General features: G+C 67.1%; 55 protein-coding genes and 1 riboswitch (2 of these 56 cut by a window edge). Of the genes, 30 read left to right on the forward strand and 25 right to left on the reverse strand.

Translation table 11 applies throughout. The features are described 5' to 3' along the window. The 3 genes in view from G4D77_RS00945 to G4D77_RS00955 are tightly spaced (at most 44 nt apart) and all read left to right on the forward strand, a layout consistent with a single transcriptional unit that may run on beyond the window. Nucleotides 1-370, forward strand: the 3' end of a protein-coding gene (locus G4D77_RS00945; protein WP_017405022.1) for a tripartite tricarboxylate transporter substrate binding protein. The gene continues 641 nt to the left of window position 1, outside the view; only the last 370 of its 1,011 coding nucleotides appear in the window; its start codon lies off the left edge, out of view; it ends in the stop codon at nt 368-370. A gap of 44 nt (nt 371-414) precedes the next feature. Next, entirely contained in the window at nt 415-1,425 is a 1,011-nt protein-coding gene (locus G4D77_RS00950; protein ID WP_154834397.1) for a Bug family tripartite tricarboxylate transporter substrate binding protein, read from the forward strand. 44 nt (nt 1,426-1,469) lie between these two features. After that, nucleotides 1,470-2,330 carry an isocitrate lyase/PEP mutase family protein gene (locus tag G4D77_RS00955; RefSeq protein ID WP_154834398.1) on the forward strand — a complete coding sequence of 287 codons (861 nt, stop codon included), beginning with the start codon at nt 1,470-1,472 and terminating at the stop codon, nt 2,328-2,330. A 17-nt stretch (nt 2,331-2,347) separates the two neighbouring features. On the opposite strand, the gene G4D77_RS00960 is transcribed toward G4D77_RS00955, so the two are convergent. Further along, entirely contained in the window at nt 2,348-2,944 is a 597-nt protein-coding gene (locus G4D77_RS00960) for a TetR/AcrR family transcriptional regulator (protein ID WP_026062285.1), read from the reverse strand. A gap of 122 nt (nt 2,945-3,066) precedes the next feature. Here G4D77_RS00960 and G4D77_RS00965 point away from each other — a divergent pair, with 122 nt between their 5' ends. Beyond that, nucleotides 3,067-4,287, forward strand: coding sequence for an MFS transporter (locus G4D77_RS00965; protein ID WP_154834399.1), 1,221 nt, complete (start codon nt 3,067-3,069; stop codon nt 4,285-4,287). 61 nt (nt 4,288-4,348) lie between these two features. On the opposite strand, the gene G4D77_RS00970 is transcribed toward G4D77_RS00965, so the two are convergent. Further along, nucleotides 4,349-5,230 carry a LysR family transcriptional regulator gene (locus tag G4D77_RS00970; RefSeq protein WP_154834400.1) on the reverse strand — a complete coding sequence of 294 codons (882 nt, stop codon included), beginning with the start codon at nt 5,228-5,230 and terminating at the stop codon, nt 4,349-4,351. 113 nt (nt 5,231-5,343) lie between these two features. Here G4D77_RS00970 and G4D77_RS00975 point away from each other — a divergent pair, with 113 nt between their 5' ends. Next, nucleotides 5,344-6,888 carry an MFS transporter gene (locus G4D77_RS00975; RefSeq protein ID WP_154834401.1) on the forward strand — a complete coding sequence of 515 codons (1,545 nt, stop codon included), beginning with the start codon at nt 5,344-5,346 and terminating at the stop codon, nt 6,886-6,888. Between the two features lie 103 nt (nt 6,889-6,991). Here G4D77_RS00975 and G4D77_RS00980 read toward each other — a convergent pair whose 3' ends face one another. Both G4D77_RS00980 and xseA read right to left on the reverse strand, forming a co-directional pair. After that, complete coding sequence (locus G4D77_RS00980) at nt 6,992-7,573, reverse strand: superoxide dismutase (protein WP_016445904.1); 582 nt, start codon at nt 7,571-7,573, stop codon at nt 6,992-6,994. Between the two features lie 318 nt (nt 7,574-7,891). Then, nucleotides 7,892-9,217: an exodeoxyribonuclease VII large subunit gene (gene xseA / locus G4D77_RS00985; RefSeq protein WP_047327748.1), complete on the reverse strand. Its 1,326-nt coding sequence runs from the start codon at nt 9,215-9,217 to the stop codon at nt 7,892-7,894. A 395-nt stretch (nt 9,218-9,612) separates the two neighbouring features. Here xseA and G4D77_RS00990 point away from each other — a divergent pair, with 395 nt between their 5' ends. The 6 genes from G4D77_RS00990 to adk all read left to right on the forward strand — a co-directional run bounded on the left by G4D77_RS00990 (nt 9,613) and on the right by adk (nt 13,731). After that, nucleotides 9,613-10,245 (forward strand): MotA/TolQ/ExbB proton channel family protein, encoded by a 633-nt coding sequence (locus G4D77_RS00990; RefSeq protein WP_016445902.1) that lies wholly within the window; start codon nt 9,613-9,615, stop codon nt 10,243-10,245. Between the two features lie 22 nt (nt 10,246-10,267). Then, nucleotides 10,268-10,693 carry an ExbD/TolR family protein gene (locus tag G4D77_RS00995; RefSeq protein WP_012205405.1) on the forward strand — a complete coding sequence of 142 codons (426 nt, stop codon included), beginning with the start codon at nt 10,268-10,270 and terminating at the stop codon, nt 10,691-10,693. A gap of 13 nt (nt 10,694-10,706) precedes the next feature. After that, nucleotides 10,707-11,723, forward strand: a complete 1,017-nt coding sequence (lpxK, locus tag G4D77_RS01000) for a tetraacyldisaccharide 4'-kinase (protein WP_154834402.1) — start codon at nt 10,707-10,709, stop codon at nt 11,721-11,723. Nucleotides 11,724-11,787: 64 nt separating this feature from the next. Then, nucleotides 11,788-11,970 (forward strand): Trm112 family protein, encoded by a 183-nt coding sequence (locus tag G4D77_RS01005; protein WP_016445900.1) that lies wholly within the window; start codon nt 11,788-11,790, stop codon nt 11,968-11,970. Nucleotides 11,971-12,023: 53 nt separating this feature from the next. Then, on the forward strand, nt 12,024-12,818 hold the full coding sequence (kdsB, locus tag G4D77_RS01010) for a 3-deoxy-manno-octulosonate cytidylyltransferase (RefSeq protein WP_154834403.1): 795 nt from the start codon (nt 12,024-12,026) through the stop codon (nt 12,816-12,818). Nucleotides 12,819-13,074: 256 nt separating this feature from the next. Beyond that, nucleotides 13,075-13,731 carry an adenylate kinase gene (gene adk, locus G4D77_RS01015; RefSeq protein ID WP_016445898.1) on the forward strand — a complete coding sequence of 219 codons (657 nt, stop codon included), beginning with the start codon at nt 13,075-13,077 and terminating at the stop codon, nt 13,729-13,731. Nucleotides 13,732-13,821: 90 nt separating this feature from the next. Here the strand turns inward: adk and G4D77_RS01020 are convergent, their stop codons facing one another. Further along, on the reverse strand, nt 13,822-14,811 hold the full coding sequence (locus tag G4D77_RS01020) for an asparaginase (RefSeq protein ID WP_154834404.1): 990 nt from the start codon (nt 14,809-14,811) through the stop codon (nt 13,822-13,824). Between the two features lie 98 nt (nt 14,812-14,909). Here G4D77_RS01020 and lexA point away from each other — a divergent pair, with 98 nt between their 5' ends. Further along, a complete protein-coding gene (gene lexA, locus G4D77_RS01025) occupies nt 14,910-15,584 on the forward strand; it encodes a transcriptional repressor LexA (protein ID WP_016445896.1) in 675 nt (224 codons plus the stop codon). A gap of 162 nt (nt 15,585-15,746) precedes the next feature. Beyond that, a complete protein-coding gene (locus G4D77_RS01030; protein ID WP_016445895.1) occupies nt 15,747-16,154 on the forward strand; it encodes a hypothetical protein in 408 nt (135 codons plus the stop codon). 83 nt (nt 16,155-16,237) lie between these two features. Here the strand turns inward: G4D77_RS01030 and G4D77_RS01035 are convergent, their stop codons facing one another. Further along, complete coding sequence (locus G4D77_RS01035) at nt 16,238-17,419, reverse strand: MFS transporter (RefSeq protein ID WP_047472433.1); 1,182 nt, start codon at nt 17,417-17,419, stop codon at nt 16,238-16,240. 141 nt (nt 17,420-17,560) lie between these two features. Between G4D77_RS01035 and G4D77_RS01040 the strand changes: the two genes are divergently transcribed. The 3 genes from G4D77_RS01040 to G4D77_RS01050 all read left to right on the forward strand — a co-directional run bounded on the left by G4D77_RS01040 (nt 17,561) and on the right by G4D77_RS01050 (nt 20,061). Next, on the forward strand, nt 17,561-18,442 hold the full coding sequence (locus tag G4D77_RS01040) for an AraC family transcriptional regulator (RefSeq protein ID WP_154834405.1): 882 nt from the start codon (nt 17,561-17,563) through the stop codon (nt 18,440-18,442). Nucleotides 18,443-18,602: 160 nt separating this feature from the next. Then, nucleotides 18,603-19,079, forward strand: coding sequence for a sigma-70 family RNA polymerase sigma factor (locus G4D77_RS01045; protein WP_154834406.1), 477 nt, complete (start codon nt 18,603-18,605; stop codon nt 19,077-19,079). 67 nt (nt 19,080-19,146) lie between these two features. After that, complete coding sequence (locus G4D77_RS01050) at nt 19,147-20,061, forward strand: FecR domain-containing protein (protein ID WP_244451690.1); 915 nt, start codon at nt 19,147-19,149, stop codon at nt 20,059-20,061. Between the two features lie 57 nt (nt 20,062-20,118). On the opposite strand, the gene G4D77_RS01055 is transcribed toward G4D77_RS01050, so the two are convergent. Both G4D77_RS01055 and crcB read right to left on the reverse strand, forming a co-directional pair. Continuing rightward, entirely contained in the window at nt 20,119-20,670 is a 552-nt protein-coding gene (locus tag G4D77_RS01055) for a P-loop nucleotide/nucleoside kinase family protein (RefSeq protein WP_046239633.1), read from the reverse strand. A 178-nt stretch (nt 20,671-20,848) separates the two neighbouring features. Continuing rightward, on the reverse strand, nt 20,849-21,235 hold the full coding sequence (gene crcB, locus G4D77_RS01060; protein WP_154834407.1) for a fluoride efflux transporter CrcB: 387 nt from the start codon (nt 21,233-21,235) through the stop codon (nt 20,849-20,851). Nucleotides 21,236-21,316: 81 nt separating this feature from the next. After that, nucleotides 21,317-21,380: riboswitch (Fluoride riboswitch) on the reverse strand. Nucleotides 21,381-21,547: 167 nt separating this feature from the next. Between crcB and G4D77_RS01065 the strand changes: the two genes are divergently transcribed. Together G4D77_RS01065 and G4D77_RS01070 are read left to right on the forward strand one after the other, a co-directional pair. Beyond that, a complete protein-coding gene (locus G4D77_RS01065) occupies nt 21,548-22,192 on the forward strand; it encodes a DUF4124 domain-containing protein (protein ID WP_016453526.1) in 645 nt (214 codons plus the stop codon). Nucleotides 22,193-22,628: 436 nt separating this feature from the next. Next, on the forward strand, nt 22,629-23,645 hold the full coding sequence (locus G4D77_RS01070) for a D-2-hydroxyacid dehydrogenase family protein (protein WP_016445887.1): 1,017 nt from the start codon (nt 22,629-22,631) through the stop codon (nt 23,643-23,645). A 53-nt stretch (nt 23,646-23,698) separates the two neighbouring features. Here G4D77_RS01070 and G4D77_RS01075 read toward each other — a convergent pair whose 3' ends face one another. From G4D77_RS01075 to G4D77_RS01085, 3 genes are read right to left on the reverse strand one after another with little or no spacing between them, the layout of a single operon-like run. Further along, complete coding sequence (locus tag G4D77_RS01075; RefSeq protein ID WP_154834408.1) at nt 23,699-24,514, reverse strand: hypothetical protein; 816 nt, start codon at nt 24,512-24,514, stop codon at nt 23,699-23,701. A gap of 3 nt (nt 24,515-24,517) precedes the next feature. Then, the gene (locus tag G4D77_RS01080) at nt 24,518-24,949 is read right to left on the reverse strand and encodes a DNA polymerase III subunit chi (protein WP_016445885.1); all 432 of its coding nucleotides are present in this window, start codon (nt 24,947-24,949) and stop codon (nt 24,518-24,520) included. A 45-nt stretch (nt 24,950-24,994) separates the two neighbouring features. Continuing rightward, a complete protein-coding gene (locus G4D77_RS01085; protein ID WP_154834409.1) occupies nt 24,995-26,584 on the reverse strand; it encodes a leucyl aminopeptidase in 1,590 nt (529 codons plus the stop codon). A gap of 23 nt (nt 26,585-26,607) precedes the next feature. On the opposite strand from G4D77_RS01085, the gene lptF reads away from it, so the two are divergent. From lptF to G4D77_RS01125, 8 genes are all read left to right on the forward strand, one after another. Next, on the forward strand, nt 26,608-27,735 hold the full coding sequence (gene lptF, locus G4D77_RS01090; protein WP_016445883.1) for an LPS export ABC transporter permease LptF: 1,128 nt from the start codon (nt 26,608-26,610) through the stop codon (nt 27,733-27,735). Continuing rightward, a complete protein-coding gene (lptG, locus tag G4D77_RS01095) occupies nt 27,735-28,844 on the forward strand; it encodes an LPS export ABC transporter permease LptG (protein WP_034363881.1) in 1,110 nt (369 codons plus the stop codon). Before lptF ends, lptG begins: the two co-directional genes overlap by 1 nt. A gap of 10 nt (nt 28,845-28,854) precedes the next feature. Beyond that, on the forward strand, nt 28,855-29,268 hold the full coding sequence (locus tag G4D77_RS01100) for a sirohydrochlorin chelatase (protein ID WP_154834410.1): 414 nt from the start codon (nt 28,855-28,857) through the stop codon (nt 29,266-29,268). Between the two features lie 64 nt (nt 29,269-29,332). After that, a complete protein-coding gene (locus G4D77_RS01105) occupies nt 29,333-30,274 on the forward strand; it encodes a CysB family HTH-type transcriptional regulator (protein ID WP_016445880.1) in 942 nt (313 codons plus the stop codon). Between the two features lie 58 nt (nt 30,275-30,332). Beyond that, complete coding sequence (locus G4D77_RS01110) at nt 30,333-31,499, forward strand: pyridoxal phosphate-dependent aminotransferase (protein WP_047327741.1); 1,167 nt, start codon at nt 30,333-30,335, stop codon at nt 31,497-31,499. A gap of 83 nt (nt 31,500-31,582) precedes the next feature. Continuing rightward, nucleotides 31,583-32,545 (forward strand): helix-turn-helix transcriptional regulator, encoded by a 963-nt coding sequence (locus G4D77_RS01115; protein WP_154834411.1) that lies wholly within the window; start codon nt 31,583-31,585, stop codon nt 32,543-32,545. Between the two features lie 77 nt (nt 32,546-32,622). After that, nucleotides 32,623-34,842 carry a TonB-dependent alcaligin siderophore receptor FauA gene (gene fauA / locus G4D77_RS01120; RefSeq protein WP_227740758.1) on the forward strand — a complete coding sequence of 740 codons (2,220 nt, stop codon included), beginning with the start codon at nt 32,623-32,625 and terminating at the stop codon, nt 34,840-34,842. A gap of 433 nt (nt 34,843-35,275) precedes the next feature. Further along, complete coding sequence (locus G4D77_RS01125; RefSeq protein ID WP_154834413.1) at nt 35,276-36,271, forward strand: Bug family tripartite tricarboxylate transporter substrate binding protein; 996 nt, start codon at nt 35,276-35,278, stop codon at nt 36,269-36,271. On the opposite strand, the gene G4D77_RS01130 is transcribed toward G4D77_RS01125, so the two are convergent. From G4D77_RS01130 to G4D77_RS01170, 9 genes are all read right to left on the reverse strand, one after another. Further along, nucleotides 36,207-37,436 carry an NAD(P)/FAD-dependent oxidoreductase gene (locus G4D77_RS01130; RefSeq protein WP_154834414.1) on the reverse strand — a complete coding sequence of 410 codons (1,230 nt, stop codon included), beginning with the start codon at nt 37,434-37,436 and terminating at the stop codon, nt 36,207-36,209. The two genes, G4D77_RS01125 and G4D77_RS01130, sit on opposite strands and share 65 nt — an antisense overlap. A gap of 9 nt (nt 37,437-37,445) precedes the next feature. Next, complete coding sequence (locus G4D77_RS01135) at nt 37,446-39,347, reverse strand: LodA/GoxA family CTQ-dependent oxidase (RefSeq protein ID WP_154834415.1); 1,902 nt, start codon at nt 39,345-39,347, stop codon at nt 37,446-37,448. Nucleotides 39,348-39,526: 179 nt separating this feature from the next. After that, nucleotides 39,527-41,014: a ribonuclease G gene (gene rng, locus G4D77_RS01140; RefSeq protein WP_154834416.1), complete on the reverse strand. Its 1,488-nt coding sequence runs from the start codon at nt 41,012-41,014 to the stop codon at nt 39,527-39,529. A gap of 136 nt (nt 41,015-41,150) precedes the next feature. Beyond that, nucleotides 41,151-41,765 carry a Maf family protein gene (locus G4D77_RS01145; protein WP_016446886.1) on the reverse strand — a complete coding sequence of 205 codons (615 nt, stop codon included), beginning with the start codon at nt 41,763-41,765 and terminating at the stop codon, nt 41,151-41,153. Between the two features lie 104 nt (nt 41,766-41,869). Beyond that, nucleotides 41,870-42,337, reverse strand: a complete 468-nt coding sequence (gene rlmH, locus G4D77_RS01150; protein WP_012205361.1) for a 23S rRNA (pseudouridine(1915)-N(3))-methyltransferase RlmH — start codon at nt 42,335-42,337, stop codon at nt 41,870-41,872. Nucleotides 42,338-42,358: 21 nt separating this feature from the next. Beyond that, the gene (gene rsfS, locus G4D77_RS01155; protein WP_034363878.1) at nt 42,359-43,111 is read right to left on the reverse strand and encodes a ribosome silencing factor; all 753 of its coding nucleotides are present in this window, start codon (nt 43,109-43,111) and stop codon (nt 42,359-42,361) included. 249 nt (nt 43,112-43,360) lie between these two features. Then, nucleotides 43,361-44,335 carry an oxygen-dependent coproporphyrinogen oxidase gene (gene hemF, locus G4D77_RS01160; RefSeq protein ID WP_046239340.1) on the reverse strand — a complete coding sequence of 325 codons (975 nt, stop codon included), beginning with the start codon at nt 44,333-44,335 and terminating at the stop codon, nt 43,361-43,363. 4 nt (nt 44,336-44,339) lie between these two features. Beyond that, nucleotides 44,340-45,623, reverse strand: coding sequence for a phosphoribosylamine--glycine ligase (gene purD / locus G4D77_RS01165; RefSeq protein ID WP_012205358.1), 1,284 nt, complete (start codon nt 45,621-45,623; stop codon nt 44,340-44,342). After that, nucleotides 45,620-46,339, reverse strand: a complete 720-nt coding sequence (locus G4D77_RS01170; protein WP_012205357.1) for a YebC/PmpR family DNA-binding transcriptional regulator — start codon at nt 46,337-46,339, stop codon at nt 45,620-45,622. Before G4D77_RS01170 ends, purD begins: the two co-directional genes overlap by 4 nt. Before the next feature lie 78 nt (nt 46,340-46,417). On the opposite strand from G4D77_RS01170, the gene G4D77_RS01175 reads away from it, so the two are divergent. The 3 genes from G4D77_RS01175 (at nt 46,418) to upp (ending at nt 49,752) form a co-directional block, all read left to right on the forward strand. Beyond that, nucleotides 46,418-47,941 (forward strand): helicase HerA-like domain-containing protein, encoded by a 1,524-nt coding sequence (locus G4D77_RS01175; RefSeq protein ID WP_154834417.1) that lies wholly within the window; start codon nt 46,418-46,420, stop codon nt 47,939-47,941. Between the two features lie 147 nt (nt 47,942-48,088). Continuing rightward, nucleotides 48,089-49,066, forward strand: a complete 978-nt coding sequence (locus G4D77_RS01180; protein ID WP_034347889.1) for a threo-3-hydroxy-L-aspartate ammonia-lyase — start codon at nt 48,089-48,091, stop codon at nt 49,064-49,066. A gap of 56 nt (nt 49,067-49,122) precedes the next feature. Then, nucleotides 49,123-49,752, forward strand: coding sequence for a uracil phosphoribosyltransferase (upp, locus tag G4D77_RS01185; RefSeq protein WP_012205354.1), 630 nt, complete (start codon nt 49,123-49,125; stop codon nt 49,750-49,752). Between the two features lie 81 nt (nt 49,753-49,833). Here the strand turns inward: upp and G4D77_RS01190 are convergent, their stop codons facing one another. Next, on the reverse strand, nt 49,834-50,535 hold the full coding sequence (locus G4D77_RS01190; RefSeq protein ID WP_016446881.1) for a YebC/PmpR family DNA-binding transcriptional regulator: 702 nt from the start codon (nt 50,533-50,535) through the stop codon (nt 49,834-49,836). Between the two features lie 275 nt (nt 50,536-50,810). Between G4D77_RS01190 and G4D77_RS01195 the strand changes: the two genes are divergently transcribed. Continuing rightward, nucleotides 50,811-51,953, forward strand: a complete 1,143-nt coding sequence (locus tag G4D77_RS01195) for a PQQ-dependent sugar dehydrogenase (protein WP_017404799.1) — start codon at nt 50,811-50,813, stop codon at nt 51,951-51,953. Nucleotides 51,954-51,973: 20 nt separating this feature from the next. Here G4D77_RS01195 and G4D77_RS01200 read toward each other — a convergent pair whose 3' ends face one another. The 4 genes from G4D77_RS01200 to G4D77_RS01215 form a co-directional block, all read right to left on the reverse strand. Beyond that, on the reverse strand, nt 51,974-52,966 hold the full coding sequence (locus G4D77_RS01200; protein WP_016446879.1) for a tripartite tricarboxylate transporter substrate binding protein: 993 nt from the start codon (nt 52,964-52,966) through the stop codon (nt 51,974-51,976). 63 nt (nt 52,967-53,029) lie between these two features. Beyond that, a complete protein-coding gene (locus G4D77_RS01205) occupies nt 53,030-53,875 on the reverse strand; it encodes an amidohydrolase family protein (protein WP_154834418.1) in 846 nt (281 codons plus the stop codon). Then, complete coding sequence (locus G4D77_RS01210; RefSeq protein ID WP_154834419.1) at nt 53,875-55,038, reverse strand: CoA transferase; 1,164 nt, start codon at nt 55,036-55,038, stop codon at nt 53,875-53,877. The genes G4D77_RS01205 and G4D77_RS01210 overlap by 1 nt, the downstream gene beginning before the upstream one ends. A gap of 58 nt (nt 55,039-55,096) precedes the next feature. Then, a protein-coding gene (locus G4D77_RS01215; RefSeq protein ID WP_154834420.1) for a tripartite tricarboxylate transporter substrate binding protein crosses the window boundary here: on the reverse strand, nt 55,097-55,198 show its 3' end. The gene runs 903 nt beyond the window's last position; 102 of the gene's 1,005 nt are visible here — the last part of the coding sequence; its start codon lies off the right edge, out of view — the gene reads right to left on this strand; the stop codon is at nt 55,097-55,099.

The raw sequence follows: 55,198 nt of genomic DNA on the forward strand, positions 1-55,198 counted from the left end.
GTCGGAGGCCAGCATCATCGCCCTGCCCCACATCCTCAACGAAGGCAAGTTCAAGGCCCTGGCCACCACCTGGACGCAGCGCATCTCGGCCTATCCGCAGCTGTCCACCGCCGTGGAGCAGGGCTTTGCCGAGCTGCAGATCGCGCACTGGGCCGGCATCCATGCGCCCAAGGGGACGCCGCCCGCCATCCTGGACAAGCTGGCCGCCGCCGTGGACAAGGCCATGAAGGAGCCGGCCACCGTGGAAAAGCTCAAAGGCCTGGGCATCGAACCCATCGGCGGCACGCGCGCCGAGTTCGTGAAGTTCACAGACGCTGAACGCAAGCGCCTGGGCGAGATCGTCAAGGCCGCGAACATGCAGGAAAAGTGAACCGCTTGCGCCATCACCATCGATCCCAACCGAGACAAGACACCATGAATACCCGCCGCAACACCCTCCGCCTGGGCATGGGCCTGGCCCTCAGCGCCACCGCCGCCGCTGCCGCCCTGCTCGCCGCCCCCGCCACCGCCGTGGCCCAGGGCGCAGATGCCTGGCCCTCGCGCCCCATCAAGCTCATCGTGCCCTATGCGGCCGGCGGCTTTGCCGATACGCGGGCCCGCAAGATCGCCGACAAGATAGGCCAGAGCCTGGGCCAGCCCATCGTGATCGACAACCGCGGCGGCGCGGGCGGCGTGACGGGCACGGATGCCATCGCCAAGGCCACGGACGGCCATACCTTCGGTTTCGGCTCGCCGGGTCCGCTGGTGACCAATCCCATGCTGATGAAAAAGCTGCCCTACAACGCCGCACGCGACCTGCAGCCCATCATCCTGATCGAAGAGGCGCCGCTGATCCTGACCACGGCGCCCAACCAGCCGTTCAAGACCGTGGCCGAACTGGTCGCGGCAGCCAAGGGCAAGCCCGGCACGCTGACCTATGGATCGTCGGGCGTGGGCGGTGCCCACCACCTGTCGGGCGAGCTGCTGGCCTTCCAGACGCGCACGGACATGGTCCATGTGCCCTACAAGGGCGGCGCGCTGGCAGCCACCGACCTGATGGGCGGCCACCTGGCCTTCATGTTCGAGATGGGCTATGCGGCCCTGCCCGCCATCCAGGGCGACAAGGTCAAGGCGCTGGCCGTGTCCAGCAAGCAGCGACTGAAGGTGCTGCCCGGCGTGCCCACGCTGGATGAGGCGGGCATCAAGGGCTTCGAGTCATACAACTGGCTGGGCATGATCGCGCCGGCCAGCACGCCGCCGGCCGTGATCGAGCGCCTGAACAAGGCTGTGAACGAGGCCCTCAAGGACGCGGAGGTGCGCGCCATGATCGAGAACACGGGCGGCATGGTCATGGGCGGCACGCCCCAGGCCTACGGCAAGTTCATCGAGGCCGAGCGCGCCAAGTGGGGCCCGGTGATCAAGAACGCCAACATCACGCTGGACTGAGCGCCAGCCCGCGCATCGCTTTTTCCCATCCGACAGAACCCTCCATGAACACCAAGCAACAACTCAAGGCCCTGGCCGAAGCGCGCCGCGGCGTGCTCGTGCCCGGCGCATTCAACGCACTGTCCGCGCGCGTCGTGGCCGATCTCGGCTTCGAGGCCATCTATGTGACCGGCGCCGGCGTGACCAACATGTGGTTCGGCCTGCCCGACCAGGCCTTCATGGGCCTGACCGACATCGCCGACCACACGGCCCGCATCCGTGACGCGGTGGATCTGCCGCTGATCGTCGATGCCGACACCGGCTTCGGCAACGCGCTCAACACCTACCACGCCGTGCGCACGCTGGAGCGCGCAGGCGCCGACTGCATCCAGATCGAGGACCAGATCAGCCCCAAGCGCTGCGGCCATTTCAATGGCAAGGAAGTGATTTCCACCGACGAGATGCTGGGCAAGATCAAGGCCGCCGTGGACGCGCGCCGCGACCAGGGCACGCTGATCATGGCGCGCACCGATGCCTGCGCCACGCAGGGCTTCGAGGCTGCCGTCGAGCGCGCCCAGCGCTTTGCCGAGGCGGGAGCCGACATCCTCTTCGTGGAGGCCGTGACCCAGGCCGAAGAAATCCGCGCCCTGCCCCAGCGCCTGTCCACGCCGCAGCTGATGAACATGGTGATCGGAGGCAAGACGCCCATCACCGACGCGGGCGAACTGGCAGACCTGGGCTATGGCCTGGTGCTGTATGCCAATGCCGCGCTGCAAGGCGCCGTGGCCGGCATGCAAAAGGCGCTGGGCCAGCTGCGCAACGAGCGCAGGGTGGACGAGAACCCCGCCGTGGTCGCCCCCTTTGCCGAGCGCCAGCGCCTGGTCAACAAGCCGTTCTGGGACGCGCTGGAAAAGAAGTACGAGTGAAGCACGAGCGAGGGCGGTCAGCCCCTCGCAGGCGCCTTCCACCCCTTGAGCGTCAGCTCCAGCGCCTGCAGCGCCTGCTGCAGGCGTTCGGGGGGCGCCCCTTCCTCGGCAATCCAGAATGCCGACTCCACCAGGCAGCCATTGAGCAGGCGCGACATGGCCAGCGGATTGGCACGCACGATCACGCCGCGCTCCATGAGCTGCTCCAGGTAGCCGGCCACGAAGGCGATGCAGGCACGGTGCTGCTCGCCCTGGTCCGTGCCCGTCAGCACGGCGCGCGCATCCTGCAGCACGATGCGGCGTATCTCGCCCTCCTGCGCCATGGCCAGGTAGGCACGGCAGTAGGCCAGGAACCCCTCCCAGGGATCTGCATGGTCGGCCAGCACCTGCTCAAGGCGTGCGTCCATCTCGGCATCCATCTGCGCCACCACGGCGGCCAGCAGGCCCGGCTTGCCGCCGAAATGGTGGTACAGCGCGCCGCGCGTCAGGCCGGCCTTGGCCGTCAGTTCGTCCATGGAGGCCTGGGCATAGCCCTGGCTGCCAAAGGCCTCGCGCGCAGCCTCGATGAGCTTGGCGCGTGTCTCCTCGATCATGCTGGCCCGGCTTTTGCGCATGGCGCACTCCATTCACATACAAAACGTATGCCAATGATACGGCGCGTCATGGGCAACCCGTAGAATCGCTGACATACGCCGCGTATGTGATTGCAGCGGCCTGTCCGTCTTCCGAGGTTTCCATGTTCCACGCCTACCGCCAGCTGTTCTCCCGGCCCGGCACGGCCGCCTTTGTGCTGGCCGGTCTCCTGGCCCGCCTGCCCCTTTCCATGACGGGTATCGGCCTGATCACCATGCTGTCCCAGCAGCGCGGCGCCTACACGCTGGCCGGCGCGGTCGCTGCCTGCTTTGCGCTGTCCATCGCGGTGCTGGCGCCCCGCATCTCGGCCCTGGTGGACCGCCATGGCCAGCGCAAGGTCCTGCCCTGGGCAGCGGCCGTGAGTGCTGCCGCCATGTTTGCGCTGCTGGCGTGCGCGCATTGGCAGGGACCGGAGTGGCTGCTGCTGGTGCTGGCAGCGCTGGTGGGTGCCCTGCCCAGCATGCCGGCCATGGTGCGTGCGCGCTGGACCGTGCTGCTGCGCGGCACGCCACAACTGCAGACGGCCTATGCGCTGGAGGCCGTGCTGGACGATGTCTGCTTCATCGTCGGCCCGCCCCTGTCGGTCGGCCTGAGCATGGTGCTGTTCCCCGAGGCCGGGCCGCTGGCCGCCTCCTTGCTGCTGCTGGTGGGCGTGGCGCTGTTCGTAGCCCAGCGCCGTACAGAGCCACCCGTGGACACATCGCAGCAGCGCACGCGCCAGCAGTCGCTGGCCCGCCATCCCGTGGTGCGCACGCTGGCGCTGTTCATGCTGGCCCAGGGCATCATCGTGGGCACCATCGACGTGGCCAGCGTGGCCTTTGCCACGCAGCAGGGCCAGCCGGCGGCGGCCAGCATCGTGCTCTCGTTCTATGCGTTGGGCTCCTGCGTGATGGGACTGGTGTTCGGCACGCTGCGCCTGAAGGCGCCGCTGCACCGCCAGATCGCCTGGGTGGGCGCCTCGGTCTGCATCACGGCCGTGCCCCTGCTGCTGGCCACCAATGTGTTCACGCTGACCCTGGCCGTGTTGCTGGCCGGCATTACCTTCGGGCCGACCATCACCGTGGCCATGGGCCTGGTGGAGCAGCAGGTGCCGCACCAGCGCCTGACCGAAGGCATGACCTGGCTGCTGACCGGCATTGCCATGGGCGTGGCACTGGGCGCGGCCGCCGCAGGCTGGGCCACCGACCTGTGGGGCGCACGCATTTCCTTCGTGGTGGCGCTGCTGGCCGGTGTCGCCATGTGGGCCCTGGGCGTGCTGGCCGCACGCCAGGCACGAGCGAAAGAGAGCCCGCCTGCCGAAGACGCAGCCGCTGCCTGCACCTGAACACGACCCCAACGCCCGCGCCAGCCCAGACTGCTCAGACTGCTCAGACCGCTCAGGCCGCTCAGGCCGTGGCCATCAAGGCCAGCAGCTCGGCCAGGCGCTGGCGCATCCACAGCGCTTCGGCCCCGGGCGCCAGCCCTTCCAGCCAGAGCATGCGCACGGTCAGCGGCGGCAGCGCCAGCCCCTCGCAGGCGCGTTGCCGCAGATGCGGGCGCAGATCGCCGAACTCGGCAATATTGACCGGCAGGATGGCCCAGCCCAGGCCGTCGGCCACCATGTCGGCAATCACATAGAAGCTGTTGGAGCGCCAGACGGCGGGACTGAGCACGGTGTCCTCCACGCCCTCGATGTGCATCAGCAACTGGCGGTGCGCGGCCAGCTGCCTGCGCGTGAGGGCCGCCGTGCCATCGAGCACATGGCCCTTGGCCACGCAAATGGTCTGCGGCACGCTGCCGATATGGCGCTGGGCACAGGTGGCCGGCGCAGGCGCTCGGTCGAACTGGAAGGCGACCTGGGCACGCTGCGCCGCCACATGCCCGGCCACTTCGGAGGCCGTGCCGTTCAGCACGGTCAGCTCCATGGCCGGAAAGCGTGCCGCCAGCTCCTTGAACAGCTGGGCCAGCGGCACATAGGGCAATGCCTCGTCCAGCGCAACGGCCAGGCGCGCCTGCCCGCCTGCGGCCAGGGCGCGTGCGCGGTGGTCCATGGCCTGGGCCTGGTGCAGCAGGGACCGGGCCTCCAGCAGCATGACCTCGCCTGCGGCCGTGAGCCGCACATGGCGTCCCACACGGTCGAACAGCTCCAGCCCCAGATCGGCCTCCAGCAGGCCGATGGCCGTGCTCACGGCCGATTGCGCACGGCCCAGGCGGCGCGCAGCCTCGGTCATGGTGCCGGCCTCGGCCACCGCCACGAAATGCCTCAGTCTGTCCAGTGTCCATTCCATCTATCAATTTTATGGATTGAATCAAACTTTGATAAAGCATTTTATTGATGGAAACTGCCGCTTTCATCCAAAGGAAGCTCCGGCCCACAAGGCCAGGGGCAAACAGGTGCTTTATGGCGTTCACGACGCAAACCCGGGTCCCCGCTGCGGGGCATCCCTCCAAATCTCTGGCGGCCGACCCGCGCCGCTGGCTGGTGCTGGCCATCGTCTCGGTGGCGCTGCTGCTCATCGTCATCGACATGACGGTGCTCTACACGGCACTGCCGCGCCTCACGCATGACCTGGCGGCCACGGCCTCCGCCAAGCTGTGGATCGTCAATATCTATGCCCTGGTGGTTTCCGGCCTGCTGCTGGGCATGGGCACGCTGGGCGACAGGCTCGGCCACAAGCGGCTGTTCATGGCCGGGCTGTGCGTGTTCGGCCTGGCATCGCTGTGCGCGGCCTTTGCGCCCTCGCCCGCCCTGCTGATTGCGGCGCGCGCGCTGCTGGGCGTGGGCGCGGCCATGATGATGCCGGCCACGCTGTCCCTGATCCGCCTGAGCTTTGCCGATGAGCGCGAGCGCGCGCTGGCCATCGGCATCTGGGCCTCGGTGGCATCGGGCGGTGCGGCCTTCGGCCCCGTGGTGGGTGGGCTGCTGCTGGAGTATTTCTGGTGGGGCTCGGTGTTCCTGATCAACGTGCCCATCGTGCTGCTGGCCCTGCCCCTGGCCTGGTGGCTGATTCCCGCAGGCGGCGCCACCTCGCAGCGGCCCTGGGACTTTGTGGGCTCGCTGCAGGTCATGGCAGGCCTGGTGGCAAGCACCTACGCGATCAAGGAGGCTGGCAAGCAATCGCCCGACTGGGCCCTGGCCGCCGTGGTCCTGGTGCTGGGCCTGGGCTTTCTTGCCCTGTTCGTGCGGCGCCAGCGGCGCAGCAGCGACCCGCTGCTGGACTTCGCCCTGTTCCGCAACCCGGCCTTTGCCACGGCCGTGGCCTCGGCCCTGGTGGCAGCGGCAGCGCTGATCGGCATGGAACTGGTCTTCAGCCAGCGCCTGCAGTTGGTGCAGGGCCTGTCTCCGCTGCAGGCGGGCCTGGCCGTGCTGCCGCTGCCGCTGGCCGCCTTTGTGGCCGGCCCCGTCGCAGGCCACTGGCTGCCTCGAGTGGGTGGGGCCCGCATGCTGCCGGCCTCCCTGTTGCTGTCGGGCCTGGGCATGGGCGGCTACCTACTGGTCCATGACATGGGCTGGTGGCCGCAGGCGGCAGCGCTGGCCCTGCTGGGCCTGGGCATAGGCGCGGCCATGACCACGGCGTCGAGCACCATCATGCAAAGCGCTCCCGCAGACCGTGCAGGCATGGCGGCTTCGGTCGAGGAGGTGTCATACGAGCTGGGCGGCGCCCTGGGCGTGACGCTGATGGGCAGCCTGCTGTCGGCCGTGTACGCAGGCTCTTTGCGCCTGCCTGAGGGGCTGGGCCTGGCCCTGCCCGATTCCGTGCGCGACAGCCTGGACGAAGCCCTGCTGGCCGCCGAACAGCTGAGGCCTCAGGCCGCGCACCAGTTGACCGAACTGGCACGCACGGCCTTCGGCCAGGGTTTCAGCGCCGTGATCGCCGGCGCCACGCTGCTGCTGGTGTGCACGGCGCTGTGGACGGGGTGGCGGCTGCGCGGTCAGCGCCGCTGAACGGCGGCACCCCGGCCTCAGCCAGAAAGCCAAAAAGCCCCTTTCGGGGCTTTTTGGGCGCTGCGTGCACGTTGCGCGTGCACATTGCTGGCAGCTGCTTCGATCAGGCGAAGTTCTGCTCGGCAAACTTCCAGTTCACCAGCTTGTCGAGGAAGGTCTCGACGAACTTGGGACGCAGGTTGCGGTAGTCGATGTAGTAGGCGTGTTCCCAGACGTCCACGGTCAGCAGGGCCTTGTCTTGCGTGGTCAGGGGCGTGCCGGCGGCGCCGGTGTTGACGATGTCCACCGAGCCATCGGCCTTCTTCACCAGCCAGGTCCAGCCGGAGCCGAAGTTGCCCACGGCCGACTTCACGAAGGCTTCCTTGAAGGCGGCATAGCTGCCCCACTTTTTGTTGATGGCGTCAGCCAGGGCGCCGGTGGGCTCGCCGCCACCGTTGGGGGCCATGCAGTTCCAGAAGAAGGTGTGGTTCCAGATCTGGGCTGCGTTGTTGTAGATGCCGCCGGAAGACTTCTTGACGATCTCTTCCAGGGTCATGCTTTCGAATTCGGTGCCCTTTTGCAGATTGTTCAGGTTCACCACATAGGCGTTGTGGTGCTTGCCATGGTGGTACTCCAGCGTTTCCTGGCTGTAGTGGGGCGCCAGCGCGTCAATCGCATAGGGCAGAGGGGGCAAGGTATGTTCCATGGTGTTTCCTTCGTGGTTGAAATCTTTTAGGACGGGCCAGCACCTGTTGCGCAGAGCGCATGCAGCGCCTGCCGTGACCGTCGCGCGGGGCCTGCACTGCGCGCATTGCTGCGAGCCCTGGCCCTCACGCACCCGAACGGGCATTGTAGGAACAAGTTCGTGACCCTGCGGCGAAAGCGCGCTCCAAATCGGCCATCTTGGCCCGCTGCCGCGAGGGTGGATGTGAATTGACCGCAATCCGGCCAATCGGCCTACACGGATACCGCCTGCCGCCCGCCACTCCCTGCACGCCGAACGCTGCATACAGCGGGCCGCAGTTCAGAGCAGGCGCGGCTGCGTCACCACCAGGTCCAGGCTGCCGTCCGCCAGTTGCGCCTGCAGCGCCGTGCCCGGTGGCGCACGGCGCGCCTCGGTCACGGGATGGCCCTCGGCATCGGTGAGCAGGGCATAGCCTCGCTGCAGCACCAGGCGCGGGTCCAGCAGTTGCAGGCGAAGCTCCATGCGCGCCAGGTGATCCGCGCGCCTGTCCAGGCCGCGGCGCATGCCGGCAGGCAGCTGCGCCTGCAGGCCCTGCCCCGCATGGTCCATGCGCTGCAGCCTCAACTGCATGGCATGGCGCAGGCGCTGCGCCTGGCGGCTGAGCTGCAGCCGGCTGCGCGCCAGCTGTTCGCTGGGCCGGCCCAGGCGCTGCGACGCCAGGTCAAGGCGCTGCTGCTGGCGGTCCAGCAGCCGTTGCACCCCGTCCTCCAGCCGGCCCTGCATGAGCTGCAGCGCACCCAGCCAGACTTCGCGCGGCTGGCTCACCAACTCTGCTGCCGCCGTGGGCGTGGGCGCGCGCAGGTCGGCGCAGAAGTCGGCAATGGTGAAGTCGGTCTCGTGCCCCACGCCGCTGATCAGCGGCACCGGGCTTTGCACGATGGTGCGGGCCAGGCGCTCGTCATTGAAGGCCCAGAGGTCTTCGATGGAGCCGCCGCCGCGCACCAGCAAGATGGTGTCGATGTGCGGCGCGCCGGCCACCGATCCCGCGCCTTCCTGCGCCAGCCCATAAAGCCTTTGCAGCGCGTCGATCAGCGAGGCCGGTGCCTGCGCGCCCTGCACCAGGGCCGGCACCAGCACCACGGGGATGTGGGGCACGCGGCGGCGCAGCGCGGTGATCACGTCGTGCAGCGCGGCAGCCCCCGGCGAAGTCACCACGCCAATGCCGCGCGGCAGCGGCGGCAGGCTGCGCTTGCGCGCCGCATCGAAGAGGCCTTCGGCCTCCAGCTGCGCCTTCAGCCGCAGGAACTGCTCGAACAGTGCGCCCTGGCCTGCACGCTGCATGCTTTCGACGACCAGTTGCAGATCACCGCGCTGCTCGTAGACACCCAGCCGGCCCCGCAACTCGACCAGCTCGCCATCGCGCGGCGAAAAGTCCATGAGCTGGGCCGCGCGCCGGAACATGGCGCAGCGGATCTGCCCGCCGGCGTCCTTGATGCTGAAGTAGCAATGGCCGCTGGCCGCGCGCGAGAAGCCGCTGATCTCGCCGCGCACCGCCACCGGATTGAAGCGCGCCTGCAAGGCATCGCTCACGGCGCGGCACAGCGCGCCGACCTCCCAGACCAGCGGCGCCGCTGCTGGATTCATTGCGCCAAATGCACCGCTCATGCGGGCTCCCGGTCAGCATGCAGTGCAACATTCTCCACAGGCCGGCAGATGCAGCCTTGAAGAGGCACTTTGGCGATGATTTGCACAAGCAATCTCAAGAATACCTCGCAAGTATTTGATTAATAAGAGATTTTTTACCGAAACAAAGAATTCACATTTGTCACAGTGGTCATTCGCCGTCGCCGCCGCATCTGCGCAGGCAGCTTGATAACAAAGTTATCCACAGAAAATTGTGCTATATGAGCAAGCCCGAGGCCGGAAACCGGGACACCGCCCGTTGCCTGGATGCTGCGCCCGGTCACAGTTTTAGGCCGATCGCGCAGCCGGGACGCCTGGACCGGCCACATGGCTGGGCCATAATCGTCGGCTGCAGTTAAACGCGGGGGGAAAACAACTTGCTGTCGATCATACAAGCCGCAGGCTGGCCGATCTGGCCACTGATTGCCTGCTCCATCCTGGCTCTGGCCCTGGTCTTTGAACGCTTCGTGGCGCTGAAAACAGCCCGTGTTGCGCCGCCTGCCCTGTTGGGCGAGGCGATTTCCGTGTCCTCGCGCGGCCTGCCCAGTCAGGAAGTCGTGCAGCAACTGGCACAGAACTCCACGCTGGGCGAGGTCCTGGCCAGCGGGCTGCGCGCACTGCAGGCCCATCCGGACAGCAGCGAGGAAGAGCTGCGCGCGTCCATGGAAGGCGCCGGCCGCGCCGCCGCCCACACGCTGGAAAAGCACCTGAGCGCGCTGGCCACCATCGCCTCTGCCGCCCCTTTGCTGGGCCTGCTGGGCACGGTGATCGGCATGATCGAGATCTTCGGCTCGCAAGGCGGCGCATCGGCCACCGGCGGCAGCAACCCCGCCCAGCTGGCGGCCGGCATCTCCATCGCCCTGTACAACACGGCCTTCGGCCTGATCGTCGCCATTCCGGCGCTGATCTTCTGGCGCTACTTCCGCGCCCGCGTCGACGGCTATCTGCTGGGCATGGAGCTGGCTTCCGAACAGTTCGTGCGCCACCTCACCCGCGTCGGCGGCAAGTGAACCAGCACGCGAGAGACCTGACATGAACTTCCGTCCCCGCCGCCGTGACGAGCCCGAGATCAACCTGATCCCGTTCATCGACGTGCTGCTGGTGGTGCTGATCTTTCTGATGCTGTCCACCACCTACAGCAAGTTCACCGAGCTGCAGCTGACCCTTCCGGTGGCCGACGTCGAGCAGCAGCGCGACCGGCCCCGCGAAATCATCGTCGCCATCGCAGCCGATGGCCGCTATGCCATCAACAAGACCGCCGTGGAAGACCGCAGCGTCACCGGCCTGACCCAGGCGCTGGCCGCAGCGGCCGTCGCCGGCAAGGACAGCGTGGTCATCATCAGCGCCGATGCCACTGCGCCGCACCAGTCCGTGGTATCGGTGATGGAAGCCTCGCGCCGCGCCGGACTGTCCCAGATCACCTTCGCCACGCAGACCTCGGCCAGCGCCGGGCGCTGAAGGCAAGGCCGCCATGCCCCGGACTGGTCCTGCGCCCGCAGCCCGGGGGCTTCGCGCGGCCTGGCGCCGCCGCGGCCCGCTGGCCTGCGCGCTCCTTCCCCTGTCCCTGCTGTACCGCGCCCTGCTGGGCCTGCATCGGCTGCCATATGCACTGGGCTTCAGGCGTGGGGGCCAGGCCGGCATTCCGGTCATCGTCGTCGGCAACGTGATTGCGGGCGGCGCTGGAAAGACCCCCGTCACGCTCGCCCTGGCCCGCCATCTGCGCGATGGCGGCTGGAGTCCCGGCATCGTCTCGCGCGGCTATGGCCGCAGCACGGACGACTGCCGCGAGGCCCGTCCTGACAGCGCCCCCGCCGACGTGGGTGACGAGCCCGCGCTGCTGGCGCGTGCCAGCGGCGTGCCGGTCTTCGTGGCCCGCAAGCGCATCGAGGCCGTCCAGGCCCTGCGCGCCCGCCATCCGCAGGTGGATGTGGTCATCAGCGACGACGGCCTGCAGCACCTGGCCCTGGCCCGCGACATCGAGCTGTGCGTCTTCAATGACGACGGCATCGGCAACGGCTGGCTGCTGCCGGCCGGCCCGCTGCGCGAGCCCTGGCCGCGCCCCGTCACCGCCGTGCTGCATGCAGGCGCAGCCCCCGACACCGACGCCCCCGCGTTTGCCATGCAGCGCCAGCTGTCCAGCGAAGCCGTCAATGCCCAAGGCGAGCGCATCGCACTGTCCTCCCTGCGTGCGCAGCCCGTGGAGGCCGTGGCCGCCGTGGCCCGGCCCGAGGGCTTTTTCTCCATGCTGACCCGCGAGCAAGGCCTGACGCTGGAGCATGTCCAGGCGCTGCCGGATCACTATAATTTTGAGAGCTTCCAGCGCCTGGGGCGCAACGAAGACCCGCTGGTCTGCACCGAAAAAGATGCCGTCAAGCTGTGGCGCACCCATCCCCAGGCCTGGGCGGTTGCGCTGCAATTGCAGCTGCCGGCGGATTTCTGGGCGCTGCTGGATGAGCGGCTGCAGGCACTGCGCCCCTGCCCCGCCTGACTATCATCTCCGTCTCGGCTGGCTGCCACGGCCCGCCCTTTCCCTTCAAAACACAGGATCCGCCATGGACGCCAAACTTCTCGAACTGCTGGTCTGCCCCGTCACCAAAGGCCCGCTGCGCTTTGACCGCGAGCACCAGGAACTGGTCTCGCGCAGCGCGCGCCTGGCCTACCCGGTGCGCGACGGCATTCCCGTGCTGCTGGAAACCGAGGCCCGCACGCTGGACGACGACGAGATCGAGGACTGATTTTTCCCATCACCTGCGCCGCCCCACGCCTTCGCCTCACTCCTGCACGCACCATGTCCTCCGCGCCCTTCACGGTTCTGATTCCCGCCCGCCTGTCTTCCAGCCGCCTGCCGGGCAAGCCCCTGGCCGACATTGCAGGGCTTCCCATGGTCGTGCGCGTGGCACAGCGCGCCAGCCGCAGCGGCGCCGCGCGGTGCGTGGTCGCAGCCGATGACGAAAGCATCCTCGCCGCCTGTACCGCGCATGGCGTGGCGGCCGTGCTCACGCGCAACGACCATGCCAGCGGCAGCGACCGACTGGCCGAGGCCTGCGCGCTGCTGGGTCTCGATGGCGATGACATCGTGGTCAATGTCCAGGGCGACGAGCCGCTGATCGCCCCCGAACTCATCGACGCCGTGGCCGCCCTGCTGCCCCGGCAACCTTCGGCCAGCATGGGAACGGCGGCGCATGCCATTGACAGCCTTGCCGACTTCGTCAACCCGAACGTGGTCAAGGTCGTCTGCGATGCCCAGGGCATGGCCCACTATTTCAGCCGTGCGCCCATTCCCTTCGCGCGCGAGCATGCGGACCAGGCATGGTGGGAGACGGCATCGGCAGCGTTGGGCTACCCCGGCTTCGCACCGCTGCGCCACATCGGCATCTACAGCTATCGCGCCGGCTTCCTGCGCAGCTTCCCCCAGCTTTCCCAGGCACCCACCGAGGCACTGGAGGCCCTGGAGCAGTTGCGTGCGCTGTGGCACGGCCACCGCATCGCCGTCCATGTCACACCCCATGCACCCGGCCCTGGCGTGGACACGCGCGAGGATCTGGAGCGGGTGCGCGCCCAGCTGTCCAATCCGTCGGCCTGAATCGGCCGGCCGCTGAAAACGCACAAATGGCGATGCCGGGCATCGCCATTTGCAGCAACACCGCCCATGCGGTTTTGTCGGACAGCAAAACGCAGGTTTTGGCGATTGCACAGGCGACAGTTTTGCCCCGTGCGTGTAAGCCAGTGTTGGCCCTGTGCGTGCTATCCTTGCCCGCGACAAAAATATGACGCATGGACTGTCCGCCCCGGTGGGCCGATCCGGCAGACAAGAATTTCTACTCTCCTCAAGGACTTCCATGAAACTGATTTTGTTGGGCGCACCCGGCGCCGGCAAAGGCACGCAAGCCGCTTTCATCTGCCAGAAGTACGGCATTCCCCAGATCTCCACCGGTGACATGCTGCGTGCCGCCGTCAAGGCCGGCACGCCCCTGGGCCAGCAGGCCAAGGCCGTGATGGACGCCGGCCAACTGGTCAGCGACGACCTGATCATCAATCTGGTCAAGGAGCGCATTGCCCAGCCCGATTGCGCCAACGGCTTCCTGTTCGACGGATTTCCCCGCACCATTCCCCAGGCCGACGCCATGAAGGCCGCCGGCGTGAAGCTGGACTACGTGCTCGAGATCGATGTGCCCTTCGATGCCATCATCGAGCGCATGAGCGGCCGCCGCTCCCACCCCGCTTCGGGCCGCACCTACCACGTCACGTTCAACCCGCCCAAGGTCGAAGGCCTGGACGACGTGACCGGCGAGCCGCTGGTGCAGCGCGAGGACGACAAGGAAGAAACGGTCAAGAAGCGCCTGGACGTCTACAGCAGCCAGACCCGCCCGCTGGTGGACTACTACCGCGCCTGGGCCGAGAAGGAAGCCGCAGCAGCCCCCAAGTACCGCGCCATCAGCGGCCTGGGCTCGGTGGAAGACATCACCCAGCGCGCCCTGGCAGCACTGGCTGAATGACACAGGCCATGCGCCAGACCCCAAAAAAGCACCCGCCGGGTGCTTTTTTGTTGCCCGCCTGCATCTGAAGCGCCGGCGACGCCCGGAGGATCAGTCGCGCGGCTGCGCGGCCAGCGCCAGCATCATGGCAATCCGTGCCTTGGCCACGGGCAGTTGGACCAGATCGGCCTCTGCGGGGTCCGTGCCAAGCCCCGAGGCAACGGGCAGGCCTTCGGCGCAGCGCGTGCCCCGCCAGATCCAGACGCCTTTGTCGCGCGCACGCAGCAAGGCCGCTTCCATGCTTTCGTGAATGGTCGCATTGCCCGTGCCGGCCACCACGATGCCGCGCACGCCTGCGGCCACCAGCGCATCCACGCCGCAGGCACGCGCCAGAGCACCGCTGAACACCACCTCGACCCAGGGCAGCTCATCCAGCGCCAGCAGGTCAGACAGAGCGGGAGCGGAAGTCACCATCCGCGCAACGGGGGCGACTGGCGTGACCGGCGCATCAGGCACCAGCCAGCGCACGCGTCCTTCCTCCACCACGGCCTGCGGGCCACCTTCCATGGAGCGCATGGCCTGCAGTCGGTAAGGGTGGACTTTTTGCACCTGGGCCGCCGCATGCACTTCGCCGCCGGCCACCACCCACACACCGCTGCGCCCGCCGCTGGCGGCCACGGTCACGGCATCGCGCAGATTCTGCGGTCCGTCGGCCAGCAGGGCCGTGGCCGGGCGCATGGCGCAAGTGAGCACTATGGGCTTGGTGGCAGGCAGCAGGCTGTGCAGCAGCCAGGCCGTCTCTTCCAGCGTGTCCGTTCCATGCGTGATCACCACGGCGCGTGTGTCCGCATCCTCCAGCGCCTGCGTGCAGGCACGCAGCAACGCGCGCCACACGGGCCAGTCCATATCCTTGCTGTCCACCTGCGCGATCTGCTGCGTCTGCACAGGCCCCAGCGCCTGCTGCTCCAGATCCGGCACGGCATCGAGCAGCGACTGCACCGTGATCTGTCCGGCCTTGTATCCCACTGCCTGCGACTGCGAATCCGCCCGGCCGGCGATGGTGCCGCCCGTGCCAAGAATCACCAACTTTGACTGCCCCACTTGCACCTCTTGGAAAACTGGTTAAAAATACAGATACTGTATAAATCATCAGATGACTTCTCTGCCTGCCATCTGAATTCAAGGACCGGACGCACGCCATGCTCGACCATCCCAAGCTCACCGCCCGCCAGCAACAGATCCTGGACCTGATCCAGGCCGCCATCTCCCGCACGGGCGCTCCCCCCACCCGCGCGGAAATCGCCAACACGCTGGGCTTCAAGTCCGCCAACGCAGCAGAGGAACACCTGCAGGCCCTGGCCCGCAAAGGCGTGATCGAACTGGTCAGCGGCACCTCCCGCGGCATTCGCCTGCGTACCGACACCGTGCGCAACATCAATGCCGCACGCGGCACCAGCTTCGGGCTGCCGCTGTCGGCCCTGGCGCCGCTGATGCTGCCGCTGGTGGGCCGCGTTGCGGCGGGCTCGCCCATTCTCGCCCAGGAACATATCGACCAGACCTATTCCGTCGAACCCAGCCTGTTCCAGGTCCGCCCGGACTATCTGCTGCGCGTGCGCGGCATGTCCATGCGCGACGCGGGCATCATGGACGGCGATCTGCTGGCCGTGCAGTCCGCGCATGAAGCCCGCAACGGGCAGATCGTCGTGGCACGCCTGGGAGATGAAGTCACCGTCAAGCGCCTGCGCCGCACCACGCAGGGCGTGGAGCTCCTGCCGGAAAACCCCGATTACCCGGTGATCCGCGTCGCTCCCGAAGAGGCCTTTGCCATTGAAGGCCTGGCCGTGGGGCTGATCCGCAACAGCATGTCCATGTAAGCCGGACGGGCAGCCCTGCACGGGTTGCCACCCCCTACTTCATGCACCGCCCAGGTGGTAGGCGCGAAGCCTTGCAGCTTCGCCCTGGGCGGAGCTTTGCCCGCAAACCGCAATCCTGCCTGTGTCCATGCCTCTTTGAAATACGCCAACAGGAGTCGTCACATGGGATTCGCTCTGCCAACACTGTCTTCTCTGTCCTTCCTGCGCCTGGCACAGGGCATTCGCCTGCCCGCCGCCGCCATGGAGCCCGCCATGCGCACCATCCAGCCCGAATCGCCTGTGCAATCCGAGCAGGCGACCATCCTGTCCTTCAGCAAGGCACGCCGCCGCAGCCAGCAGCGGCGCAGCAAGTCAGCACGGCTGCCAGAACACAGGGATGCGCAGCTGCTGCTGCCCCTGCAACCCGAACTGCCCTCCCTTCCGGCAGATCAGGCCCTGCCTTCGGGTCTGCGCATCATCCAGCGCTCGCCGCAGGAGCAGCCCGAATGCCTGTTCATCTCGGGCCGCATGGCCGATGTCTGTGCCGCCCTGGAACGCATGGAAGCGCACGGCGCGCAGACACCGGCCTGAGGTCGCCCTGAGACCAACCCGTCCACCCGGTCTGCGAGAGCCCGGGCCTGTCTCTTGCCTTGCCCAGCGGCAGGGGCTGCGCATCAGGCCCTGACAGCCGCCGGTGCAGCACTTCCCTCGCTGCGCCGATTGCGCATGCACCACGCCTGCGCCGCGGCAACGCACAGAATGCACAGCACGACGCTCAACGAAAAACGCAGTCCGCGCGCATCGGACAGCATGCCGAACAACGGCGCCACCATGCCGCCTATCGACATGGCCAGCCCCAGGGTCAGCCCGCTGGCCGTGGCCTGGTTGCGCGGCAGATAGTCCTGGGCCAGCGTGACCTGGGCGGCAAACGGAAGAAACATGCACACGCCCAGGGCCATGGTGCAGGCCAGCGCCATCCATGGCGTGGAGGCCAGGGCCAGGGCCGCCAGAGCAGGCAATGCCAGCAGGTAGCCGGCGCGGATGGCCTGCATGCGCCCCCGGCGATCTGCAAGCGTGCCCCCCAGCAAAGTGCCCACCGCCGCAGCGGCTGTGAATGAGGTCAGCGTGGCCGCTCCCATGAAGTCCGAGCCGCCCAGCTCGCGCGTCACGAACATGGGCAGGGTGGACAGCACCGTCACATAGGGAATCGACCAGCAGACGATGACCCCGCACAGCAGGAAGAAGGCGCGCCAGTGGTTGGCGGGCAATTCGCCCTGCGCCACGGCCGGGCGCCGGGTGGCGCAATGGTCCTTGGCTCCATCCCGCCAGGTACAGGCATACCAGAGCACCAGCATGGCCGCTGCAGGCAGGGCCAGCATCCAGCTGCGGTGCAAGGCGCCTGCGCCCACCACGGCCGCAGCCAGCATGGGAGCGAACGATGCCCCCGCCGTTCCGCCCACCGAAAACACGCTCATCGCCTTCTGCGAGCTGCCGCCCGCCATGCGGGCCGCCACCGTTGCGGACGGATGGTAGGCCGCGATCCCCAGGCCGCACAGCACGGCAGCCAACCAGCTGACCCAGTAGTCCGGGCTCATGCCCACCAGGGCCAGGCCCAGGGCGGCCACCACAAAGCCGGCCGGCACCATCCAGGGCCGTGGCGACCGGTCGGCATACAGGCCGAACAGCGGCTGGACCATGCTCGACAGGCCCGTGGCCGCCAGCATCAGGCCGCTGGCTTCCGTATAGCTGTAGCCGCGCTCCAGCACCATGAAGGGCAACAGCGCAGGAACCAGTCCCTGGTAGAGGTCGTTGATGGCATGCGTGCCCGTAAGCAGCCCCAGACGTGCGCGGTTCATGCCCTGCCTCCTGTCACGTCCGTCATTCTCGAAAGGGAAATCATCTCCATACCTGCCACTTTCCTGCGGATTGAAAGTGGGTCATCGTAGAAAGTGCATGATCTGCATTCCTGCTACGAAGCAACAACAATCGTCGAGAAAATGACAACCCGGCAAAGTGGCCCACTTTCCCATGCCCGCACACGCGCTTGCCTGGATGACGTGCATGCGGCCGCTCCATTGCCCCCGCACGGCGAGCACACGGCCCGCCCGGTCGTGGCCTTTGCCACAGACATGGCGGCCGGCGCTGCCATCGCACCGCATGCCCACCGCCGCGGCCAGCTGCTGCATGCCACCGAGGGAGTGATGCTGATCCGCGCGGATTCGGGCAGTTGGGTCGTCCCCCCGGGATGCGCCGTCTGGGTTCCACCACAGTCCCTGCACGCCATCCACATGGCCGCCGGCCCCGTGGCCATGCGCACCGTGTTCGTGGAGCCGGGGCTGCGGCCCGGCCTGTGGCAAGACTGCCGAGTGATGCAGGTCACGCCCCTGCTGCGCGAACTCGTGCTGGAGGCCATCGAGCTGCCCATGGACTACCCGCTGGGCGGCAGGGAGGAGCGTGTCATGCAGTTGATCCTCGACGAAATGGAGCGCGCCCGCGCCCTGTCCTTGCATGTGCCCATGCCCCGGCATGGCGCCCTGGCCGCCTGCTGCCGCAGCTTTGTGGACGACCCATCGCAGGACGTCGGCCTGGCCAGCTGGGCACAGCGGCTGCACATGCATCCCCGCACGCTGGCACGCCTGTTCCTGCGCGAGACCGGCATGAACTTCGGCGCATGGTGCCGCCAGGCCCGTCTTCTGCTCAGCCTACCCCGGCTGGCCGCGGGCGCCTCGGTCCTGGAAGTGGCGCTCTCCCATGGATACGACAGTCCCAGCGCCTTCACCGCCGTCTTCCGGCGCAGCTTTGGCGCTCCGCCCAGCGCCTACCAGCGCAATCGCCCGGCGCAGGGCCGGCGTGGAAGTTCCGCCAGCATCTCCCTGTAGCGCACATGCAACAGAAAGATACCCAGTCCTCAGGAGTAAAGCTCGCGTGAAAGATAATTGATAAGCATTCTTATTATCTTTTGCAACCGAAACCGCCACGTTGCCCATCTCGGCTTCTACGCCCGGCCTCCCCGCTTCTTTCGCACAAGCCGCCCTCTCCGTGCACAGCCTCTACCAGAATCACCATCCCTGGCTGGAAAGCCTGCTGCGCAAGCGCCTGGGCAACCGTGACGATGCGGCCGACCTGGCCCAGGACACCTTCGTGCGCCTGCTGCGCTCGCCAGTGCCGCAGCAGGACATCCGCGAGCCCAGGCGCTACCTGGCCACCATCGCCCGCGGCCTGGTCACCGACCTGTTTCGCCGCCGCACGCTGGAGCAGTCCTATCTGGACTATCTTGCCCAGCTGCCGCAGTCGCTGGCGCCTTCGCCCAAGGAGCAGGCCATCGTCCAGCAGACCCTGCTCGACGTGGACCGCATGCTCCAGGGCCTTGCACCCAAGGTGCGCGAAGCCTTCGTCCTGTCCCATTTCGAGGAACTGAGCTACCCCGAGATCGCCGAGCGCCTGGGCGTGTCGCTGCGCACCGTCAGCAACTACCTGACCCGGGCGATGGAGCATTGCTGCCTGGTCCTGGCATAGCCACATGGGCGAGGGATCTTTGGAAAGCAACGACCGACGGGCCTTGCATGAGGCCGCTGCCTGGCACGTGAAACTGCGCGGCACCGCGGTGACGCCAAGCCTGCAGCAGGCATGGACGGACTGGCACGAGGCCGACCCCGCCCACCAGCGCGCCTGGCTGCGCGTGCAATCCGTCACCGCACAGCTGTCGCATCTGCCCGCACCCTTGGCGCGCCAGGCGCTGGGCCGCCGCTCCGACCCCAATCGCCGTTCTGCGGTGCGTGCTGTGGCCCTTGGCCTGGGCAGCGGTGCCACGGCCTGGCTCGCCTGGAAAGGCGCGCCGCTCGAGCACTGGCAGGCAGCTCATCGCACCGCCACTGGCGAGCGCCGCGACCTGACGCTGCCCGACGGCTCCCTGGTGGCCCTGGATACAGCCACCTCCGTGGACGTGGCTTTCGACGACCGCCAGCGCCTGCTGCGCCTTTACCGCGGCCGCATCCTCGTCGCCACCGGGCCAGACGCACTGGGCCGCCCCTTCAGTGTGCAAACCCCGCAAGGCCATGTACTGGCCCTGGGAACGCGCTTCACGGTCCATGTCGCGGACGACGGCCTGTGCCATGTCAACGTGCAGGAAAAGACCGTGCGCCTGCAGCCCCTGGACAGCGAAGCCACCCCCACCGAGCTGCAGGCCGGGCAACACGCCGCCTTCTCGGCCAGCGCCGCCCAGCCACCCGCGTCTGCCGATCCCTTTGCCGCCAGCTGGCACGAAGGCGGACTGATCGCGCTGGACATGCCGCTGGGCCAGCTGATCGACGCCCTCGCCCGCTACCGGCCCGGCTACCTGGGCTGCACGCCCGAGGTGGCAGGCCTGCGTGTCTCGGGCGCCTTTCCCGTGGACGACACCGATCGCGCCCTGGCCGCGCTCGTCAGCCGCTTCCCCTTGCAGTTGAGCACCCGTACACGCTATTGGGTGCAAGTGCAGGCACGGTCTGGCGGGGATTGAGTAGGCGATCGAGGAGGCGTTCCAGTGGGCGAGCCGGCGGCCGCACGGCCTTTGCGGTCAGGCCCGCACATACGGGTGATGCACAACGTCGAAGCCCTCCTGTGCGCAAGGCGCGACAAAGTAGCTGGTGATCAGGTCGAACTGCTCATCGCTGGCCTGAAAGGGATGATCCCCCGCCGCATTGCGCGCACGCAGGCGCTGCTTGCAGACCTCATCGGGCACATCCAGGAAATGCAGGCGGTGGGAGGCACCCACCCTCTCGAACACGCTGCGCGCCCAACCTCTGCCTTCCAGCGTGTTGGCAGGAAAGTCCAGCACCACTGAAACGCCGGCATCCAGCAGCGCCTGCACATGCGCCCCCATCAATCCCTTGAGTCGCGCGCTGCAGCGCACGTAGTCGGCCACCGACTGCATCTCGCCGGGATACAAACCGGCCAGCCAGGAATCCTCGCTGACCAGCACCGTGCCGGGCTGCGCCGCCAGTTGCCGTGCCAGCGTCGACTTGCCCGAGCCGATCTTGCCGCAGACCATGTGCAGCGTGGCCGGCCGCGCAGCGCGGGAATCGGCTTGGGCGTCGTCCGCATGGCGGGACGGTTCGAAAACCTGCATATCCATCTCCTGAAAGGCTTGTGAAAACCCTGGAGGCGGAATGAAAAAACCCGCCTCCTCTGGGCGGGTTGCATGGCGCCGAAGGCCGCTGGCTAACCCACCATCCAATGGATGGTGCGAATAATCTGCGTTGCGTTCAGGCGGGCCATGGCGCACAGCATAGCGCAATCAGGGCGCCTCAATGGGCCACCATCCGAACCAGCCCCAGCCCCGCAAACAGCGCGGCAACGCCCAGCACCAGCGAACCCAGCGCATACAGCACGGAAGCGAGCCAGTCGCCGCGCTCGTACAGCATGCCGATCTCCAGTGCGTAGGTCGAAAACGTGGTGAAGCCGCCCAGAATGCCCGTGGTGATGAACAGCCTCGCACTCTGCGGCAGCGAAGTCTTGAGCGCAAACCACTCCACCACCACCCCCATCACGAAAGCGCCCAGCATATTGATCGCCAAGGTGCCCAATGGATAGGCACTGCCCACCAGCCGCAGTGCAAGCAGGTTCGAACCATGCCGGAGCGCGGAGCCGAGGCCGCCGCCCACGAACACCAAAATGAAACCGTAGATACCCATGACCGTCCTTTCATCAAACAACCGGGACGGGCGCGCCGGGCAGGATCGAGACACGGCCCTGCCACCGGCAGGACACGCCCCACCAAGGCAGGAGCCATCAGCCCCTTGCAGGGCGGTTTCGGGAAGCTCCATTCCCATCGTGCAGCCAGTGCTGCGGTGGTCGAGTTTACTCCGGGCAAGCGAGCACAGGCAGCCATCCCCTGGAGGCAATACCGACCCTGCATCCCTTGCAGCGGCCTATTGGAATAACTTAATCTCAACCGATTCACCGTACCGGGATACCATCACTCCCATTCATTCACCGAGATGCATATGCGCCTATTGACTCTGACAATCGTTGCGACATTTCTGGCTTTACCTGCCGCCGCCCAGGTCTATCAATGCAAGGATGTTTCTGGAAAACTGATTTTTTCAGACAGCCCCTGCAGCAGCGACCAATCCGGCGCACTGATACAGCGCAAAAAATCGGACGATGAAATCTACCGCGAACGGGCCGAGGCCGCGGAGGCCAATGAGCGAAAGCAGCAGCGCCAGATGAACGAAATGCAGCAGCGCCAGATCGAGAGCCAGCAGCGCGTCATCGAACAGCAGGCCCGCAAGGCGAATGCTCCTGCACCGGAGCAGCTCGGCGCATCCTCCCAGTGCAAGGAGGCGCGCAAGGAGCTGGAATTCGTATCCAGCATTCGCACCCTTTCCCTGGATGAAAAACGTATACGCACCAATGCAGCAATCACCAGCGTCAATGCTGCATGCGGCTCCAATACGCCGCTGATGCAGGAGCCACCGAAGCCGGTTTTCACACCGCGGGCGGCCCAGCCTGTTCCTCTATCCAGTTGCAATGGTGCACTTTGCTACGACAGCAATGGCGGAATCTACAACCGCAACGGCCAATTCATCAGTGACAGTCAAGGGCGGAGCTGCCGAATACTGGGTGGAACCATGATTGAGTGCGACTGAGCGCGGTCCATCACACTCTCGGCCTTCACCGGCTTCGCCGGCAGGTGGCAACCCCCAAGTCCCGTCCGACCAGGGGTCCGCAAGGCGTTGCAGGGTGTAATTCGCTGATACAGCTGCGCGGGCGACAGAGCGTGCCAGTGACCGGTTTCACCTGCCAGGGCTTGCCGGCATCTGCGCGGCTTGTGTAACCACGGCTGCGCGATCTGGCGCGGGCCGAAGCCTTCAGCCTCAAGCCCGGGGCTGCTTGAACGACAATGTGACCGTCGGGCCTCGGGGCCCTGGCTGCGCAAGCGTCACACAATAGTCAGGCAGGCCGGTTCAGGTAGGCGTTGATGATGCCCAGGGCAAAGCGCAAAAGCGGATCAGAACATTTGCCGACAACCTCTTGCGCGGCAACCCGGAGATAAATCAAAGGCTTATGAGAGATTCACAGGCAATGAACATCATCATTCTTGACGACTACCAGGACGCCGTACGCAAGCTGGACTGTGCGCGGCTGCTGGAGCCGTTCAACGCCAAGGTCTTCACCAATACCGTCAAGGGTGTGGGCCAGCTGTCGGTGCGGTTGCGCGATGCGGACATCATCGTGTTGATCCGCGAACGCACGCAGATCAGCCGGCAGTTGCTGGAAAAACTCCCGCGCCTGAAGCTGATCGCGCAGACCGGCAAGGCCGGCGCCCATATCGACGTGCAGGCCTGCACCGACCAGGGCGTTGCGATTGCCGAGGGCGTGGGCTCACCCATCGCACCGGCCGAGCTGACCTGGTCGCTGATCATGGCGGCAACGCGGCGGCTGCCGCAGTACATCGCCAACCTCAAGCACGGCGCATGGCAGCAATCGGGGTTCAAGGCGGCGTCCATGCCCGCCAATTTCGGGCTGGGCAGCGTGCTGCACGGGCGCACGCTGGGCATCTGGGGGTATGGCCGCATTGGCAGGCTGGTGGCCCACTATGGCCATGCCTTCGGCATGAAGGTTCTGGTCTGGGGCAGCGAGTCCTCGCGCCAGAAGGCCCAGGCCGACGGCTTTTCGGCCGCCGCTTCGCGCGAGGATTTCTTTGCCGAATCCGATGTGCTGTCCATGCATCTTCGCCTGCATGAGGCCACACGCGGCATCGTCACGGCGCAGGATCTGGCGCGCATGAGACCCACAGCCCTGTTCGTGAACACCTCGCGCGCCGAACTGGTGGAGGCCGATGCGCTGCTGGGCGCGCTCAACCGTGGCCGCCCCGGCCTGGCGGCCGTGGATGTCTTCGAGAGCGAGCCCATTCTCCAGGGCCACGCACTGCTGCGGCTGGAGAACTGCATCTGCACGCCGCACATCGGCTATGTGGAGCAAGACAGCTATGAGCTGTATTTCCGCGCCGCCTTCGACAATGTGGTGAACTTCGCTGCAGGCCAGCCCAGCAACATCCTCAATCCCGAGGTGTTCTCAGGCCCGGCACGCGCAGGCTGAAGGCCGGGTCAGGCGGGCACCTCTCACCCTTCACCCGCCTACCCGATCACGGATCAACGCCCCCCGCCCTGTACAGCATCGCCGCGTGCGGCACTCGCCCGGTGGGCCAGTTCGTCGGCCACGGCCTCGTAGACGGCTTGGCGCACCACCGACTCCACCTCTTCGCGCAGGCGCACGACGATGGATCGCGTCTGCTGCTGCACCACCGTGGCGATGGCATCGCGCAGGCGCTGGTCCAGCACCAGGTCCACGCGCTGCATGAGGCGATGGACCAGATACTCCTCGGTGACCTGCTGCGCTTGGCTGTCCCAGATGGACTCCATGGTGGGCAATGCACAGGCGGGTGATGCCCCAGGTGCTCCAGGTGCCGCAGATGCCGGATCCGGCTCGACCCCTTGCGTGGCAGCGTCGGCCTGCACCACCGGCGCGGCAGGAATGTCGTCCTCGATCGGTGCGGCCGGGGCCACCTCTGGCACATCGGCCGGTTCGGCAACTTCGGCCACTTCGAGCAGACGGCTCTCCTGGGCCAGCTGCATTTCCACGGACGGCGCACTGGGCGGCAGATAGTCGGAATGCACTGGCTGCACTGCAGGCCGCGGGCCCTGTCCAGGCGGCGCAGGCTCGGCGACCATGGACCGCTGGGGTTGCAGATCCAGGGGCAGCGGCGGCAGGGACGCGGGCATGGAAACCAGGCCGCGGCGTGGCGCAAGCATGCCTTCGCTCGCCCAGGAATCGGTCTCGCCGCTGTGCGGCAGTTCGGACGCAGCGACAGCGGGCGGTTCTGCCACCGGCGACTGCACTGCATCGACCGGCACGACATCGGTGAGCGTGGGAACAAAGCGTGGCGGGGTTTTGGAGGGAGCGCTCATGGCTTACTCCTTGAGGACCAGGTCATGGCGCTTGATGGAAATCCCCTGCGCCACGTAATGCTTCCAGCGCTGCCGGGCCAGATGTCGGTCTTCCTCATCGGTGGCAGACACCACTTCAACGACACGCGCAAAGCGCTCGAATCCTTCTGGCACATCGCCACCCAGATTCACCAGCATGTCGTGGTGCGGCGCGCTGTCCAGCCGCTCCAGCAGCACAATGGGCGAGAAGGCCACAATGCCGGCCCCATCGCCTTCGACGGCGTGGGCAAGAAAATCGGTGGGCGAGACACTCCAGAGCCTGGGCGACAAGGCCTTGAGCGACGCGGAAGATCCCAGCACCACCAGTTGCGTGCGATGCCGCAGTGCCTTGCGCGCAAGACGGCACACATAGGCCAGCTTGTCGGGCGCGTTGAAATGGAACGCCACTTCAGTCAAGCGACGCTCCTTTCGCGCAGGCCCGTGCGGATGGGGGCGATGCCATCAGGCCTGCTCCGGCTGGATTGCAGCGGCTGCCTTGCGGCGGCTGGCAGAGCCGGCCTTGGGCGCCGCAACCGACTTGGGCGCGCCGGCCCTGGATGGCGCCTTGCCGGCATCGACGCAGGCCAGCAGGTAGTGCAGCAGCAGGCCCACGGGGCGGCCCGTGCCGCCCTTGGCGGCGCCGCTCTTCCAGGCCGTGCCGGCGATGTCCAGATGAGCCCAGGGAATGTCTCCCACGAAGCGCTGCAGGAACTTGGCCGCCGTGACCGCACCACCTGCGCGGCCCGCCACATTGCCCATGTCGGCGAAATTGCTCTTGAGGCCTTCGCCATACTCCTCGTCCAGCGGCATGCGCCAGCAGGGGTCGAGCGCGGCATCGCCCGCCTGCTCCAGCGCACGGGCCAGCTCGTCGCTGGGCGAAAACATGCCGCTGCGCAGCCCGCCCAGGGCGATGACGCAGGCACCGGTCAGCGTGGCGATGTCCACCATGGCGCGGGGCTTGAAGCGGGCGGCGTAGGTCAGCGCATCGCAGAGCACGAGGCGGCCTTCGGCATCGGTGTTGAGGATTTCTATGGTCTGGCCACTCATGCTGGTGACCACGTCGCCCGGCTTGACGGCTGCGCCTCCGGGCATGTTCTCGGAGGCCGGAATGAGCCCGACCACGTTGATGGCAGGCTGCAGTTGGGCCAGCGCCTGGAACACGCCCAGCACGCTGGCGGCACCGCCCATGTCGAACTTCATCTCGTCCATTTCGGCGGCAGGCTTGAGCGAGATGCCGCCGGTATCGAAGGTAATGCCCTTGCCCACCAGCACCACGGGCGCGGCGCCCTTGGCGCCGCCGTTGTAGTGCAGCTCGATGAAGCGCAGCGGCTGCTCCGACCCCTGGGCCACGGCCATGAAGGCGCCCATGCCGAGCTTGGCGACTTCGGCGGGGCCGTGGACCTTGCAGCTGATGCCGGGCAGCTTGGCCAGGGCACGGGCTGCGTCGGCCAGCAGCATGGGAGTGGCGTGGTTGGCCGGGCGATTGGCCCATTCGCGCGCCAGGGCCATGCCTTCGGCCTGGGCCACGGCGATCTTGAAAGCGGCGGCGATGCCGCCCTTGTCCCCGCTCTTGTCTCCGGACTTGCCGGACGCGGCACTGGCGCCCGTCGCCGCGATCACCAGCTTCTTGAGCGCCACAGGCTTGGCCTGGGGCTTGGTGTGGGTATAGCTGTAGCAGGCATCGGCCGCTGCCACCACCGCTGCTGCAACAGCGCCACCCGTGGCCTCGAAGCCGAAGCACAGCACGGCCTTGCCAACGCCGCTTGCCTTGAGGGCCGAGCCTGCGCCTGCCACCGCCTGGCGCACGTCGCGGGCCGAGCCGCTGCCCGCGCCCAGCAGCACGACGCGGCGGGCGGCCACGGCCGGCAGGCCGTACAGTGCCAACTGCTTGCCAGCTGCCGTTTCGAAATCTCCGGCCTTGACCGCGTGAGCGACCAGGGTGGACAGCGCGTCGCTGCCCGTGGCCGTGGCTTCGGTCACCAGCACCAACAACAGGTCACACTTTTCACGTACTGCAGCGGCAGTCGTCAACGGCTTCAGTTCAAAGTTCATAATCGGCGTTTTCCTTTCAGCCAATGTTATTCGATTCATCCATACGCAAAGAGCTGGCCCGCAGCTTCGGTGCCACGGTCGTGGTGCTGATCACGGTCGTCATGACCATGATGCTGATCCGCACGTTGGGTCAGGCTTACAAGGGCAATGTCAGCCCTTCCGACGTTCTGCTGGTCATGGGATATACGGTGCTTGGCCAGTTGCCCACCATCCTGGGCCTGGGACTTTTCGTGGCCGTGGTCGGTTCGCTGTCGCGCATGTACCGCGACAGCGAGATGGTGATCTGGTTCGCCGCAGGCCAGGGACTGGCCAGCCTGCTGCGCCCGCTGCTGCGCTTTGCCTGGCCGGTGCTGGCCGTGATCGCCGTGCTGGGCCTGGGCATCCTGCCCTGGGCCAATCAGCAGATCGAGCAGATCAAGACCCAGTTCGAGCAGCGCAGCGACATCGACCGCATCGCTCCCGGTGAGTTCCAGGAGTCTGCCGGCGGCTCGCGCGTGTTCTTCATCGACAAGGACGTGCCCAGCGCCACCGCTGCCAACAATGTGTTCATCGTGGCCAATGAGCGCGGGCGCGAGTCCGTGACCTCGGCGCGCGGGGCGCGGCTGGAAGTGGTCAAGGGCGAACGCATGGCCGTGCTGACCGACGGCCAGCGCATGGAGACGCAGACCAGCGACGGCTCGGTGAAGATCAGCGAGTTCAAGGAATACGGCACGCAGCTCGGCAGCGGCAACAATCTGGCCGCCGCCGAGGAAATGGCCGCGCGCAGCACGTACACGCATGAGCTGCTGCCGCGCACCGAACCCATCTACCGCGCCGAACTGGGCTGGCGCATAGGCCTGCCTCTGGCGGCGCTGAACTTCGTGATCCTGGGCCTGGCCGTGGCCAGCGTAAACCCGCGTGCCGGTGGCAGCGGCAGCCTCATGCTCGCGCTGTTCGCCTTCATCGTGTACTACAACCTCATGACGCTGGGCGAGAACTGGGTGGCCTCGGGCAAGCTGAGCATGCCCGCCATGACGGCCTTGCTGCACGGCGGCACGTTGCTGCTGGCGCTGCTGGTGCTGCTGGTGCGGCACAGGCGCTGGTCGCCGCGCGATCTGTGGCGCAGGCCCTGCAAGCCGACTGCCCTGGACGACGCGAAGGCGGTGCCATGATGAGAGTTCTGAGAAACCTGCTGTACCGCGACATCATCGCGGCCGTCGGCTATGTGACGCTGGCCTTCCTGGCGCTGTTCTTCTTCTTCGATCTGGTCGATGAGCTGCGATGGGTCGGGCGCGGCGGCGACAACGGCTACAAGATCACGCACGCGCTGCTTTTCGTGGTGCTGCGCATTCCCAGCCACCTGTACGAGCTGATGCCCATCACCGTGCTGATCGGCACCATCTACGTGATGGCGCGCTTTGCCCAGAGTTCGGAATTCACCATCATGCGCACCAGCGGCATGGGCCCCTGGCTGGCGCTGCGCACGCTGATGGTGCTGGGCCTGGGCTTTGTGCTGGTCACCTTCGGCACGGGCGACTACCTGGCACCTGCGGCCGAGAACGCGGGCCAGAACATACGCGCCATCCACCTGGCCCAACTGTCACGCGGGGCCACGGGTGCCTGGCTCAAGGAGCGCCAGGGCGATCATTCCATTGCCATCAACGTGCGTGCCATTCGCGGGCCCGGCGATTTCTCGAATGTGCGCATCTTCGACTTTGACGGCCAGGGCCGCATCTCTGCCCAGATCCATGCGGAATCGGCGCAGGTGAGCGAAGACGGAGAATCCTGGATGCTCCAGGGCGTGCAGGCCAGCCGCCTGACGGCCAAGGCCGACGGCGGCATGGTGCTGCAGCGCGAGAAAGAAGACAGCATGAACTGGAAGACGGGCATCAGCGCCGAGATGGTCTCGGCCGCTTTGCTCAAGCCCGATCGCATGTCCACCATCTCGCTGTTCCAGTATGTGCGCCACCTGGAAGCCAACGGCCAGGCTGCGCAGAAGTACGAGATCGAGTTCTGGCGCAAGGTCTTCTACCCGATGAGCTGCCTGGTGATGGTGGTGCTGGCCCTGCCTTTCGCCTACCTGCATTTCCGCTCGGGCGGCATCGCGGCCTATGTGTTCGGCGGCGTCATGGCCGGCATCAGCTTCTTCCTGCTGAACAACGTGTTCGGCTACATCGGCACGCTGCAGACCTGGTCGCCCTGGCTGACCGCTGCGGCGCCGGGCCTGCTCTACAGCCTTCTTTCATTGACGGCCTTCACCTGGCTGGTGCTGCGCCGCTAGGACCGTTGCCATGCAAAACGAGACAACATCTGCCGGCAGGACCGGACTGATCCTGCTGGCACACGGCTCGCGCGACGCCTTGTGGCGCCAACCCATCGAGGCCGTGCTGAAGGCCGTTCAGCAGACGCATCCCCAATCCCTGGCCGCCTGCGCCTACCTGGAGGCCTGCGCGCCCGACCTGCCCACTGCCGCGCGCGGGCTGGTCGAGGCCGGCGCCACGCACATCACCGTGCTGCCCCTGTTCCTTGGCACGGGCAAGCATGCGCGCGAGGACATCCCGAAGCTGGTGCAGGAGATAGGCGATACCCATCCGCAGGTGGCCGTGGACCTGCAGCCGGCCGTGGGCGAGCATCCGCGTGTCACAGCCCTGCTGGCAGAACTGGCACTGGTGGCCACGGAGCCCCGTGGCGCACCGGGAAACTGAAATAACGAATCGCTTCTTTATATAAATGCAGCATAATGGCGCGCAGCACCCTGCTGTCACCGCCATGAACCTGCACCAATTCCGATTCGTCCAAGAAGCGGCGCGCCGCAACCTCAACCTCACCGAGGCGGCCAAGGCCCTGCACACCTCGCAGCCCGGCGTCTCCAAGGCCATCATCGAGCTGGAGGAGGAGCTGGGCATCGACATCTTTGCGCGCCACGGCAAGCGCCTCAAGCGCATCACCGAACCCGGCCTGGAGGTGCTCAAGAGCATCGAGCTCATCATGCGCGAGATCGGAAATCTCAAGCGCATCGGCGAGCAGTACAGCGCCCAGGACAGCGGCACGCTGTCGATTGCCACCACCCACACACAGGCCCGTTACGTGCTTCCGCCTGCCGTGGCACGGCTGCGCGACCTGTATCCCAAGGTCACGATCAGCCTGCACCAGGCCACTCCGGCAGAGGTGGCGCGCATGGTCATCGACGAGGTGGCCGACATCGGCATGGCCACCGAATCCCTGGCCGACTACCCCGATCTCGTCACCCTGCCCTGCTACGAATGGCAGCACGTGCTGGTCATGCCCACAGGCCACCCGCTGGCGCAGAAAGAGCGCATCACGCTGGACGACATCGCCCACGAATCGCTGATCACCTACCACCCTTCGTTCACGGGTCGCGGCAAGATCGACCAGGCCTTTGCCACGCGCCGCCTGCGTCCGCGCATCGTGCTGGAGGCCATTGACTCCGACGTGATCAAGACCTATGTGCGCCTGGGCCTGGGCATCGGCATCGTGGCCGAAATGGCCATGCGCGACGACCCGGTCAATGACCTGGTCGTGCGCCCCATGGGCCACCTGTTCGGCCAGAGCGTGGCACGCGTGGCCATCAAGCGCGGCGCCTACCTGCGCAATTTCGTCTACCGATTCGCCGAACTGCTCAGCGACCGCCTGACGCGCGATCTCATCATGCGCGCCATGAACGGCCACGTGCACGACTACGAACTCTGATCCTCCGCCCCACCGGACCTGCAGTGCGGGTCCGCTCCCGCTGTCCGCTGTTTCCGCCATGACTTCTGCCACGCCCCGCACGCCCGCCTTCCCCAGCCGCCTGCCCCATGTGGGCACGACCATCTTCACCACCATGTCGGCCCTGGCCGCCGAGCACCAGGCGGTGAACCTGGGCCAGGGCTTTCCCGATTTCGGCTGCGACCCCAGGCTGGTCGATGCCGTCACGGCCGCCATGCAGGCCGGCCACAACCAGTACCCGCCCATGCCCGGCCTGCCCCAGCTGCGCCAGGCCATGGCCGACAAGATGCAGGCGCTGTACGGCCGCAGCTACGATGCGGGCACCGAGATCACGGTCACGGCCGGCGCCACGCAGGCCATCCTCACCGCCATCCTGGCCACCGTGCATGCTGGCGACGAGGTCATCGTGCTCGACCCCTGCTACGACAGCTACGTGCCCAACATCGAGCTGGCCGGCGGCGTGCCCGTGCGCGTACCGTTGACGCCGGGCAGCTTCAAGCCCGACTTCGCCAAAATTGCCGCCGCCATCACGCCGCGCACCCGGCTTTTGATCATCAACAGCCCGCACAACCCCAGCGCCACCATCTGGAGCGATACCGAGATGCTGCAGCTGCAGGAGCTGCTGGCGCCCACCGACGTGCTGCTGATCAGTGACGAGGTCTACGAGCACATGGTCTACGACGGCCGCCAGCACCAGAGCGCCGCGCGCTTTGCCGGCCTGGCGGCGCGCGCCTTCATCGTCTCCAGCTTCGGCAAGACCTACCATGTCACGGGCTGGAAGGTGGGCACCGTCGCCGCGCCGGCCGCACTCACGGCCGAGTTCCGCAAGGTCCACCAGTTCAACGTCTTCACCGTCAACACACCCATGCAGGCGGGCCTGGCCAGCTACATGGCCGACCCCGCGCCCTATCTCCAGCTGCCCGCCTTCTATCAGGCCAAACGCGATCTTTTCCGCCAGGGCCTGGAAGGCTCGCGCCTGCGCCTTCTGCCCACGGCGGGGACCTATTTCGTCTGCGCCGACATCTCGGCCGTGTCGGAGCTGGACGAAGCCGCGTTCTGCCAGTGGCTGGTCCGGGAGCATGGCGTGGCGGCCATCCCGCTGTCGGCCTTCTATGGCGACGGCTTCGACCAGCGCGTGGTGCGATTTTGCTTTGCCAAGCAGGACAGCACGCTGCGCGCGGCACTGGATCGGCTGCGCAAACTCTGAGGTTTGTGGGCGAGCGGGCCTGCAGCCCCGGATAATGAGAAGCATTCTCGAATCCAGCTGCGGGCCTTTTGTTCCGCTCACCCATGCCCTCCTCCTCCCAGCGCTACACCACGGCGCAGCTCGACGCCATGCGCCAGCGCCACGGTTTCAGCGTGCGCTTTCTCTCTGCCGTCTCCGAAAACGATTGCATCTTCGAGGGGCAGGTGCAGGAGCACCAGCTGCCCTCGGGCCTGCAACTGGTCAGCTCCGACATCCGCATCGACCACGGCTATGAATCCACATCCGAGCACCCGCGGCGCTTCACCGCCGTGGTCCTGCTCGACGGCCAGGCCGAGCTGCAGTTGCCGGGCGCCCGCCGTGCACTGAGCGTGACGCGCCATGCGGCGGCGGCATTCTCGTGCGGCGACACCGAGATTCTCAAGGCCACCCATGCGGCAGGCCAGACGGTGCGCGGCTTCAACCTGTCCATCGAGGCGCCCGAGGCCTGCGCCGATGCCGAACTGGCCGAGCTGCTGCACCAGGCCATGCGGCAACCCGGCCCGCCACTGCATGCCTGGTCGCTGCCCGAGCACCTGGCCGTCTCGCTGCGCCAGCTGCTCGATGGCGTCTGGAGCGGCAGCCTGGCCCGGCTGCACCGCGAAGGCATTGCGCTGCAGGTGCTGGCCTGCGCGCTGCAGGCACATGCGCAGCCGCGGCCTGCGCCCTTGCCGCGCATCCATCCCCGGGACAGGCGCGGCCTGGAGCGCGTGCGCGAGTGCATGGATGCAGCGCCGGGCCAGGCGCACAGCCTGGACGACCTGGCGCGCCTGGCCTGCATGAGCCCGACCACGCTGCGCGAGAAATTCCAGGCCGCCTACGGCCAGACCGTGTTCGGCTGGCTGCGCGAGCGCCGCATGCAGCTGGCGCGCGAGCGGCTGGCACAGGGCTGGAGCGTGCAGGAAGCGGCCGACTGCGTGGGCTTTCAGCACGCCAGCAATTTCGCCACGGCCTTTCGCCAGCGCTTCGGCCACGCGCCCAGCCAAGGCAGCCTGCGTCGCAAGCCATAGGACTGGCGTCGCCGGGAACAGGCGGCGGCGGCGCACATTTCCCACAATCCGGGCTCACGCCCAGGACCATGGAAATGATGAGCATTCGCATCCAAAACCCCGCCCCGCGACACCCCCAAGGCGCGCGGACCCCACTGTCCCTGCTGATCTGTGCCGTTTGTGCCGCCCCTGCGCCAGCAGTCTGGGCCGCCGACGAGGACAGGCCCGCTGCCAGGAAAGGCGACACCGAACTGGGCACCGTCACCGTGCGCGCCGCCGCCGATGCGGGCACCACCGAAGGCACGGCCCGCTATACCAGCGGTTCCACGGGAACGGCCACGGGCCTGCAACTGTCGGCGCGCGAGACACCGCAGTCGGTCAGCGTGATCACGCGCCAGCTCATGGACGATGCAGGCCAGCTCACGGTCTCGCAGACGCTGGAGGCCTCCGCGCCCGGCCTGTCGGTCAGCCGCAGCGACAGCAACCGCTACCAGTTTTCCTCGCGCGGCTTCGGCGTCAGCAACTTCCAGTTCGACGGGCTGGCCTCGCCCATCAACAGCCTGTGGAACTTCGGCGCCACCGACATGGACACCGCCTTCTACGACCGCGTGGAAATCGTGCGCGGCGCCACGGGCCTGCTCAATGGCTCGGGCGATCCGTCGGCCACGGTGAACTTCGTGCGCAAGCAGCCGCGCGAGACGGCGGGCGGCCATGCATCGCTGACGCTGGGCCGCTGGAACCTGCGCCGCGCCGAGGCCGATCTGTCCCTGCCGCTGGACCGCGAAGGCCGCGTGCATGGCCGCGTCGTGGCTGTGCAATCGGACAGCGACAGCTACGTCAGCCACTTCGGCCAGCGCAGGCAGGGCCTGTACGCCGTGGTGAGCGCGGCCCTGACGCCCGCCACCCGGCTCGTGACCAGCCTCGAATACCAGAAGAACACCAGCCCCGGCATGGGCGCCGGCTTTCCGCTGTTCCATGCGGACGGCAGCCGCACGGACTTCGACCGCTCGGTGTCCAACAACACGCGCTGGTCGCATTTCGGCACGGAGAACACCACGGCCACGCTGGACCTGACGCACCGGCTGGACAACCGCTGGCTGCTGCGCGCCGCCTACAGCCGCAACGACGGCAACTACGACATGCGCTACGTCTACCGGGGCGGCGCGCCGGACGCCAGCACCGGCCTGGGCATGGCCAACTCCTTCATCAAATACCGGGGCGACCGCTCGCGCGACAGCCTGCACCTCACGGCCAGCGGCCCGGTCGCGCTGTTCGGGCGCCAGCACGAGATTGCCGTGGGCTGGAACCATGTGCGCGACGACATCGACATCCGCCGCTACGCACCGCTGGGCACGCCGCCCGCCACGGACAACTTCCTCGACTGGCGCAACGGCAGCCTGGCCGAGCCGGGCTGGTCCGACGTCTCCAACGGCGGCGACGACAGCCGCATGCGCCAAAGCGGCGGCTATGCCGTGGGGCGTTTCTCGCTGGCCGATGGCTGGACGGCCGTGGCCGGCGCCCGCCTGAGCCGCTGGTCCACGCGCCAGAACTACTTCGGCAGCCTGCGCGACTACCGCTACAGCAACGAAATCACGCCCTACGCCGGCCTGCTGTGGGACATCGATGCCCGGCACACGGCCTACCTGAGCTACACGGAAATCTTCACACCCCAGAACTACCGCGACAAGCAAGGCAGCATCCTGGACCCCGTCACCGGCCAGGCCTTCGAGCTGGGCCTCAAGGGCTCCTGGCTGCAGGACCGGCTGCAGGGTTCTGCCGCGCTGTTCCAGACCCGCCAGGACAACCTGGCGCAGGACACGGGCGAATTCATCGATGGCACCACGGACCAGAAGGCCTACCGGGGAGTCAAGGGCGCCCAGGTGCGCGGCATCGACCTGGAACTCAGCGGCGAGCCGGCCCGGGGCTGGCGCCTGGGCGCCAGCTACACGCACTACACGGCACGCAGCGCCAGCGGCGCCGCCTTCAACACCACGCACCCGCGCAGCCTGGTCAAGCTCACGGCCATGCGCAGCTTCGAGGGTGCGCTGCAGGGCCTGAGCCTGGGCGGCAACCTGCGCTGGCAAAGCCGCATCTGGCAGAACGTGACCAACCCGCTGCGCCAGAGCGTGCAGGTAGGCCAGGGCAGCTACCTGGTGGTCAACCTCTCGGCCCACTACCGCATCGACCCCACCTGGTCGGCCAGCGTGCAGCTCAACAACGTGCTGGACCGCCAGTACTACAGCCAGATCGGCTTCTACAACCAGGGCTGGTGGGGCGAGCCGCGCAACATGACGGTGAGCCTGAGGGCGGATTTCTGAGCTGCATCGGCATTGGCGTCGGCATGGACATCGGCAATGCCCGCCCCAACCCCGGCGCCGTAACGGGCGCCGGCCCATGCCATGGGGCGCATCGTGCACGTCCACGCAGGCGCCGCAAAGCCGCATGTTCGCGGGCAGTTGCACGGCAGCGCCGGAGGCGGATTCAGCAGCGGTGCGGTCCTTGCCACAGGCGAGTCCAGGAGCCTTGCGCCGTGATGGCAGGCGCAATGACGGGCGCAATGACGGGCGCATGTCAACGCAATCCTTCTCATTTGCCGAGCAAGGCCGGACAGGTCATTCGCCCGCCGCATGACGTCCTGCCAAAACATTGATTGACGTCAAGACAGCCACCACCCAGCATTGGCCCGCCTGAAAAATCCGCCGCTGGCCCCAGCCGCTGCGCCACCAGAACATCGACAAGGAGACATCCCCCATGCCCCGCACCCTTTCACGCAAGCAATTCCTGCGCGCTGCCGCGCTGCTTGGCGCCACTACGCTGCTGCCCCTGCCCCAGGCCTGGGCGGATGCCTATCCCACCCGGCCGGTCAAGCTGGTCGTGCCCTTCGCCCCTGGCGGCAATACCGATGTGCTGGCGCGCATGGTGGCACAGGGCCTGTCCGAGTCGCTGGGCCAGCCCGTGATCGTGGAAAACATCTCCGGCGCCAACGGCTCCATCGGCGCCAGCCGCGTGGCTTCGGCGGCCAATGATGGCTACACGCTGCTGTTCGGCACGGCCGGCACCCAGGCCATCAACCAGAGCCTGTACAAGAACCTGAGCGAGAAGAACCTGGGCGATTTCGAATACGTGGCCCTGGTCACCACCATCCCCAACGTGCTGGTGGTCAACGAGGCGCGCACGCCCGCCAGGACGGTGAAGGACCTGGTGGTACGCGCCGCCGCGCAAAAGACCGGCATGAGCTATGGCTCGCCGGGCAGCGGCTCCACGGTCCACCTGTCGGGCGAGCTGTTCAAGAGCGCCACCCAGCTGGACATGGTGCATGTGCCCTACAAGGGCAGCGCGCCGGCCCTGACCGACCTGCTGGGCGGCCAGATCGATTTCATCTTCGAGAACGTGACGCCCGCCCTGCCCTTCGTGCAGTCTGGCAAGCTCAAGGCCCTGGCCGTGACCTCGGAGCAGCGCCTGCCCGCCCTGCCCGATGTGCCGACCATGAAGGAAAGCGGCTACCCCGCCTTCGTGACCGGCACCTGGAACGGCGTGCTGGCGCCCAAAGGCACGCCGGCAGCCATCGTCAAGCGGCTGGAGGATGCCACGCTCAAGGTGGCGGGCCATGCCGACTTCAAGTCCAAGGTGACGGCGCTGGGCGGCGAAGTGCGCCTGCTGGACTCCAAGGCCTTCCGCGAATTCACGCGGGCCGAGTACCAGCGCTGGAATGCCATCGTTCAGACGGCGAAGCTGGAGCGGCAATAACGCCGGCTCCGTTCCCCGCCTCCGGCGCCCGCTGGCGGCGGGCCCAGAACGTCTCGTTCGCCCAGCGCGGCTCCAGCGCATAGTAGTGCTCGTGATGGCTGCGGTACGCGGCGCGTATCGGCCGGATCCACGCATCCCAGGCAGGCAACGCACCGGCGTCGCCCGCCAGGCTGCGGCGCACGGCCAGGGCGGCCTCGCTGCCGGTGACCAGGCTGTTGAGCAGGCCCTGCGATGCCAGCGGATCGAAGGACAGGCAGGCATCGCCCACGGCCAGCCAATCCGGCCCGCTGGCGGCATCCAGCCATTGCTCGTGGGCGGCGGCCACCCGCAACGGCTCCAGCACCTGGCTGCCCACGCTGCGCACGCCCACCAGGGCCGTGCGATCGGCCATGTCCAGCAGATCCGCCGTGCTGCGCAGGCGGCGGGCTTCGGGCAGGTCGATATCGGTCTGCCAGGCAATCACGCAACTGCCATCGGGCAGATCGGCGCTGTACCACCAGCCTTCGGCATCCGACTCGATCATGGTGGTGCCTGCATGCTCATGCGATGGCGGCTCCACCCAGGCGTGAAAGCAGACCAGGCGGCCACCACGGTGGACCTGGGCGCCAGCCTGCCGGGCCACGCGGGCCGCGCGGCCCGTGGCATCGACCACGATGCGGCAGGACAGCTCCAACGGGCCGTGCGCCGTGTCGCCCTGCGCCCTATCGATCAGGCAGCGCCAGCGCATGGGTGCGCCTGGCGGATGGCGCTGCAGGCTGCGCAGCGTGGCGGGCACCAGGCAGGGCACGCCACGGCTGCGCGCAGCCTCCAGCAGCATGGCGTCGAAGCGCTTGCGGTCCAGGTGCCAGCCCGCGCCATGCGGGTCGAACAGCGCGTCCTGAAAGATGACCTCGAAGCTTCCCCACAATGACCGCCGCGACCAGGCAGGACGGTGGCCCTGTGCCGCGAACGCATCCCACACGCCCAGGTCGGACAGAATCACCCGGGCCGCAGCGGGCAGGGTTTCGCCAATGGCCCGCCCAGCCTGCACGGCGCGTCCTACCAGCGCCACGCGGCAGTGCCCTGCCAGTTGCGCGGCAACGGCCGCGCCCGCCGGCCCTGCGCCCACGACGAGCACATCCAGTTCCTCCGGCAGCGGCGCGGCGGCCATGGCGTGCGACGGCATGGCCGGCACTCAGCGCGGCAGCACCGGGCCGCGCTGCGTCAGAGCGCGCAGCTGCTCTTCGTTGTCTGCATCGAAGGGCTCGATGCGGGGAGGCGCCTCCTGCCCGTCCGGTTGCACCGCAGTCTTGAGCATGTGCAACGGCGCCGGGGCGATGCGGTTTTCCACCTGCATCACCGGCGGGAAGTCCTTGTCGCCCCGCAGGCCGGGCCGACTCTCGATGACGCCCATGTCACCGAAGTGGCTGATCATGCGGTTGATCTCGCTCTCGTAGCCTCCCTCGCCCAGAGTGCGGAACCACGACTCGCGCCGATTGAAGGCGGCAACGCGCTGCTCGCGCGGCAGTTCGGTGTCGATGACTCTTTCATAGGCCTCCTGCGTCAGCACCTGGTTGGGCACGCGGGCCGGCCAGAACGTGGGCAGGTAGGGGTCGTAGCGTGGGCCATAGCCGGCGTAATAGCCGCTGCGGCAGCTGGCGGTGTCGGTCTGCCAGGGGACCGCCATCCAGCGCGTGAGGTCGCCGGCCACCTGCGCATACAGCGGCCCGCTCTCTGACAGGGCCACCGCAGGCGTGAGCCGGGAGCCGTAGAGCTGCAGCTCGGGCGGGTTCACTGCCGCCTCGCGGATGCGGAACGGCGCCCGGTACATGCTGGCGTGTCGCATGGGCCAGGTGATCTCGCAGCCCGGGTGGAAGGCGTCGGCCAGGCAGTCGTCCATGGCGGCATGGTCGAGCATGGCCGGCTGCTCCTGCAGCGGCACGTCGGCGAGCTGGGCAGGGTACTGCTGGCCGGGCTTCCAGTCGGAGAGGAAATGGCCACCGGCCCACAGGTCCAGCATTCTCAGTTGCGTGGGGGTCAGCGCCGTATGCTGGCGCGGTGTGTCGGCCGGCGGCACGGCCATGGCGTCGCCATACAGCCAGGGCCAGGGCTGGGGAGATGCGCCATCACGGTCAAAACGGCGGAAGGCATTGGCCACCTGCTGGCGCAGCTCGGCCCAGGTCGTGCCCGGGCTGTTGAGCCTGGCGATCCACGCCTCGTCATCCGCACTGGCCGCCCCGCCCCAGCCGAACTGGGATGCAAAGCCCTTGTTCGCCCACTGCAGGCTGCTCTGGCGCTGGAGTATGGGCAGGATGTGCCGGCTGAAGGAGACGTGCAGCGGGAAGGCGGCCATGCCCGAGTGGATGTACACATCCTCCATCAGGTCCTTCATGGTGCGCACCGACTTCATCTGCGGGCCGTAGTTGGGCGGCGCAACCGTGACCCATGCCGCATCCACCGGCACGGAAACGCCGGCCACGACGACCTTGGCGCGCACGGGGCCGTCGGCCACATCGTCATGCCAGCCCTCGTTGTTCGCAAACGTGGTGGCCTTGGAGCCATCCACGGAGGCAGAGACGCCACGGCCTCCCAGCACGAGAAGCTGGCCCGTCTTTTCAATGCGCAATTCGCCCAGATAAACCGGCTTGCCGCAGAAACTGCCGCTGTCGAATGCCACCGGGGCCGAGCCTTTGGCAATGCGGCGGGCTCCCGGTCGAATGGCCAGGCTTTTCCGGTCCTTCACCGTGGCATTGCGCAAAATCGTGGGATCGGCTGCTGCGGCTTCAGGCACGTCCAGCGCCAATTGGAATTGATACCAGGCGGCCTTGGTATTGGCCAGTTCGACTTCCCATTCGATCTGGTCCTGGTCGGACGTGAGTTCACGCACCACCTCGCCTGCGGCGTTGTAGCCGTAGATGCGAAAGCGCGCAGCCTGCCGCTTGAGCGCGCCCTGCGCATCGCGCAGGCTGCCCGGCGCCATGGGCGGAACATGCATCAGCTCAGGGCCGACATAGTACTCATCCGGACTATTGCCAATACGCGCCACACCAATTCCCGGGTGTATGGCTGCACGCACAATGGTGGAGTCGATTCCCATTCGTCGCCCTTTCAGTTGCTGAGGCACTGATTGCAACAAACAGTATCAAAAAAGCCGAGACAAAGTTAATTATCGGGAATCAACAATCCATAGCAACGCAAGAATGAGTTCAATTGAACCCATTCATTCGCCAATAGACGGACTGCTATTGATAATGAATTAGCAGGATAAATATCGATTCACAGCAGCACGATGTCGTATTGCTCCTGTGCCATGGCTGTCTCGGCCTGCAGCGAGATGGGCTTCTTGATGAAGTCGGACAGGCCGGCCAGGTGCTGGCTTTCCTCGTCCAGGAACATCTCCACCACCTTGGGCGAGGCCACGATGCGGAACTCGCGCGGGTTGAACTGGCGCGCCTCGCGCAGGATTTCGCGCAGCACCTCGTAGCAGACGCTGCGCACGGTCTTCACATGGCCCTTGCCCTGGCAGACCGGGCAGGATTCGCACAGCATGTGGGCCAGCGATTCGCGCGTGCGCTTGCGCGTCATCTCCACCAGGCCCAACTGCGAGAAACCGCCCGCCATGGTCTTGACGCGGTCGCGCCCGAGCTGGCGCTTGAATTCGGACAGCACCTCGGCCTGGTGGTCGTCCCGCACCATGTCGATGAAGTCCACGATGATGATGCCGCCCAGGTTGCGCAGGCGCAGCTGGCGCGCGATCTGCTGGGCCGCTTCCAGGTTGGTCTTGAAGATGGTGTCGTCGAAGTTGCGCGCCCCCACGTAGCCGCCGGTGTTGACGTCCACCGTGGTCAGCGCCTCGGTCTGGTCCACGATCAGGTAGCCGCCGGACTTGAGGTCCACGCGGCGGCCCAGCGCGCGGGCGATTTCCTCGTCTATGGCGAACAGGTCGAAGATGGGCCGCTCGCCGCGGTAGTGCTGCAGCTTGGGCACGGCCGCCGGCATGTATTCCTGCCCGAAGGTCATGAGCAGGGCGAACTGCTCCTTGGAGTCGATGCGGATGCTCTGGGTGCCTTCGCCCACCAGATCGCGCAGCACGCGCTGCAGCAGGTTCAGGTCCTGGTGCAGCAGCGACATGGGCGGCAGGCGCACCGAGGCCTCCTTGATGCGGCTCCAGGTCTTGCGCAGGTAGCGGATGTCGTCGGCCAGCTCGGCGTCGCTGGAGTCCTCGCCATTGGTGCGCAGGATGAAGCCGCCGCCGCCGCCGGTCTCCTTGGTGCCGACCAGGCCCTGCAGCCGGGCGCGCAGGGCATCGCGCTCGCCCTGCGGGATTTTCTGCGAGATGCCGATGTGGTCGTCCTGCGGCAGCAGCACCAGCAGGCGTCCCGCAATGCTGATCTGCGTGGACAAGCGCGCGCCCTTGGTGCCGATCGGATCCTTGATGACCTGCACCATGAGGGTCTGGCCCTCGAAAACCTGCTTTTCGATGGGCACGACAGGCATGTCCTTGCGCGCGAACATGGGGGCCTCGCCCCCTTCCTGCCGCTGCCAGACATCGGCCACGTGCAGGAAGGCCGCGCGCTCCAGGCCGATGTCGATGAAGGCCGACTGCATGCCCGGCAGCACACGCGAGACCTTGCCCAGGTACACGTTGCCGACCAGGCCGCGCTCCAGCGGGCGCTCCATGTGCAGTTCCTGGACGGCGCCGTTCTCGATGATGGCCACGCGCGTTTCCTGTGGCGACCAATTGATCAGAATGTCTTGCTGCATGCTGTGCCTGTGGTGTGCTTTGTCGTTTGTATTTCTCGGCCGGAGCGGGCCGGCAGACATCTTGCCGTGCCGCGCGCTGCCATCGGCCGTGCGCGCCTGCCTGCACGCCCCTCGGGGCCCAGGTCGGGGAGCTGGCCTACAGCGCCCAGCCCAGCTCGCGCAACAGCGCCGCCGTCTCGAACAGCGGCAGGCCCATGATGCCCGAGTAGCTGCCTTGCAGCCACTGCACATGGGCCGCCGCACGGCCCTGTATGCCATAGGCACCGGCCTTGCCCATGGGCTCGCCCGAGGCCACGTAGGCATCGATCTGCTGAGCGCTCATGGCCGCAAACCGAACCCGGGAGACCGACAGCGCAGCCAGGCGCCGCGCGCCATGCTGTATGGCCACGGCCGTCAGCACCTCATGCTCTCGGCCGGCAAGCCCCGTCAGCATGCGGCGTGCATCGTCGGCATCGGCGGGCTTGCCCAGAATACGGCCGTCGAGCGCCACCGTGGTGTCCGAGCAGAGCACGGGAGCGGCAGCCAGCGCACGGCGCGCGTGGCGGGCCACGGCAGCGTCGAGCTTGAGTGCGGTCACGCGCTGCACGTAGTCGCGCGCTGCCTCGCCGGCCAGCTCGGTTTCCATGGCCTCGGCATCTTCGGCGATGTCGCCATCCGCATTGGGCAGCAAAAGCTCATGGGCCACGCCCAGCTGCTCCAGCAGTTGGCGGCGGCGGGGGCTTTGGGAGGCTAGGTAGATGAAGGGCGGCATGATGAAAATGAGAAATGCCTTCAGCCCTTTGTATCAAAGCGCCGAAGGCTATCAAAATCATAGTATCACGAGATCTTCCGATCCGCATGACACCGCCGCTGCCGCTATTCCCGGTGGTAGGGATGGCCGGCGTTGACCGACCAGGCACGGTACAGCTGCTCGATAAGGAGCACCCGCACCATGGCATGCGGCAGGGTCAGGTCCGACAGGCGTATGCGCTCGTGTGCGGCCTGCCTGAAGGCGGGGTCCAGACCGTCCGGGCCTCCGATGATGAGGGCCACGTCATCGCCCTCCAGCTGCCAGCCCTGCAGGCGCTGGGCCAGGGCCTTGGTCGTCAGATTGGTGCCGCGCTCATCGAGCACCACGATGCGCGTGCCGCGCGGAATGGCGGCCTCGATGCGCTTGCGCTCGGCCGCGTACAGGGTCTCGACCGTCTTGGAGCCGCGTGGCTCCGTCTTGACGGCCTTGAGCTCCACCTTGAGTTCCGGAGGAAAACGCTTGGCGTAGTCGTCGTAGGCTGTCTGCGCCCAGTCGGGCACATGCTGGCCCACGGCCACGATCAACAGCTTCATGCAGCGTCAGCCCTGAACCGCTCAGGCCTTGGCGCGGGGGGCGCGCTTGGCTGCCGGCTTGGCGGCAGGCTTGGCAGCGGCGCCCGCCTTGGCCTTGGCGGGGGCGCGGTTGACCACCACGGTCTTGATGGCCTTGGGCGCCGCCGTCTTGCCGGCCGGCGACTTGGCTGCGGCCGACTTCACAGCAGCCGGCTTTGCCGCTGCGGAACGGGGTGCAGCGGCCTTGGCAGGGGCCGCCTTCTTGGCAGCGGGCTTCTTGGCGGCGGCGGAGGCTGCGCCAGAAGCGGCCTTCTTGGCTGCAGGCTTGGCAGCGGTTGCCGCCGCCTTCTTGGTTGCAGCCTTCTTGGCCTTTTCTTCCGCCTTGTCGGTGGCAGCCGAGCGCGTGGGCTTGGGAGCGCCCAGCTTCAGGCGTACAGGCGTCTCGCCCCAGATCTCTTCCAGGCGGTAGTACTGGCGGATGGCCGGCTGCATGACATGGACCACGGCCTGGCCGCAGTCCACGATGATCCACTCGCCGTTTTCTTCGCCTTCCTGGCGCGGCACGGGGAAACCGGCCTGCTTGACGGCGTCGCGCACGCTGGAGGCCAGCGCCTTGGTCTGGCGGTTGGAGGTGCCCGCAGCCACGATCACGCGCTCGAACAGCGGCGAGAGCTTTTCGGTATTGAAGACCTGGATGTCTTGGGCCTTGACGTTTTCGAGGCCGTCAACAATGGCGCGTTGCAGCTTGGTCACGTCGCGCTTGGCTGCGGAATCCGATTTGGTGGAAGTGGTCATCAGGCGGTGATCAATGGAATAGGAATGGGATCAATATAGCGCGAGCGCCGTGCGGCCCGTAGAGGGCTGGGCTGTAGCGGCGCTCCAAAATGCATGGAGTTCGCCCACAGATCGCCGGAAGATTTCGCGCCGAAGAAAGTGGAGAACGCAGCCAACGCTGCGCCTCAAGCTATTGAAATTATAGTTTTGCCGCCTATTCCCTTGCACGCGCGGATTTCGCCACGCCGCTCGGGAGGGCGGCTCTCGGGCTCAAAGCCAGTCGCGGGGCACCAGGAATTGCTCCAGCAAAGCGCGCTCGGGGGTGCCGGGCGCGTCCTCGCGCTGGTAGCTCCAGCTCGCATGCGGTGGCATGGACAGCAAGATGGACTCCGTACGCCCGCCGGACTGCAGGCCGAAGTGCGTGCCCCGGTCCCAGACCAGGTTGAACTCCACATAGCGGCCGCGGCGGTAGCGCTGGAAATCGACCTGCTGCTGCCCGTAGTCCATGGCCTGGCGGCGCTCGACGATGGGAAGGTAGGACTCCAGAAAGGCATCGCCCACCGAGCGCAGCATGTCGAAACTGCGCGCCTGGCCCAGCTCCGAGAAGTCGTCGAAGAAGATGCCGCCGATGCCGCGCTGCTCGTTGCGGTGCTTTAGGCGGAAGTACTCGTCGCACCACGTCTTGAAGCGCGGGTAAAGCGTGTCGCCAAAAGGCGCCAGCGCATCGCGGCAGACGCGGTGAAAGTGCTGTGCATCTTCCTCGAAGCCGTAGACCGGCGTCAGGTCCATGCCGCCGCCGAACCAGCAGGTGGGTTGGTTGCCCGGCTGCCCTGCCGCACCTGAGCCGGCCGCACCTGAGCCGGCTGCAATCATTCGCACATTCATGTGCACCGTAGGCACAAAAGGATTGCGCGGATGGAAGACCAGGGACACGCCCATGGCCTCGAACGGCGCACCGGCCAGCTCAGGCCGGTGCTGCGTGGCCGAGGGCGGCAGCTGCGGCCCGCGCACATGCGAGAAGCCACAGCCCGCGCGCTCGAACACGCGGCCGCCTTCCATGATGCGGGTGATGCCATCGCCCTGCAGGCGCTCGCCGGGGCCCTTGCTCCAGGCGTCGGACAGAAAGCGTGCACCGCCCTCGCCTTCCACCTGTTCCAGCGCCTGCGTGATGCGGGCCTGCAGGCCCGTCAGGTACTCGCGCACCTGGGCCACGGGCAGCGCCTGCCCGGTCGATTGCTCTGCCATGGACTCAGTTCTTCACGGCACGGAAGCCGATGTCGCGGCGGTACTGGGCACCATCGAAATGGATGCCGCGCGCCACGTCATAGACCTTTTGCTGGGCCTGCTTGACGCTGTCGGCCAGCACGGTGACGCACAGTACGCGGCCACCGCTGGTGACGGGAACGCCATCCTTGAGCTGGGTGCCGGCATGGAAGACCATGGCATCGGCGGCGTCCTGCGGCAGCCCGCTGATGGCATCGCCCTTGCGCGGGTCCTCGGGGTAGCCGGCCGCAGCCATGACCACGCCCAGCGCCGTGCGGCGGTCCCATTGCAGCTCGACCTGGTCGAGCTTGGCATCGGTGGCCGCCAGCATGACGTCCACCAGATCGCTCTTGAGACGCATCATGATGGGCTGGGTCTCGGGGTCGCCCATGCGGCAGTTGAACTCCAGCGTCTTGGGATGGCCGGATGCATCGATCATCAGGCCCGCATACAGGAAGCCGGTGTAGGGAATGCCGTCCTTTTCCATGCCGCGGATGGTCGGCAGGATGATCTCGCGCATGGCGCGGGCATGCACGTCGGCCGTGACCACGGGCGCGGGCGAGTAGGCGCCCATGCCGCCCGTGTTCGGGCCCTGGTCGCCGTCCTTCAGGCGCTTGTGGTCCTGGCTGGTCGCCAGGGCCAGGACGTTCTTGCCGTCGCACAGCACGATGAAGCTGGCTTCCTCGCCGGCGAGGAATTCCTCGATCACCACGCGGGCGCCGCCGTCGTTGTGGGCCACGCCGTACTTGTTGTCCACGAGCATGAAGTCCACGGCGTCGTGGGCTTCCTGCAGCGTGGTCGCAACGACCACGCCCTTGCCTGCGGCCAGGCCATCGGCCTTGACCACGATGGGCGCACCCAGGCGATCCACATAGGCGTGGGCAGCAACCGGGTCGGTGAAAGTCTCGTAGAGCGCCGTGGGGATGCCGTGGCGCGCCATGAAGTCCTTGGAAAACGCCTTGGAGCTTTCCAGCTGGGCGGCCGCCTTGGAGGGGCCGAAGATGCGCAGGCCATGGGCACGGAACTCATCGACCACGCCGGCCGCCAAAGGCGCCTCGGGGCCGACGACGGTCAGCGCGACCTTCTCGGCCTGCGCCCACTCGCGCAGCGCCTGCGGGTCGGTGATGTTGAGGTTCTCCACCTTGCCGCCGGCCAGGCCCGTGCCACCGTTGCCGGGGGCCACATAGACCTTGGTCGATTTCGGCGATTCAGCCAGTTTCCACGCCAGGGCGTGCTCGCGGCCTCCGCCACCAATCACAAGAATTTTCATAGTTCAGCGTTGTGGTAGACGTCCTGTACGTCATCCAGGTCTTCGATCATGTCCAGCAGCTTTTGCATGCGGGCTGCGTCATCGCCTTGCAGGGCGATGGTGTTTTCCGGGCGCATGGTGACTTCAGCCACCTCCGGCGTCAGGCCCTTGGCCTGCAGCGCGTCGCGCACGGTTTCGAACTCGGCGGGTGCGGTCAGCACCTCGATGGCCCCCTCATCATCGGTGATCACGTCCTCGGCACCGGCCTCCAGCGCCACTTCCATGATCTGGTCCTCGTCGCTTCCGGGAGCAAAGATCAGTTGTCCGACATGCTTGAACTGGAAGGACACGGAACCCTCCGTGCCCATGTTGCCACCGTACTTGCTGAAGGCATGACGCACATCCGCCACAGTGCGCACGCGATTGTCGGTCATGGTGTCCACGATGATGGCCGCGCCGCCAATGCCGTAGCCTTCGTAGCGGATTTCCTCGTAGGTCACGCCTTCGAGATTGCCCGTGGCCTTGTCGATGTTGCGCTTGATGTTGTCGGCCGGCATGTTGGCCGCCTTGGCCTTTTCCACCGCCAGGCGCAGGCGCGGGTTGGCGCTGAGATCGCCCCCTCCCGTGCGTGCCGCCACCATGATTTCACGGATGATGCGAGTCCAGACCTTGCCGCGCTTTTCGTCCTGGCGGCCTTTGCGGTGCTGGATATTGGCCCATTTACTGTGTCCTGCCACAGGCTGTCCTTTGATATTGATTTAACCTTGCGGCTGGGATTTTACTTTTGACCGCATGCTCCCCCGAGGAAACCCGAAATGGCCGCTCCACTTCTGATCGCCCGCCACTCTGCCACAGAATGCCTGCTGCTGCCCGCACTGGCCAATCGACATGGCCTGATCACCGGCGCCACGGGCACCGGAAAGACCGTGACGCTGCAGAAAATGGCGGAAGGCTTCTCCGAAATCGGCGTGCCGGTGTTCATGGCCGACATCAAGGGCGACCTGTCGGGCATCAGCCAAAGCGGCAGCACCGGCGCCAAGATGGCGGCTTCGCTGCAGGAGCGCGGCATCGAGATTCCCCAGCCCCTGGCCTGCCCCACCACGCTGTGGGACGTGTTCGGCGAGCTGGGCCATCCGGTGCGCGCCACGGTTTCGGACATGGGGCCGCTGCTGATCGGGCGCATGCTGGCCCTGAACGACACGCAGATGGGCGTGCTCAACTTGGTCTTCAAGATTGCCGACGACAACGGACTGCTGCTGCTGGACCTCAAGGACCTGCGGTCCATGCTCCAGCACGTGGGCGACAACGCCAAGCAGTTCACCACCGAGTACGGCAACATCAGTGCCGCCAGCGTGGGGGCCATACAGCGCGGGCTGGTGGCCATCGAGTCGCAGGGCGGCGACAAATTCTTTGGCGAGCCCATGCTCGACATCAACGACCTGATGCAGACCGATGCGGGCGGCAAGGGCGTGGTCAACATCCTGGCGGCCCAGAAGCTGATGAATTCCCCGCGCCTGTACTCCACCTTCCTGCTGTGGATGCTGTCCGAGCTGTTCGAGCGCCTGCCCGAAATCGGCGACCCCGACAAGCCCAAGCTGGTCTTCTTCTTCGACGAGGCCCACCTGCTGTTCAACGATGCGCCCAAGGTGCTGCTCGAACGCATCGAGCTGGTGGTGCGCCTGGTGCGCTCCAAGGGCGTGGGCGTGTATTTCGTCACGCAAAACCCGATGGACGTGCCCGACACCGTGCTGGCCCAGCTGGGCAATCGCGTGCAGCATGCACTGCGCGCCTTCACGCCGCGCGACCAGAAGGCCGTCAAGGCCACGGCCACCACGATGCGGCCCAAGCCGGGGCTGGACATCGAGGCCGCCATCACGGAGCTGGCCGTGGGCGAGGCCCTGGTGAGCTTCCTCGATGAAAAGGGCCGCCCCGGCATCACCGAACGCGCCTATGTCATTCCACCGGGCAGCCAGATCGGTCCGATCAGCGAGGAGCAGCGCAAGGTCTTGCTGGCGCAATCGCTGGTGGCAGGTGTCTATGAAAAGGCGGTGGACCGCGAATCGGCCTACGAAGTGCTGCGCGGACGCACGGCAGCATCCGGCGACGGGGCCTCGCCGGCAAGCCCTGCCGGAGCCGCACCCGCCGCCAGCGAAGGCGGCGGCGCCATGATGGACGGGCTCAAGGATCTTCTGTTCGGCACCACAGGCCCGCGCGGAGGCAAGCACGACGGCCTGGTTCAGACCATGGCCAAGTCCACCATGCGCACCATGGGCAATTCGCTGGGCAAGGAAATCCTGCGCGGCGTGCTCGGCGGCATCCTGGGCAACAAGAAGCGCTGAAGCGCTGGCGCACCGGCACTGCGCCGCATCAAACACCATAGCACCCAGCCGTTGCCATGCAACGGCTGGCGCATTTCAGGGCGCTGAAAGCCTGCGCATGCGGCTATGATCGAAACCGCCTCCATCCACTTTGCGGAACCGCACGCCATGACGACGAACAGCCCTCCCTCGCTGCCCACCTATGACGACGTTGCCGCCGCAGCCGGCCGGCTGGAGGGCGTGGCCCACCGCACCCCCATACTGCGCAGCCGCACCGCCGACGAGCTGCTGGGCGCCCAGCTGTTCTTCAAGTGCGAGAACCTGCAGCGCACGGGTGCCTTCAAGATACGCGGCGCCTACAACGCGCTGTCGCAGTTCACCCCCGAGCAGCGCAAGCGCGGCGCCCTGGCCTTCTCTTCGGGCAACCATGCCCAGGCCGTGGCACTGGCCGCGCAGATGCTGGACATGCCCGCGCTCATCGTCATGCCCGAGGATGCGCCTGCCTCCAAGATGGCGGCCACCCGCTCCTACGGCGCCCAGGTGGTGACCTATGACCGCTTCACCGAGGACCGCGAAGCCATCTCCCGGCGCCTGGCCGACGAGCGCGGCATGACGCTGATCCCGCCGTTCAACCACCGCGACGTGATTGCCGGCCAGGGCACGGCGGCCAAGGAGTTGTTCGAGGAGGTGCCCGATCTGGACTACCTGTTCGTCTGCCTGGGCGGCGGCGGCCTGCTGTCGGGCAGCCTGCTGGCAGCCGGACAGCTCGCCCCGCGCTGCAAGGTCTACGGCGTCGAGCCCCAGGCCGGCGACGATGCCCGCCAGTCGCTGCGCGCAGGCCGGATCGTGCAGATCCCCACGCCCCACACCATTGCCGACGGCGCGCAGACCCAGTCCATCGGCGATATCACATTCGCCATCATCCGCGAGCATGTCGAAGATATCCTGGCCGTGGCGGACGAGCATCTGGTGCAGGCCATGCGCTTTTACGCGGAACGCAAGAAAATCGTGGTCGAACCCACGGGAGCGCTCTCGCTGGCGGGCGCCCTGCATGGCGGGGTTGCGCTGTCGGGCGCACGCGTGGGCATTCTCATCAGCGGCGGCAATGTGGACCTGGCGCGCTACGCGCGCTTTCTGCACGACTGAACCGACCCCTGGCGCCGGACCCAAAATACCGGCGCCCTTTTTTCCAGAAGAAAACCATGAGTACTCTGCACCTGATCGACCACCCGCTGGTCCAACACAAGCTCACGCTGATGCGCCGCAAGGAAGCCAGCACCAACAGCTTCCGCCGCATGCTGGGCGAGCTGTCCACGCTGATGGCCTACGAGATCACGCGTGACATGCCGCTGCAGGACATCGAGATCGAGACCCCGCTGGAGACCATGACCGGCAAGGTCATCGACGGCAAGAAGCTGGTGCTGGTGTCCATCCTGCGCGCCGGCAACGGTTTCCTCGACGGCATGCTCAACGTCGTGCCCGGCGCGCGCATTGGCCACATCGGCCTGTACCGCGACCCCGAGACGCTGCAGCCCGTCGAGTACTACTTCAAGATGCCCTCCGAGATGGAAGAGCGCGACGTGCTGGTCGTCGATCCCATGCTGGCCACAGGCAACTCGGCCGCCGCCGCCGTGGCGCGCCTGAAGCAGCTGAACCCGAAGTCCATCAAGTTCATGTGCCTGCTGGCCGCGCCCGAAGGCGTGGCCACCATGCAGAAGGCCCATCCCGACGTGGACATCTACACGGCCGCCGTGGACCGCCAGCTGGACGCCCACGGCTACATCCTGCCGGGCCTGGGCGACGCGGGCGACCGAATCTTCGGCACCAAGTGAGCCGCCGGGCGCTGGGCGCCTGCACCCACAAAAAAGCCGCACGATGTGCGGCTTTTTTGCTTGGCAGCGGGGACAGCGTCATCAATCCACCAGGCCCGCGTAGACGTTCTGCACGTCATCGTCGTTCTCGATGCCGGCCAGGAAGTCCTGCACTTCCTCCTGCTGCTCAGCCGACAGGCTGGCCATGCTGACCGGCGTCTTGGCCTTGTAGCCCAGCTTGGCCGACAGCACCTTGAAGCCCTGGGCCGGCAGCGCCTTGCTCACGGTATCGAGGTCGGTGGGGTCGGTGATGAACAGCGTCGTGCCCTCTTCCTCGCCGGGCTCGAAGTCCTGTGCACCGGCCTCGATGGCGGCCAGTTCGGCATCGGCGCCGCCTTCGGGCTCGCCTTCGATCATGCCCACATGGTCGAAGTCCCAGGCCACGGCCGTCATCTGGCCCTTGCGAAAGCACACGCGCATGTTGGGTGCCGTGCGGTTCACGTTGTCGGTCAGGCACTCGATCATCACCGGCACGCGGTTGGGGCCGTAGCCTTCATAGACCACGCGCTCGTAGTTGACGGCATCGGCACCCACGCCCGAGCCCTTCTTGATGGCACGCTCGAGCGTGTCCTTGGGCATGGAGGCCTTGCGTGCGGCTTCCACCGCCATGCGCAGGCGCGAGTTGCCTGCCGGATCGGCGCCGGCGCGCGCCGCGACGATGATTTCCTTGACAAGCTTGCCAAACAGCTTTCCCTTGGCGTCGGCGACCAGCGCCTTGCCCTTTGCTTTCCATTGCGCGCCCATGGCTGCTTTTCCCTTGCGGATTCTCTGGTGGGTAGGAGGCGCCGCCGCCCGCCCCCGCAGGGACCCGGCCCGGCGCCGAAAGAGCGCTGTTTATACACCCGCGCAAGTGGCTGCGCGGGCTTTTTGCGCAGTGGTTGACAGGTCGCCGCAGGCTCTGGTGGCGTCGTGCATGATGCTGGCTTGTGCGAAGCCCCCTGCCTGCGCTGCACCGCCGCCGACGTCCACTGCGGTGCATCCGGCTTCCCGTCTTGTCCCCTCATCACAGGAGCATCGGCATGCCGCCATCCCTATCCGCCGCCCTCGCCATCAGCACCCTGGGCCTGTCCGGCGCACTGTGGGCCGCCAGCCCCAACCTCTCCACAGAAATCGTCGCCGAAGGCCTGGAGCACCCCTGGGCCATGGCTTTCCTGCCGGATGGGCGCTACCTGGTGACCGAGCGGCCGGGCCGCATGCGCATCGTGCAGGGCGACGGAAGGCTGGGCGCTCCCCTGGCGGGCCTTCCGGCCGTGGAGGCCGCAGGCCAGGGCGGCCTGCTGGACGTGGTGCTGGACAGCGACTTCGCGCGCAACCGCCAGCTGTACTTCTGCTACTCCGAGCCCGGCAGCGGCGCCGACAGCGGCAAGAACAGCACGGCGCTGGCCAGCGCCCGGCTGTCCGACGATGCCAGCCGGCTGGAGCAGGTGAAAATGCTATTCTCGCAGCGCCCCAGGTACGCTAGCGCATTGCATTTCGGCTGCCGCATCGTGGAGCGTAGGGTGGACGGCAAGAGCGATGGCACGCTGTTCCTGGCGCTGGGCGAGCGCTCGCGCTACAAGGAAGAGGCCCAGAACCTGCAAAGCCACCTGGGCAAGATCGTGCGCATTGCCAAGGACGGCAGCGTACCCAGGGACAACCCCTTTGTCGGCCGCGCGGATGCCTGGCCCGAGATCTGGAGCTACGGCCACCGCAACGCCCAGGGCGCGGCGCTGGCGCCCGATGGCAGCCTGTGGATGCATGAGCACGGCCCGCAGGGCGGCGACGAGGTCAACCGGCCCGAGCCCGGCAAGAACTACGGCTGGCCCGCGATCACCTACGGCGAGAACTATGGCGGCGGCAAGATCGGCGCCGGCATCACGCGCAAGGAGGGCATGGAGCAGCCGCTGCACTACTGGGTGCCGTCGATCGCCCCCTCAGGCATGGCCTTTGTGACCAGTGACCGGTATGGGGCGCAATGGAAGGGATCGCTGGTCGTGGGCTCGCTCAAGTTCCAGCGGCTGGAGCGCCTGACGATCAGGTCCGGCAAGGTGACGGCCAGCGAGCAGGTGCTGCCGCGCCTGGGCCAGCGCGTGCGCGATGTGCGCCAGGGACCGGACGGCTGGCTTTACCTGCTGACGGACGCCCAGGGCGGGCAGTTGCTGCGCGTCACCGCCACGCCCTGAGTCCCGTCACGCGCGGCGGCTCACTGCACGGTGATGCCGTTGGCCTTGACCACGGCATCCCAGCGCTTGCGCTCGGCGGCCACGAAGCCCGTGAAGGCGGCGGAGGAACTGCCCACGGGCGTCAGGCCCAGTTTCTCCAGGCTGGCGCGCGTGGCCGGCAGGGCCAGGGCCTTTTGCACCAGGTCCTGCAGCTTCTGCACGGTCTCGGGCGCGGTGCCGGCGGGCAGGAAGAAGCCGTTCCACTCCGTGACCTCGAAGCCCTTGATGCCGCTTTCCGCCACCGTGGGCACGTCGGGCAGGTCCGGCATGCGCTTGGCCGAGGACACGGCCAGCGCCTTGAGCTTGCCGCCCTTGACATAGTTGATGCTGGAGGCGGCGTTGGCAAAGTACACATCGACCTGGCCGCCCATGACATCGACGATGGCGGGCGCCCCGCCCTTGTAGGGAACGTGGACGGCATCGAACTTGGCGTCTGCCTTGAGCAGTTCCGTCGCCATCTGGGCCAGGCTGCCCGGGCCGTAGGAGGCATAGGTGAGCCTGCCGGGCTTTTGCCGCGCGGCATTCATGAAGTCGGCCAGGCTGTTGTAGGGCGAGGACGGCGCCGCCACGAGGATGTTGGGCACGCTGATGGCCTGGGACACGGCAATGAAGTCCTTGGCCGGGTCATAGGGCAGCTTGCGCAACGCGGGGTTGATGGCGAAGGACGATGCGTCATACAGCACCGTATAGCCGTCGGCCTTGGCACGCGCCACGAGGGCGGCACCAATGGCGCCGCTGGCGCCGGCCTTGTTGTCCACCACCACGGTCTGGCCCGAGACCTCGCCCAGCGCCTTGGCGATGATGCGCGCCGCATTGTCCGCACCGCCGCCGGCCGAGAACGGCACGACGACCGTGATGGCCTGCGCGGCCGGATAGTCGGCCGCATGCAGCGTGCCCTGGAAAAGTCCCAGTCCCAGGCCCAACCCCAAGGCCAGCACCGTCATGGCGGGCCGCAATGTCTTGATCTTCTTCACGTTTCTGTCTCCTGTTGCTCCATGGTGAAAACCTGGGCTGCGAGGCTTGCGTGCCCCGCGCCCTCAATCGAATCCGTACAGCTCGGCGGCGTTGTCCACCAGCACGCGGGCGCGCAGCGCCGCATCGGGAATCCAGCGTGACAGCAGCGCCAGCAGCATGGGGGTCTGCGGCGGATGGGCAGCTTCGGTGACATGGGGCCAGTCGCTGCCCCAGACCAGGCGCTGCGGGGCCTCGGCCACCCAAGCCTGCGCCAGCGCGTCGCAATCGGCATAGCCTGCGGCCAGGCCCGCCCGGCTGTTCAGATACGGGCCCGAGAGCTTGACCCAGGCCCTGCCCTGCTGCACCAGCCCACGGACCACACCGAAGGCAGGCTGGTGCACGCCTGCGCCGTCAGTGCTGTCAGCCAGCCGCGCCATGTGGTCGAACACCAGGGTGCATGGCAGCCGCTGCAGCAGCGCCGCATGGGCCTCGATCTGGCTGGCCAGCCAGTGCAGTTGCACATGCCAGCCCAGCGCGGCAATGCGCTCGGCCAACGGCTCCAGCATGTCCAGCCGCACGGCTGCATCGTGCTCGGTGTGCAGCGAAAAGCGGATGCCGCGAATGCCGCCGTCATGCAGCGCCTGCAGCTGTGCGTCGGTGATATCGGGGTGCACCACGGCAATGCCGCGCGTGCTTGCTGCGCCCAGGGACTGGATGGCGTGCAGCGTGGCCCGGTTGTCCGTGCCATGCGCACGCGGCTGGACGATGACGGCGCGCTCCAGCCCCATGGCGCCGCGCAGCTGCGCATAGTCGGCAGCCGTGGCATGGGCGCGCATGGCCTGCGGAGCCTCGGCCCCAAAACACGTATCAAAACGCGGATCGAAGACATGCAGATGGGCGTCGCAGGCGCCAGCGGGCAGTGCCTGCATCAACAGCCCTCTTGTGCGGCGGCCTTCAGGGCCTGGGTGTGCTGGCCCAGCGTGGGCGCGGCAAAGGCCGGCGGGCCGGGTGTGCGGTCGAATTCGACGGCGCCGGCAAAGCCCCGGTAGCTGCCCAGGGTCGGGTGCTCGAAACGGGTGACCATGCCTTCGGCCTGCACCTGCGGGTCGTCGAACATGTCTTCCACCGTGCGGGCCGCCGCGCAGGGCACTTCCTCACCGAACAAGGCCTCCCATTCCAGCGCGCTGCGCCCTGCCAATGCCTGGCGCAGCAGCGGCACCAGCACGTCGCGGTGCTGGGCGCGCTTGCGCACGGAGTCGTAGCGCTCGTCGCCGGCCAGCTCGGGCAGCCCCAGCTTGCGGCACAGCGCCTCCCAGAAATGCGCGGTATTGGCCGAGATGTAGAGATAACCTTCGCGCGTCGGGTGGATGCCCGTGATGCCGCCCGAGCGCATGTCGCGCCCCACCTCGCGCGGCTCGCCCTCAGCCCAGACCATGCGTGCGGACTGCATGGTCAGTGCCGCGCGCAGCAGGGACACGCCCACATGCTGGCCCAGCCCGCTTTTCTCGCGCTCGTACAGCGCCGACGACACGCCGCCCGCCACCAGGGCCGAGGCGTAGTAGTCCACCACGGAGCCGTAGAGAATCTCGGGCGGCCCGCCAGCCTTGCCCTGCATGGCGCACATCCCGGTCATGGTCTGCAGCACCTGGTCGTAACCCGCCTTGGCCTTGAGCGGACCCCGGCTGCCGTAGCCGGTGACGCTGCAATAGACGAGGCGTGGGTTGATGGCGGCCAACTGCGCAAAACCGATGCCCAGCCGCTCGGGCACGCCGGGCCGGAAGTTGTGGACCAGCACATCGGCCTCGCGCACCAGGCGCAGCAGCACGGCGTGGTCGGCCTCGTCCTTCAGGTCCAGCACCATGCCCCACTTGCTGCGGTTCACGCCCAGGAAGGCGCGGCTTTCAGCCTCCAGCGTGGACGGGTACTTGCGCAGGTTGTCGCCCACGGGCGGCTCGACCTTGATCACCTCAGCGCCCTGGTCCGCCAGCAGCGAGCAGCCATACGGTCCCGCGATATAGGCGCTCAGGTCCAGCACGCGCACGCCGCTGAGCGGGCCTTTCGGCCCCTGGCGTTCACCGGGCACAAAACTCATTCGTTTCTCCTGATAGGGAAGCGGGAAGGCCTGGGGCACCTCCCGCCAAAGGCCGGGTTCAATCGGCCTGGATATTGCGGTCCTTGGCGAGCTGCTTCCAGCGCGCCACGTCGCTGCGGATCACTTGTGCGAACTGCTGCGGCGTCACGGGGTTGGCAAT

Source organism: Delftia sp. WY8, assembly GCF_018437695.1.
GTDB lineage: Bacteria > Pseudomonadota > Gammaproteobacteria > Burkholderiales > Burkholderiaceae_C > Comamonas > Comamonas tsuruhatensis.

What these genes read in the sequence shown, in the direction of transcription:
- G4D77_RS00950 (WP_154834397.1), top strand. Translation starts at nt 415, where the DNA reads ATGAATACCCGCCGCAACACCCTCCGCCTGGGCATGGGCCTGGCCCTC.
- G4D77_RS00955 (WP_154834398.1), top strand. Translation starts at nt 1,470, where the DNA reads ATGAACACCAAGCAACAACTCAAGGCCCTGGCCGAAGCGCGCCGCGGC.
- G4D77_RS00960 (WP_026062285.1), bottom strand. Translation starts at nt 2,944, where the DNA reads ATGCGCAAAAGCCGGGCCAGCATGATCGAGGAGACACGCGCCAAGCTC.
- G4D77_RS00965 (WP_154834399.1), top strand. Translation starts at nt 3,067, where the DNA reads ATGTTCCACGCCTACCGCCAGCTGTTCTCCCGGCCCGGCACGGCCGCC.
- G4D77_RS00970 (WP_154834400.1), bottom strand. Translation starts at nt 5,230, where the DNA reads ATGGAATGGACACTGGACAGACTGAGGCATTTCGTGGCGGTGGCCGAG.
- G4D77_RS00975 (WP_154834401.1), top strand. Translation starts at nt 5,344, where the DNA reads ATGGCGTTCACGACGCAAACCCGGGTCCCCGCTGCGGGGCATCCCTCC.
- G4D77_RS00980 (WP_016445904.1), bottom strand. Translation starts at nt 7,573, where the DNA reads ATGGAACATACCTTGCCCCCTCTGCCCTATGCGATTGACGCGCTGGCG.
- xseA (WP_047327748.1), bottom strand. Translation starts at nt 9,217, where the DNA reads ATGAGCGGTGCATTTGGCGCAATGAATCCAGCAGCGGCGCCGCTGGTC.
- G4D77_RS00995 (WP_012205405.1), top strand. Translation starts at nt 10,268, where the DNA reads ATGAACTTCCGTCCCCGCCGCCGTGACGAGCCCGAGATCAACCTGATC.
- lpxK (WP_154834402.1), top strand. Translation starts at nt 10,707, where the DNA reads ATGCCCCGGACTGGTCCTGCGCCCGCAGCCCGGGGGCTTCGCGCGGCC.
- G4D77_RS01005 (WP_016445900.1), top strand. Translation starts at nt 11,788, where the DNA reads ATGGACGCCAAACTTCTCGAACTGCTGGTCTGCCCCGTCACCAAAGGC.
- kdsB (WP_154834403.1), top strand. Translation starts at nt 12,024, where the DNA reads ATGTCCTCCGCGCCCTTCACGGTTCTGATTCCCGCCCGCCTGTCTTCC.
- adk (WP_016445898.1), top strand. Translation starts at nt 13,075, where the DNA reads ATGAAACTGATTTTGTTGGGCGCACCCGGCGCCGGCAAAGGCACGCAA.
- lexA (WP_016445896.1), top strand. Translation starts at nt 14,910, where the DNA reads ATGCTCGACCATCCCAAGCTCACCGCCCGCCAGCAACAGATCCTGGAC.
- G4D77_RS01030 (WP_016445895.1), top strand. Translation starts at nt 15,747, where the DNA reads ATGGGATTCGCTCTGCCAACACTGTCTTCTCTGTCCTTCCTGCGCCTG.
- G4D77_RS01035 (WP_047472433.1), bottom strand. Translation starts at nt 17,419, where the DNA reads ATGAACCGCGCACGTCTGGGGCTGCTTACGGGCACGCATGCCATCAAC.
- G4D77_RS01040 (WP_154834405.1), top strand. Translation starts at nt 17,561, where the DNA reads ATGACAACCCGGCAAAGTGGCCCACTTTCCCATGCCCGCACACGCGCT.
- G4D77_RS01055 (WP_046239633.1), bottom strand. Translation starts at nt 20,670, where the DNA reads ATGCAGGTTTTCGAACCGTCCCGCCATGCGGACGACGCCCAAGCCGAT.
- crcB (WP_154834407.1), bottom strand. Translation starts at nt 21,235, where the DNA reads ATGGGTATCTACGGTTTCATTTTGGTGTTCGTGGGCGGCGGCCTCGGC.
- G4D77_RS01065 (WP_016453526.1), top strand. Translation starts at nt 21,548, where the DNA reads ATGCGCCTATTGACTCTGACAATCGTTGCGACATTTCTGGCTTTACCT.
- G4D77_RS01070 (WP_016445887.1), top strand. Translation starts at nt 22,629, where the DNA reads ATGAACATCATCATTCTTGACGACTACCAGGACGCCGTACGCAAGCTG.
- G4D77_RS01075 (WP_154834408.1), bottom strand. Translation starts at nt 24,514, where the DNA reads ATGAGCGCTCCCTCCAAAACCCCGCCACGCTTTGTTCCCACGCTCACC.
- G4D77_RS01085 (WP_154834409.1), bottom strand. Translation starts at nt 26,584, where the DNA reads ATGAACTTTGAACTGAAGCCGTTGACGACTGCCGCTGCAGTACGTGAA.
- lptF (WP_016445883.1), top strand. Translation starts at nt 26,608, where the DNA reads ATGTTATTCGATTCATCCATACGCAAAGAGCTGGCCCGCAGCTTCGGT.
- lptG (WP_034363881.1), top strand. Translation starts at nt 27,735, where the DNA reads ATGAGAGTTCTGAGAAACCTGCTGTACCGCGACATCATCGCGGCCGTC.
- G4D77_RS01100 (WP_154834410.1), top strand. Translation starts at nt 28,855, where the DNA reads ATGCAAAACGAGACAACATCTGCCGGCAGGACCGGACTGATCCTGCTG.
- G4D77_RS01105 (WP_016445880.1), top strand. Translation starts at nt 29,333, where the DNA reads ATGAACCTGCACCAATTCCGATTCGTCCAAGAAGCGGCGCGCCGCAAC.
- G4D77_RS01110 (WP_047327741.1), top strand. Translation starts at nt 30,333, where the DNA reads ATGACTTCTGCCACGCCCCGCACGCCCGCCTTCCCCAGCCGCCTGCCC.
- G4D77_RS01115 (WP_154834411.1), top strand. Translation starts at nt 31,583, where the DNA reads ATGCCCTCCTCCTCCCAGCGCTACACCACGGCGCAGCTCGACGCCATG.
- fauA (WP_227740758.1), top strand. Translation starts at nt 32,623, where the DNA reads ATGAGCATTCGCATCCAAAACCCCGCCCCGCGACACCCCCAAGGCGCG.
- G4D77_RS01125 (WP_154834413.1), top strand. Translation starts at nt 35,276, where the DNA reads ATGCCCCGCACCCTTTCACGCAAGCAATTCCTGCGCGCTGCCGCGCTG.
- G4D77_RS01130 (WP_154834414.1), bottom strand. Translation starts at nt 37,436, where the DNA reads ATGCCGTCGCACGCCATGGCCGCCGCGCCGCTGCCGGAGGAACTGGAT.
- G4D77_RS01135 (WP_154834415.1), bottom strand. Translation starts at nt 39,347, where the DNA reads ATGGGAATCGACTCCACCATTGTGCGTGCAGCCATACACCCGGGAATT.
- rng (WP_154834416.1), bottom strand. Translation starts at nt 41,014, where the DNA reads ATGCAGCAAGACATTCTGATCAATTGGTCGCCACAGGAAACGCGCGTG.
- G4D77_RS01145 (WP_016446886.1), bottom strand. Translation starts at nt 41,765, where the DNA reads ATGCCGCCCTTCATCTACCTAGCCTCCCAAAGCCCCCGCCGCCGCCAA.
- rlmH (WP_012205361.1), bottom strand. Translation starts at nt 42,337, where the DNA reads ATGAAGCTGTTGATCGTGGCCGTGGGCCAGCATGTGCCCGACTGGGCG.
- rsfS (WP_034363878.1), bottom strand. Translation starts at nt 43,111, where the DNA reads ATGACCACTTCCACCAAATCGGATTCCGCAGCCAAGCGCGACGTGACC.
- hemF (WP_046239340.1), bottom strand. Translation starts at nt 44,335, where the DNA reads ATGGCAGAGCAATCGACCGGGCAGGCGCTGCCCGTGGCCCAGGTGCGC.
- purD (WP_012205358.1), bottom strand. Translation starts at nt 45,623, where the DNA reads ATGAAAATTCTTGTGATTGGTGGCGGAGGCCGCGAGCACGCCCTGGCG.
- G4D77_RS01175 (WP_154834417.1), top strand. Translation starts at nt 46,418, where the DNA reads ATGGCCGCTCCACTTCTGATCGCCCGCCACTCTGCCACAGAATGCCTG.
- G4D77_RS01180 (WP_034347889.1), top strand. Translation starts at nt 48,089, where the DNA reads ATGACGACGAACAGCCCTCCCTCGCTGCCCACCTATGACGACGTTGCC.
- upp (WP_012205354.1), top strand. Translation starts at nt 49,123, where the DNA reads ATGAGTACTCTGCACCTGATCGACCACCCGCTGGTCCAACACAAGCTC.
- G4D77_RS01190 (WP_016446881.1), bottom strand. Translation starts at nt 50,535, where the DNA reads ATGGGCGCGCAATGGAAAGCAAAGGGCAAGGCGCTGGTCGCCGACGCC.
- G4D77_RS01195 (WP_017404799.1), top strand. Translation starts at nt 50,811, where the DNA reads ATGCCGCCATCCCTATCCGCCGCCCTCGCCATCAGCACCCTGGGCCTG.
- G4D77_RS01205 (WP_154834418.1), bottom strand. Translation starts at nt 53,875, where the DNA reads ATGCAGGCACTGCCCGCTGGCGCCTGCGACGCCCATCTGCATGTCTTC.
- G4D77_RS01210 (WP_154834419.1), bottom strand. Translation starts at nt 55,038, where the DNA reads ATGAGTTTTGTGCCCGGTGAACGCCAGGGGCCGAAAGGCCCGCTCAGC.